General features: G+C 37.1%; 56 protein-coding genes, 2 pseudogenes and 1 riboswitch (1 of these 59 running past the window's edge). Of the genes and pseudogenes, 49 read left to right on the top strand and 9 right to left on the bottom strand.

Going from position 1 to position 57,671, the window contains the following annotated elements:
• Positions 1 to 612 precede the first annotated feature (612 nt).
• From FS608_RS25570 to FS608_RS31485, 8 genes and pseudogenes are all read left to right on the top strand, one after another.
• Positions 613 to 822 carry a tape measure protein gene (locus FS608_RS25570; RefSeq protein ID WP_144555394.1) on the top strand — a complete coding sequence of 70 codons (210 nt, stop codon included), beginning with the start codon at positions 613 to 615 and terminating at the stop codon, positions 820 to 822.
• Positions 823 to 922: 100 nt separating this feature from the next.
• Positions 923 to 1,087 (top strand): hypothetical protein, encoded by a 165-nt coding sequence (locus tag FS608_RS30935; protein WP_222127405.1) that lies wholly within the window; start codon positions 923 to 925, stop codon positions 1,085 to 1,087.
• Positions 1,087 to 1,254 carry a hypothetical protein gene (locus FS608_RS31680; protein WP_313958741.1) on the top strand — a complete coding sequence of 56 codons (168 nt, stop codon included), beginning with the start codon at positions 1,087 to 1,089 and terminating at the stop codon, positions 1,252 to 1,254. Before FS608_RS30935 ends, FS608_RS31680 begins: the two co-directional genes overlap by 1 nt.
• A gap of 524 nt (positions 1,255 to 1,778) precedes the next feature.
• Positions 1,779 to 3,026, top strand: a complete 1,248-nt coding sequence (locus FS608_RS25580) for a glycosyltransferase (RefSeq protein ID WP_144555395.1) — start codon at positions 1,779 to 1,781, stop codon at positions 3,024 to 3,026.
• 639 nt (positions 3,027 to 3,665) lie between these two features.
• On the top strand, positions 3,666 to 5,120 hold the full coding sequence (locus FS608_RS25585; protein ID WP_144555396.1) for an NADP-dependent glyceraldehyde-3-phosphate dehydrogenase: 1,455 nt from the start codon (positions 3,666 to 3,668) through the stop codon (positions 5,118 to 5,120).
• A 145-nt stretch (positions 5,121 to 5,265) separates the two neighbouring features.
• Positions 5,266 to 5,451 (top strand): hypothetical protein, encoded by a 186-nt coding sequence (locus FS608_RS25590; RefSeq protein ID WP_144555397.1) that lies wholly within the window; start codon positions 5,266 to 5,268, stop codon positions 5,449 to 5,451.
• Positions 5,452 to 5,675: 224 nt separating this feature from the next.
• Entirely contained in the window at positions 5,676 to 5,873 is a 198-nt protein-coding gene (locus tag FS608_RS30945; protein WP_144555398.1) for a hypothetical protein, read from the top strand.
• A 9-nt stretch (positions 5,874 to 5,882) separates the two neighbouring features.
• Positions 5,883 to 6,076 (top strand): annotated as a pseudogene (locus tag FS608_RS31485) (hypothetical protein); the annotation flags it as partial.
• Positions 6,077 to 6,449: 373 nt separating this feature from the next.
• Here the strand turns inward: FS608_RS31485 and FS608_RS25605 are convergent.
• Positions 6,450 to 7,109: a GntR family transcriptional regulator gene (locus FS608_RS25605; RefSeq protein WP_260871824.1), complete on the bottom strand. Its 660-nt coding sequence runs from the start codon at positions 7,107 to 7,109 to the stop codon at positions 6,450 to 6,452.
• 505 nt (positions 7,110 to 7,614) lie between these two features.
• On the opposite strand from FS608_RS25605, the gene FS608_RS25610 reads away from it, so the two are divergent.
• The 5 genes from FS608_RS25610 (at position 7,615) to mmuM (ending at position 14,256) form a co-directional block, all read left to right on the top strand.
• Positions 7,615 to 8,835 (top strand): cystathionine gamma-synthase family protein, encoded by a 1,221-nt coding sequence (locus tag FS608_RS25610; RefSeq protein ID WP_144555399.1) that lies wholly within the window; start codon positions 7,615 to 7,617, stop codon positions 8,833 to 8,835.
• Positions 8,836 to 8,863: 28 nt separating this feature from the next.
• The gene (locus tag FS608_RS25615) at positions 8,864 to 9,904 is read left to right on the top strand and encodes a homoserine dehydrogenase (protein ID WP_144555400.1); all 1,041 of its coding nucleotides are present in this window, start codon (positions 8,864 to 8,866) and stop codon (positions 9,902 to 9,904) included.
• 56 nt (positions 9,905 to 9,960) lie between these two features.
• Positions 9,961 to 11,415, top strand: coding sequence for an aldehyde dehydrogenase family protein (locus FS608_RS25620; protein WP_260871825.1), 1,455 nt, complete (start codon positions 9,961 to 9,963; stop codon positions 11,413 to 11,415).
• A gap of 88 nt (positions 11,416 to 11,503) precedes the next feature.
• Positions 11,504 to 12,940 carry an amino acid permease gene (locus FS608_RS25625; RefSeq protein ID WP_144555401.1) on the top strand — a complete coding sequence of 479 codons (1,437 nt, stop codon included), beginning with the start codon at positions 11,504 to 11,506 and terminating at the stop codon, positions 12,938 to 12,940.
• Between the two features lie 383 nt (positions 12,941 to 13,323).
• Positions 13,324 to 14,256 carry a homocysteine S-methyltransferase gene (gene mmuM / locus FS608_RS25630; protein WP_144555402.1) on the top strand — a complete coding sequence of 311 codons (933 nt, stop codon included), beginning with the start codon at positions 13,324 to 13,326 and terminating at the stop codon, positions 14,254 to 14,256.
• A 524-nt stretch (positions 14,257 to 14,780) separates the two neighbouring features.
• Here mmuM and FS608_RS25635 read toward each other — a convergent pair.
• A complete protein-coding gene (locus FS608_RS25635; RefSeq protein WP_144555403.1) occupies positions 14,781 to 15,176 on the bottom strand; it encodes a DUF3224 domain-containing protein in 396 nt (131 codons plus the stop codon).
• Positions 15,177 to 15,441: 265 nt separating this feature from the next.
• On the opposite strand from FS608_RS25635, the gene FS608_RS25640 reads away from it, so the two are divergent.
• The 4 genes from FS608_RS25640 to FS608_RS25655 all read left to right on the top strand — a co-directional run bounded on the left by FS608_RS25640 (position 15,442) and on the right by FS608_RS25655 (position 17,999).
• Positions 15,442 to 15,915, top strand: a complete 474-nt coding sequence (locus tag FS608_RS25640) for a hypothetical protein (protein ID WP_144555404.1) — start codon at positions 15,442 to 15,444, stop codon at positions 15,913 to 15,915.
• A gap of 663 nt (positions 15,916 to 16,578) precedes the next feature.
• On the top strand, positions 16,579 to 16,995 hold the full coding sequence (locus FS608_RS25645; RefSeq protein WP_144555405.1) for a VOC family protein: 417 nt from the start codon (positions 16,579 to 16,581) through the stop codon (positions 16,993 to 16,995).
• A 185-nt stretch (positions 16,996 to 17,180) separates the two neighbouring features.
• Positions 17,181 to 17,630, top strand: a complete 450-nt coding sequence (locus tag FS608_RS25650) for a DUF4362 domain-containing protein (RefSeq protein ID WP_144555406.1) — start codon at positions 17,181 to 17,183, stop codon at positions 17,628 to 17,630.
• A gap of 105 nt (positions 17,631 to 17,735) precedes the next feature.
• Positions 17,736 to 17,999, top strand: a complete 264-nt coding sequence (locus FS608_RS25655) for a hypothetical protein (protein WP_144555407.1) — start codon at positions 17,736 to 17,738, stop codon at positions 17,997 to 17,999.
• A gap of 42 nt (positions 18,000 to 18,041) precedes the next feature.
• Here FS608_RS25655 and FS608_RS25660 read toward each other — a convergent pair whose 3' ends face one another.
• Positions 18,042 to 18,518: a hypothetical protein gene (locus tag FS608_RS25660; protein WP_144555408.1), complete on the bottom strand. Its 477-nt coding sequence runs from the start codon at positions 18,516 to 18,518 to the stop codon at positions 18,042 to 18,044.
• Positions 18,519 to 18,645: 127 nt separating this feature from the next.
• Here FS608_RS25660 and FS608_RS25665 point away from each other — a divergent pair, with 127 nt between their 5' ends.
• The 30 genes and pseudogenes from FS608_RS25665 to rfbB (FS608_RS25810) all read left to right on the top strand — a co-directional run bounded on the left by FS608_RS25665 (position 18,646) and on the right by rfbB (FS608_RS25810) (position 50,963).
• Entirely contained in the window at positions 18,646 to 19,092 is a 447-nt protein-coding gene (locus FS608_RS25665) for a hypothetical protein (protein WP_144555409.1), read from the top strand.
• Positions 19,093 to 19,726: 634 nt separating this feature from the next.
• Positions 19,727 to 22,624 (top strand): Ig-like domain-containing protein, encoded by a 2,898-nt coding sequence (locus FS608_RS25670; protein ID WP_144555410.1) that lies wholly within the window; start codon positions 19,727 to 19,729, stop codon positions 22,622 to 22,624.
• Positions 22,625 to 22,803: 179 nt separating this feature from the next.
• Positions 22,804 to 23,310 (top strand): CBO0543 family protein, encoded by a 507-nt coding sequence (locus FS608_RS25675; RefSeq protein ID WP_144555411.1) that lies wholly within the window; start codon positions 22,804 to 22,806, stop codon positions 23,308 to 23,310.
• Between the two features lie 60 nt (positions 23,311 to 23,370).
• A complete protein-coding gene (locus FS608_RS25680; RefSeq protein WP_144555412.1) occupies positions 23,371 to 23,865 on the top strand; it encodes a CBO0543 family protein in 495 nt (164 codons plus the stop codon).
• Entirely contained in the window at positions 23,862 to 24,338 is a 477-nt protein-coding gene (locus FS608_RS25685) for a CBO0543 family protein (RefSeq protein WP_144555413.1), read from the top strand. The genes FS608_RS25680 and FS608_RS25685 overlap by 4 nt, the downstream gene beginning before the upstream one ends.
• 358 nt (positions 24,339 to 24,696) lie before the next feature.
• On the top strand, positions 24,697 to 25,446 hold the full coding sequence (locus tag FS608_RS25690) for a YveK family protein (RefSeq protein WP_144555414.1): 750 nt from the start codon (positions 24,697 to 24,699) through the stop codon (positions 25,444 to 25,446).
• Complete coding sequence (locus FS608_RS25695; protein ID WP_144555415.1) at positions 25,436 to 26,137, top strand: CpsD/CapB family tyrosine-protein kinase; 702 nt, start codon at positions 25,436 to 25,438, stop codon at positions 26,135 to 26,137. Before FS608_RS25690 ends, FS608_RS25695 begins: the two co-directional genes overlap by 11 nt.
• A gap of 88 nt (positions 26,138 to 26,225) precedes the next feature.
• On the top strand, positions 26,226 to 26,990 hold the full coding sequence (locus FS608_RS25700) for a tyrosine-protein phosphatase (RefSeq protein ID WP_144555416.1): 765 nt from the start codon (positions 26,226 to 26,228) through the stop codon (positions 26,988 to 26,990).
• 327 nt (positions 26,991 to 27,317) lie between these two features.
• Positions 27,318 to 28,211: a UTP--glucose-1-phosphate uridylyltransferase GalU gene (gene galU / locus FS608_RS25705; RefSeq protein ID WP_144555417.1), complete on the top strand. Its 894-nt coding sequence runs from the start codon at positions 27,318 to 27,320 to the stop codon at positions 28,209 to 28,211.
• Positions 28,212 to 28,231: 20 nt separating this feature from the next.
• Positions 28,232 to 28,903, top strand: coding sequence for a sugar transferase (locus FS608_RS25710; RefSeq protein WP_144555418.1), 672 nt, complete (start codon positions 28,232 to 28,234; stop codon positions 28,901 to 28,903).
• A 318-nt stretch (positions 28,904 to 29,221) separates the two neighbouring features.
• Entirely contained in the window at positions 29,222 to 30,394 is a 1,173-nt protein-coding gene (gene cps2T / locus FS608_RS25715; RefSeq protein WP_222127406.1) for a beta 1-4 rhamnosyltransferase Cps2T, read from the top strand.
• Positions 30,391 to 31,623 carry a glycosyltransferase gene (locus tag FS608_RS25720; RefSeq protein ID WP_144555420.1) on the top strand — a complete coding sequence of 411 codons (1,233 nt, stop codon included), beginning with the start codon at positions 30,391 to 30,393 and terminating at the stop codon, positions 31,621 to 31,623. Before cps2T ends, FS608_RS25720 begins: the two co-directional genes overlap by 4 nt.
• Positions 31,624 to 31,842: 219 nt before the next feature.
• Entirely contained in the window at positions 31,843 to 32,877 is a 1,035-nt protein-coding gene (locus FS608_RS25725) for a glycosyltransferase (protein ID WP_144555421.1), read from the top strand.
• Between the two features lie 48 nt (positions 32,878 to 32,925).
• Entirely contained in the window at positions 32,926 to 33,480 is a 555-nt protein-coding gene (locus FS608_RS25730) for a serine O-acetyltransferase (protein WP_144555422.1), read from the top strand.
• Positions 33,477 to 34,469, top strand: coding sequence for a WaaS/CpsH family glycosyltransferase (locus tag FS608_RS25735; RefSeq protein WP_144555423.1), 993 nt, complete (start codon positions 33,477 to 33,479; stop codon positions 34,467 to 34,469). Before FS608_RS25730 ends, FS608_RS25735 begins: the two co-directional genes overlap by 4 nt.
• A gap of 7 nt (positions 34,470 to 34,476) precedes the next feature.
• Complete coding sequence (locus tag FS608_RS25740) at positions 34,477 to 35,727, top strand: hypothetical protein (protein WP_144555424.1); 1,251 nt, start codon at positions 34,477 to 34,479, stop codon at positions 35,725 to 35,727.
• A gap of 233 nt (positions 35,728 to 35,960) precedes the next feature.
• Positions 35,961 to 36,740 carry a glycosyltransferase family 32 protein gene (locus FS608_RS25745; RefSeq protein WP_260871826.1) on the top strand — a complete coding sequence of 260 codons (780 nt, stop codon included), beginning with the start codon at positions 35,961 to 35,963 and terminating at the stop codon, positions 36,738 to 36,740.
• Positions 36,737 to 37,780, top strand: coding sequence for a polysaccharide pyruvyl transferase family protein (locus tag FS608_RS25750; protein ID WP_144555425.1), 1,044 nt, complete (start codon positions 36,737 to 36,739; stop codon positions 37,778 to 37,780). The genes FS608_RS25745 and FS608_RS25750 overlap by 4 nt, the downstream gene beginning before the upstream one ends.
• On the top strand, positions 37,780 to 39,297 hold the full coding sequence (locus FS608_RS25755) for a lipopolysaccharide biosynthesis protein (protein ID WP_144555426.1): 1,518 nt from the start codon (positions 37,780 to 37,782) through the stop codon (positions 39,295 to 39,297). Before FS608_RS25750 ends, FS608_RS25755 begins: the two co-directional genes overlap by 1 nt.
• Complete coding sequence (locus FS608_RS25760; protein WP_186328898.1) at positions 39,294 to 39,953, top strand: glycosyltransferase family 2 protein; 660 nt, start codon at positions 39,294 to 39,296, stop codon at positions 39,951 to 39,953. The genes FS608_RS25755 and FS608_RS25760 overlap by 4 nt, the downstream gene beginning before the upstream one ends.
• 1,039 nt (positions 39,954 to 40,992) lie before the next feature.
• Entirely contained in the window at positions 40,993 to 41,871 is an 879-nt protein-coding gene (gene rfbA / locus FS608_RS25765) for a glucose-1-phosphate thymidylyltransferase RfbA (protein ID WP_144555428.1), read from the top strand.
• A 15-nt stretch (positions 41,872 to 41,886) separates the two neighbouring features.
• Positions 41,887 to 42,450, top strand: coding sequence for a dTDP-4-dehydrorhamnose 3,5-epimerase (gene rfbC, locus FS608_RS25770; RefSeq protein WP_144555429.1), 564 nt, complete (start codon positions 41,887 to 41,889; stop codon positions 42,448 to 42,450).
• Positions 42,450 to 43,304 carry a dTDP-4-dehydrorhamnose reductase gene (gene rfbD / locus FS608_RS25775; protein WP_144555430.1) on the top strand — a complete coding sequence of 285 codons (855 nt, stop codon included), beginning with the start codon at positions 42,450 to 42,452 and terminating at the stop codon, positions 43,302 to 43,304. Before rfbC ends, rfbD begins: the two co-directional genes overlap by 1 nt.
• On the top strand, positions 43,304 to 44,338 hold the full coding sequence (rfbB, locus tag FS608_RS25780) for a dTDP-glucose 4,6-dehydratase (RefSeq protein WP_144555431.1): 1,035 nt from the start codon (positions 43,304 to 43,306) through the stop codon (positions 44,336 to 44,338). Before rfbD ends, rfbB (FS608_RS25780) begins: the two co-directional genes overlap by 1 nt.
• A 290-nt stretch (positions 44,339 to 44,628) precedes the next feature.
• A complete protein-coding gene (locus FS608_RS30950) occupies positions 44,629 to 44,889 on the top strand; it encodes a hypothetical protein (protein ID WP_144555432.1) in 261 nt (86 codons plus the stop codon).
• Positions 44,890 to 45,519: 630 nt separating this feature from the next.
• Positions 45,520 to 47,256 (top strand): phospho-sugar mutase, encoded by a 1,737-nt coding sequence (locus tag FS608_RS25795; protein WP_260871827.1) that lies wholly within the window; start codon positions 45,520 to 45,522, stop codon positions 47,254 to 47,256.
• A 72-nt stretch (positions 47,257 to 47,328) separates the two neighbouring features.
• Positions 47,329 to 47,778: a VanZ family protein gene (locus tag FS608_RS25800; RefSeq protein ID WP_144555434.1), complete on the top strand. Its 450-nt coding sequence runs from the start codon at positions 47,329 to 47,331 to the stop codon at positions 47,776 to 47,778.
• 36 nt (positions 47,779 to 47,814) lie between these two features.
• A complete protein-coding gene (gene manA / locus FS608_RS25805) occupies positions 47,815 to 48,762 on the top strand; it encodes a mannose-6-phosphate isomerase, class I (protein WP_144555466.1) in 948 nt (315 codons plus the stop codon).
• A gap of 829 nt (positions 48,763 to 49,591) precedes the next feature.
• Positions 49,592 to 49,677: riboswitch (cyclic di-GMP riboswitch) on the top strand.
• A gap of 48 nt (positions 49,678 to 49,725) precedes the next feature.
• Positions 49,726 to 49,836: a DUF3789 domain-containing protein gene (locus FS608_RS31860; RefSeq protein WP_395947830.1), complete on the top strand. Its 111-nt coding sequence runs from the start codon at positions 49,726 to 49,728 to the stop codon at positions 49,834 to 49,836.
• A gap of 105 nt (positions 49,837 to 49,941) precedes the next feature.
• Positions 49,942 to 50,963 (top strand): annotated as a pseudogene (rfbB, locus tag FS608_RS25810) (dTDP-glucose 4,6-dehydratase).
• Between the two features lie 57 nt (positions 50,964 to 51,020).
• Here the strand turns inward: rfbB (FS608_RS25810) and FS608_RS25815 are convergent.
• The 6 genes from FS608_RS25815 to FS608_RS30955 all read right to left on the bottom strand — a co-directional run bounded on the left by FS608_RS25815 (position 51,021) and on the right by FS608_RS30955 (position 55,395).
• The gene (locus tag FS608_RS25815) at positions 51,021 to 51,998 is read right to left on the bottom strand and encodes an LCP family protein (RefSeq protein WP_144555435.1); all 978 of its coding nucleotides are present in this window, start codon (positions 51,996 to 51,998) and stop codon (positions 51,021 to 51,023) included.
• Between the two features lie 179 nt (positions 51,999 to 52,177).
• Positions 52,178 to 52,495, bottom strand: a complete 318-nt coding sequence (locus FS608_RS31685) for an ATP-binding protein (RefSeq protein ID WP_395947831.1) — start codon at positions 52,493 to 52,495, stop codon at positions 52,178 to 52,180.
• A 174-nt stretch (positions 52,496 to 52,669) separates the two neighbouring features.
• The gene (locus FS608_RS25825; protein ID WP_144555436.1) at positions 52,670 to 52,918 is read right to left on the bottom strand and encodes a helix-turn-helix domain-containing protein; all 249 of its coding nucleotides are present in this window, start codon (positions 52,916 to 52,918) and stop codon (positions 52,670 to 52,672) included.
• 44 nt (positions 52,919 to 52,962) lie between these two features.
• Positions 52,963 to 53,556, bottom strand: a complete 594-nt coding sequence (locus FS608_RS25830; RefSeq protein WP_313958744.1) for a competence protein ComK — start codon at positions 53,554 to 53,556, stop codon at positions 52,963 to 52,965.
• A gap of 335 nt (positions 53,557 to 53,891) precedes the next feature.
• Positions 53,892 to 54,740, bottom strand: coding sequence for a hypothetical protein (locus FS608_RS25835; protein WP_186328900.1), 849 nt, complete (start codon positions 54,738 to 54,740; stop codon positions 53,892 to 53,894).
• A gap of 439 nt (positions 54,741 to 55,179) precedes the next feature.
• On the bottom strand, positions 55,180 to 55,395 hold the full coding sequence (locus tag FS608_RS30955) for a hypothetical protein (protein WP_144555438.1): 216 nt from the start codon (positions 55,393 to 55,395) through the stop codon (positions 55,180 to 55,182).
• 119 nt (positions 55,396 to 55,514) lie between these two features.
• Here FS608_RS30955 and FS608_RS25845 point away from each other — a divergent pair, with 119 nt between their 5' ends.
• Complete coding sequence (locus FS608_RS25845) at positions 55,515 to 57,134, top strand: hypothetical protein (protein ID WP_144555439.1); 1,620 nt, start codon at positions 55,515 to 55,517, stop codon at positions 57,132 to 57,134.
• Between the two features lie 104 nt (positions 57,135 to 57,238).
• Positions 57,239 to 57,671 carry the 5' portion of a restriction endonuclease gene (locus tag FS608_RS25850; protein WP_144555440.1) on the top strand. It continues 359 nt past the right edge of the window, so only the first 433 of its 792 coding nucleotides appear in the window; the start codon lies at positions 57,239 to 57,241; its stop codon lies off the right edge, out of view.

Below are 57,671 nucleotides of genomic sequence, written 5' to 3' on the forward strand. Positions count from 1 at the left end.
TCCTCTATTTAACTATGCCTACACGAAAGCCATAATAATCTAATCTCATTGCATTCAATTGTTATTCCTATATCAAAGGTTATGAAATCCTGCGAATAAGCGAGTATTCGGGAGAAAATCGTATTAAACTGAGGGAGTTGAAGAAGTAATTAATGATTAACGTCGCATTTGAGATATATTGCATATTTAGGGAAAACAGAACCACTCCAGTAGTTCCGTCTACTAGAGTGACTCATCTTATGAAAGGAAAAGTGTGGATAATATAACTTATGCGTTCATAGTAAAAGTGATTGGACAAGCATGGATCAATAGTAAATAAATTAAAGACCAATGACTAGAGGTAGTGAAAAATCATATCCATGATTACATGATTAAATAGAGTCTGTATTAGTTAATGAACAATACGAAGAAAAAGTGCAGCAAATGAGAAGGTGCTTCTTCAACTAACGGGTGCAATAGTTGCAAAATTGGTGGCATTTTTGTTGTTGTCTTGACGGTTAGGATATTTAAGGGAGTAAATTATTCATCGTGTAATTCTGTATTTCGAGGACAAAATATGTTAAGGGATTGTACTGGAAAAGCACTCCCATTTTTTAATAAGGAGTGAAATGAATGGCTGATAAAAACGAACGCAATCGAGTCGATAAAGATGCTGGTGAGGCTGTAGGTGCTGTTGTTGGTGCGGTCTCTGGTGCTACCGTGGGTCTTGCTTACGGTCCGATTGGTACTGTAGTAGGAGCAATTACAGGTGGAGTGATGGGTAACAATCTCGGTGAAGGAGCCGATGAAGCTAATGACGGTGATGCGAATCGAGAAGATTAGATTAATACAAAGAGGTACATGCATTAAGACTTTCAAAAAGGGAGTCCTTTTATTTTTCTATTAATTAATTCAGCTTTTTTAGGTAAATTTCCAAAAAAGATTGTGGATTGTTTCACTTAAAGTAACGGGTGCAATAGTTGAAGAATGGGGTTGCAGCGGCAGCTCCTTTTCTTGTTCCACTAAAGGAGCAGGTTACTTTAAGAAGGAATTCACGCAAGAAATGAAAAGAAGTTTTGAAAGCTTTTTTGTAAATGACAATACATAATGTCGTTTCCATTCAATTGCATTACTGAGTTCATTTTTGTTGAAACTGAAATGGCTCCATCAGATGTTATTTTAATTCCTGGTGCGAGTGAGACTCAACTAATGGAAAATGCCGTATCTTTATATCAACAGGGACTTGCACATTACATATTACCGTCATGGGGTTAACCCAAGTTTAGAATCCATAGATTGGGAATTCTTAAGAAATATTGGAATTACAGGCGAGACTCCTCAAGAATCCATTTTAAAGGAATATATGGAAATGAGTATATTTGAAAAGGCAAGTTTCTGCTTGGATGTTCTTGGAACAATGGAATACACCCGAAAAAGGTCATATTGGTATGTAAAGCATACCATTCCCGCAGAGCATTATTTTCTTATCAAACGGCGTTTACAAAAGAAACTGAATACTTTGTTTCGCCCATAATTGACAGGACTGAAATAACTAAGGAAAACTGGTTTTTATCTGAAGAAAGGATATAACGTGTAATGAAAGGGGCTGAGAAAATCGGTAAATACTTCGGTCCTCATTTTCCTAACTGGGTGAAATAAACCACGAATCTATAGATGGTGATCTAGTTTTTCTTATTGCACTGAACTTTTTTAAAAAAAGTAATACACGTCCAATCTCCTCTGTCCACTTTTACATAGATTATAAAGTGAAATTTATAAGAGGGAGGAATAGATTGGACATGATGCATTCAAAAAACGTCAATAATGATATAAACGTAAAGAAAGAAAAATTAAAAGACCTAAAAGTAAGTATTATAATGCCTTCGTACAATAAATACGATTATGTTTCCCTTTCGCTGTATTGTTTGAACAAGCAAACCTTTAGTCGTGCTGATTATGAAGTAATTTTAGTAGATGATTGCTCGACGGATAATACACACTTAATTCTAGAGGAATTCAATCCTTTATTTAATTTTAAGTATATACGCCCAAAAAAAAATATTGGAAGATCTAAAGCACGTAACCTTGGTTTAAGGTATGCAAAAGGAGATATCATCATTTTTCTGGATGCTGAAATGCTTACAGAACCCGACTTTATTGAAAATCACTTTAGGCATCATCAGAACGAGGAAAATTTAGTTGTTTGTGGAGCAATGCACTATCGGGGAATATACACGTTTCTAACATCTAAATATAATCAAAATCAATGGAGTCATATAAATTCCTTTGTAGGCAACGATTCTTTCTTTAAATTTTCGTATAAAAATTATATCCAAAATCATCCTGGCTCGGATAGCCTTTATCCACTTATTACCAATAAAAACATCGACGATTATAGCTATAAAAGACTTTCGTTTCCGAACTGGTATTTTACTAACATGCTAAACACGGGTTTACGTGATTTTGGTTCAGACCTAAGGAATTATACACTTCCCTATATTGCGTTTTTAACAGGGAATGTTTCGGTGCATCGAAAGCAATTGGAAAAAACGGGATATTTTGATGAGTCCTTCCAAGGATATGGTGCAGAGGACTGGGAGTTGGGTTACCGATTGTATAAAGAAAGTGCACGCTTTATCCTGGACCCTAAATGTTTTTCTTATCACCAGGAACATCCCGTTTCCCCAAGCAATTTCCAGGAAGCAATGGGCAACTTATACAAATTTATGAAAAAACATCCTCATTTTGATGTATTGTCTCTTGCCCTTGAACATAAGCCAGGACTTACTTTTACGCAAATCCACTATGTAGTTAGCCAATATAATGAACTTTCTAACCTTTACCCTGATGATTTAAAAGAATTCAAACAAACACTATGCGATATGTTGTTAAAACTAGTAAAAAGATTGAAGAACAACAAACCTGTAGAAAATTTGCATGATACAGATATTCATAAAGCCAAAATTCTTATACAACAACTTAAGTCCGTGAGAGATAATCAGTTGTATGCTCTTGCGGATACCTTTGAGGAATTGTTTAAACTATAGTAGGAAGATCTTAAATGTTTGAAACACCTTAAAGAAATGTCATTTAAAAAGAAAATACTGTATGTGGTAGTGCTAATTATATTCTCATGTCTTTCACCAATGTATACAGTAGGCTTTACTAAAAAAGGTTCTTTATACTTGGACACATCTTTAACGGGGTAATAAATAAAAGTTTGTGAAATGTTGTACTTAAAGTAACGGGTGCAAGAGTTGAAGAATGGGGATTGCGGCGGCGATCCTTATTTTGTTATTCAGCTAACGGGGCAGGTTAGTGCAATAAGTTTTCTTAGAATTTTTGATATATGGATAGTTAGGATTTATAATGATTGAATTTTGTCTATTTTTGTAATGTTTTGATATCTTTTGTAGAAACTATTTTTATTTTTCTTAATATAATCCATAATATTTTTGGTAGGATTCCAATCTTTTATGGAAATGGGAAAATTGAAATATTAAAAAAATATAATCTAAAGTGGTCCCAATGGAGGAATGACTGATCTTGCAAGAATAAAATAGTAACAAGAATAATTTTTTTTACACCAATCGGGACATTTTATGTCTATGTAGGACGAATAGTGTCCCAACTCATTTTGTTGCAATATATTCAAAATATATTAAAAAATTCAAGGAGGATTTATTATGCCAACAAACGTATTATCCTTAACAACTTATCCTTTTTATATAAATGGGGAATGGAGAGAAAGTAAGTCTGGTGAAACAATTAAAATCACGTCACCTTATCTTTATGAAGTGCTTGGAGAAGTACAGGCAATTACAACTGAAGAGGTAGATGAGGCAATTTATTATGCTCATACAGCCCAAAAAAATTGGGCAGATACTTCACTTCAAGAACGGGCAAAATTTTTGTATCAATGGGCAGATGAATTAGAAAACATGCAAGAGGAAATTGCTGAAATCATCATGAAAGAAGTTGGGAAAAGTTTTACTGATGCAAAGAGTGAAGTCGTACGTACTGCCGGTTTCATTCGTTACACGGTAGAAGAAGCGATGCATATGAAAGGAGAGAGTTTAAAGGGAGATAGCTTCCCAGGCGGTTCTAAGTCTAAGATTGCGATTGTTGATCGTGTTCCACTTGGAATAGTCCTAGCCATCCCTCCCTTTAACTATCCGGTCAATTTAGCTGCTGCTAAACTGGCACCTGCACTTATTTCCGGGAATGCAGTCATCTTTAAACCTGCTACACAAGGCGCGATCAGCGGGATAAAAATGATTGAGGCTCTTCACAAAGCAAACTTTCCAAAAGGTCTTGTCAATATCGTGACAGGTCGTGGTTCGGTTATTGGTGATTACTTGGTGGAGCATAAAGGAATTAATATGATTTCCTTTACAGGTGGAACAAATACCGGAACTCGCTTAGCGAAAAAAGCGGGCATGATTCCACTTGTACTTGAGCTTGGTGGGAAAGATCCTGGTATTGTGCGTGAAGATGCTGATTTAAATGAAGCGGCGAAACATATTATCAGCGGTGCATTTTCTTATTCCGGTCAGCGTTGCACAGCGATTAAACGCGTATTAGTTCATGACAGTGTTGCGGACGAGCTTGCTTCGATTTTAAAAGAAGAAATTGAAAAACTGGTGGTAGGTTCCCCGGAAGACGGCAGCACGGTTGTCCCGTTAATTGATACACAGTCTGCTGACTTTGTTCAAGGATTAATTGAGGATGCCATAGAAAAAGGCGCAACCCTTGTAACAGGAAATAAGCGTGAACACAATTTAATTTACCCTACTCTTCTTGATCATGTGACAGAAGACATGACCGTAGCTTGGGAGGAACCGTTCGGACCTGTGCTTCCAATAATCCGTGTATCCTCTGATGAAGAAGCGATCAATATTGCGAATGAATCTGAATTTGGCTTACAGGCAAGTGTCTTTACCAAAGATATTAATAAAGCATTTGCGATTGCGAATAAAATTGAAACAGGCTCAGTTCAAATAAACGGTCGTACCGAACGCGGCCCGGATCATTTCCCATTTATCGGTGTAAAAGGATCCGGAATGGGTGCGCAAGGTATCCACAAGAGCATTGAATCGATGACGCGTGAAAAAGTAACTGTATTAAATCTTACTTATTAATCTAAAATTGTAACTTTAATTCCTAATAGAGGGGCCTTGTTGGCCCTTCTTTGTTAATTTCCCTTGGAAGCTTTAAAAGCAATATACGTTGCATTGGCACCAGAAATTCCAGGGGTTCCACCAAATAAAAGGAGTTGGAAGATTTATGAAGAATACTAATAGCCTTACTATAGAGGAATTAGAAAGACGAATTGCTCATTTTGAGGATCGTCTTAAGGATTTTATTATTACCGAGGAACAAATTGAGTTGATCAAAGAAAGGTTAAGGGAACTAAAAAACGCAAAAGAGTGTTTATCATCGGAATGGGGTCGGTACCTGCCAGTCAAGTAGCGTTACAGAAAGCAGGGCTTAGTATTCAGAAAATTGATTTACCCCTTAAAGTACTTTATTCATTGATCTTAAAAGGAATAAGTCGGTAATTGATTATATAGATGAAAATGGTTAGACATCTCAATATTTTGTATAACAAATTTAATCCGCTCCTAAAAAACATTTTAAAGCGGGGACATGCATTATCAATCTTTCTGGCTCGATTTTTTGTAAATCAATAAGAGGTGAGTAGACTGAAAACAAGACAAGAGATACTTGGAGAGTTGAAAACAGAATTGCTACGGATTGGTTCAACCAACCAAAGGGATTATGATTTGTTGAAGAGGAAAGGACAAGTTTATAGTACAACCATTTGTCGCAGGTTAAAGTTAAGCTGGCCTGAAGTCGTCAATCAAACTGGATTAAAGTTTTTTTCTACATAGAAGGAGCATTGGATAAGTCCAATGTTTATTCTTCCTGAGTACCAAAGTAAAGGTATAGCGCAGAAAGCATCATTTCAGTTGAGAAAATGTTTATCAAAGCTACTAGTTGGGAATTAGCTACAATTTTAGAAGAAGAAGAATATATTAAGAGCGTGTTTGGATTAATCTTTTTTTCAAAAAAGCTCTTTCTTTTTGTTTGTTAAACAAGGTTATTAGGTTCAATTGATCAAACATTAGTAAGTTACCTAACACTTGGCTGCACCTTAATGTTTCATTGCTATTAATACCTGTACTATTTTTTCATCAGGATTTGGCAAAGAGATTTATTCAAACGTTACAGGTTAATTTAGGGAATGTAGACAGCGATGGTATATGCTATTCGCTGTTTTTTCTTGGGGGAAATTTTTTCGAAATGGAGCATAAGGCCATGAGGTAGGTGTTTCATATCGTGGAGGAAGGCTGGGGGCGCTGACAAGAGCGCCATTTCATGTCTTGCGGGGAATCGAAATGTACCTAGGAAAATCATATGACTCAAATTATTTTTCTAGTAAATCATTTTAACCGGCCCCATATATTCTATATCATATCGATATGAGTTATTTTCCAATGATCATTCTTAATCAGGTGCTCTAAGCTATCTTTGTCTTTATTCTTAAAGTAATCAATAATTTGTTTATGCTGTTCATTCATTTGTTCTAATACTGTAAAGAGTTTTTCTTCGTCTTTACTTAAATAAATCTGCCTAACAAAACTATTCTGTAAAGAATCAAGAAGATCAATTAATGTAGAGTTGTAACACTTATCAATGTATACTTTATGGAATTGGTTTTGGTATTTTTGATAATCTGTATAATTTTTCTGAGAAATGGAAAGGTCGATTTTCCTAACCAACTCTTCCATTAGTTCCATGTCATCTTCGGTCAAATTGTCCAGAGCTAAAGTGGCTGCAAAGGCATCTAGTACACCAACAACACTAAAAACATCGAGCTTTTTCTTGGTATCAATTTCTTTAACGATAAATCCTCTTCGAGGAAAGAACTCTAGTAAATTTTCAGAAGCTAGTTGGATTAAGGCTTCCCTCACAGGTGTTCTGCTTACTTCTAATTTCTCGCTTAGTGCTATTTCGTTTATCTTTTGATTGGGAAGTAATGTTCCATTCTGAATTTCTGTGGCTATATAATCGTATACATGATCTTTTAATGATCGGTACCTCTTTTTGATAGTTATTCCCCCCAAAGTTAAAAAAAGTGGAAATTCTTGCTTTTTATATTAGCATGAGCACCCAAATTCTTCAATATCTCTTCAATATCGTCCCAAAGTAACTCATTATCCTTTTTAAATCTATTGTATCCAATTCTAATATGTTATGAATCAATTTATATTAGATTCTTATTTTTGGAAAATTAAAAGAATAGGGAAGAAGCGGACGGTGTTTTTTTAGACAAGCCAATACAAATAAATCTTAATTATTAAAACTAAACAGTTAAATTTTAAAATTTAACATTGAAAATGGAAAAGGTCCATTATATAATCTTCATAGAGATATTTTTCAGATAATTCAGTGTATTATACAATATATTGTATAATTTAAAGTGTCTTAGTAAGAAGGTGTCCAAAGTACGAACCACATTAAAAATAAGATGTGTAAAAAATTTAGTGTAAAGAGGGATTTTTTTAATGAAATTTAGTGGGGATACAAAAGGACATTTTCAAAGTTATAAAAATGAGAGGTGGTAGAAACATGGGTGAAAGAAACTTTAAAGGTATAAAAGACGGTACAAAAGCTGTATGGGCAGGAGAAAAAGAATTTCTTGCTTATAATGCAACCCAAGTTCCTGTGGTGCTTAGTGTAGCCTACAATTACAATGACGTGGATGAGTGGCAAGAGGTTGCTCTCGGAAATAAACCTGGACATATTTACAATCGAATGACAAATCCAACTGTGCAAGCTTTTGAAGAAAAAGTACGAATTCTTGAGGGAGCGGAGGAAGCGATTGGTTTCTCATCAGGAATGGCCGCTATTAGCAGCACCTTATATACATTTTTAAGGCCTGGAGACCGAGTAATATCCGTAAAAGACACCTATGGGGGAACTAATAAAATCTTTACTGAATTCTTGCCGCATATCGATGTAGATGTAACGTTATGCAACACTGGAAATCATGAAGAAATTGAAGCTGAAGTGGTCAAAGGATGTAAGGTTTTATATTTGGAGTCTCCAACCAACCCTACCATGAAAATTACGGATATTAAGAGAATGGTGAGAGCCGGGAAATCGGTGGGGGCATTGGTGATAATAGACAATACTTTTGCTACTCCTATTAATCAAAATCCAATTCAATTAGGAGTTGATATCGTCATCCATAGTGCCACTAAATTTTTAAGCGGACATGCCGATGCGTTAGGGGGTGTAGTGTGCGGCTCCAAAGAACTGATGAAAAGAGTTTATCACTATCGCGAAATTAATGGAGCAACCATGGATCCGTGGTCAGCTTATCTTATTTTAAGAGGGATGAAAACGTTAAAACTTCGTGTCAGGCAGCAAGAAAAGAGTGCAATGGCGATTGCAAAGTATCTGCAAAAGCAAAAGTTTGTGGAAGCAGTTTATTACCCTGGATTAGAAACACACCCACATCACCAAATTGCAAAGAAACAGATGAAGGGTTTCGGCGGAATATTAAGTTTTGTATTGAAAGATGAAATGGAGGCAATCAAAATTTTATTGCCAAAATTACAATATGCAAACAAAGCTGGAAATCTTGGAGCTGTTGAAACGATATACGGACCAGCAAGAACGACCAGCCATGTCGAATGTACTTTTGAAGAACGGAAAGCTCTTGGTATTCCGGAAGGTTTGGTTCGTATCTCCGTAGGGATTGAAGATACAGAAGATCTTATTTCGGATTTAGAACAAGCTTTTTCCCATTTAGAATCGCAATTTCCTGTTAATAGCAGCAAGTGAAAATATAACAATGGAAGAGGTATTGAGTATGACACATAAAATTGCGTTGCTTGGTTTTGGTGTAGTTGGTCAAGGATTTGCAGAAATTTTAGAAGAAAAAGGTGAATTGTTACGCAGTGGACTTGGCTTGGATGTAAAAATTGTTGCCATTTCCGATTTTCTTAAGGGATCTCTTTATCATCCAGAAGGCTTGGATATTGCTAAAGCATTACAAGCTGTAAAGGAAACAGGGAAACTTGATTGTTACCCGGAAAGCCCTGGTTTGGTAAGAGGATGGGATAGTTTTCAGACAATCTGTGAAAGTAATGCGGACACCATTGTAGAAATTACTTTCACAGATGTAAAAACCGGCCAACCTGCCATCGATCATTGTAAAGCAGCATTTGAAAGCAGAAAGAATGTAGTAATGAGCAATAAAGGTCCAGTTTCTTTAGCTTACCAAGAGCTGGTTGAGTTAGCCAGAAAGAATCATGTTCGATGGGGCTTTGAAGGAACCGTTATGAGCGGAACACCTGCATTGAGAATGCCCCTCGTTGCATTGGCAGGAAATAATATTTCCGAAATACGTGGGATTTTAAATGGAACGACCAATTATATTTTAACTAAAATGGAAGAAGGCTTGAGTTATGAGGCAGCATTGGCTGAGGCACAAGCTCTTGGCTATGCAGAGGCAGATCCTACAAGTGATATCGAGGGGTATGATGCCCAATATAAAGCTACTATTCTTGTTAATATTGTCATGAATGTTCCGATGAAACGAGAAGAAGTAGAATGTGAAGGAATTAGTCATCTTACACAACAAGATATCCAATGGGCAAAATCTAAGGGGAAAAAATGGAAACTTATTGCTAAATGTATAAAAGATGGTGATAAAGTCATCGCGAAGGTAGGTCCCGAAGCGATACCGATTACAGATCCTTTAGCTGGAGTCTCAGGTGCACAAAATGCGATTACATATGATTGCGATTTAGCCGGTCCGATCACGCTTATTGGTGCCGGAGCTGGCCGAAAGGAAACTGGATTCTCTATTCTGATTGATTTAATTAATATAAGCCGCGGTCAATTGTAATCTTTTGCACTATTAAATTACAAAGTGAAAAATTAGTCATATGAGGTGGTTACATAATGACATTTATAGAGACACAGACAAAAGCAAATAAGATGTTTCTAGCTGGAAAGTGGGTATCCCGCTCCAATAGCATTAAAGTCTTCGACCCCCAAGATAATCGTTTAATCGCAACTGTCCCTGCCGCTAATGAGGAAGATGTACTTCAAACCATAGAGGAGGCAAAAAAGGGAGCAAAAATTGCTGCTGACATGACGACACACGAAAGAATTACGATTCTAAATCGTGCTGCTGACTGGATTTATGAGCATAAAGAAAAATTTGCAACCACGATTGCATGTGAGGGAAGTAAAACAATTAAAGAGGCAAGAAAAGAAGTATTACGCTGTATTGAGACTCTTTGTATTAGTGCTGAAGAGGCAAGGAGAATGAATGGAGAAACGATTTTATTTGACCAAATGCCGGGAAGTGAAGATCGCATGGGATATTATTATCGTTTTCCTATTGGAATCATTGTGGCGATCACGCCTTTTAACGATCCATTAAACCTAGTTGCACATAAAGTGGGGCCAGCTATTGCTGCTGGAAATGCGATCATCGTTAAACCAGCACCAGCTACACCATTAAGCGCTCTTTTATTGGCAGAAGCATTTGAAAAAGCAGGTTTGCCTCCTAAAGTTTTATCCGTCATTACCGGTTATCCAAGTGACATGGGAGAAAGCCTGATTACCCATCCAGCGATACGAATGATATCTTTTACAGGGGGACTTTCCACTGGCCAAGCGATTATGCAAAAGGCGGGCATGAAAAAGTTCAGTATGGAATTAGGATCGAACTCACCGGTTATCGTTCTAGAAGACGCTGATTTAGAAGAAGCCGTTGAATCAACTGTTTCCGGAGCCTTTTGGGCTGCTGGTCAAAATTGCCTCGGAGTGCAAAGAGTATATGTGCAAGAAGGGATTTATCAGGACTTTGTCGGAAGGTTCCTTACTCGTACTCTAAAGTATCGAGTGGGTAATAAATTTTCAGAGGAAACTGATATGGGGCCAATGATATCAGAAAAGGAAGCCAAGCGAGTGGAGAGTTGGGTTAATGAAGCCGTTGAAAGCGGTGCAAAATTGCTTTGTGGTGGCAAACGAAAGGGATCTTTTTATTACCCAACTGTTTTAGAGAATGTACCAGCTGATTGCAAGCTGGCAACGGAAGAAGTCTTTGGACCAGTTGTTACCCTTTATAGTGTTCCTGATCTTGATACGGCTATTTTTCAATCTAACAATGTGGCTTTCGGCTTACAAGCAGGTATTTTCACTCAAAATTTAAATTATGCTTTGGCGGCTGTACGTAAGCTGGATGTAGGCGGGGTTATCGTAAATGACAGCTCCGATTATCGAATAGATGCGATGCCTTTTGGGGGGGTAAAAGGTTCTGGTATAGGTCGTGAAGGCATTAAATTTTCACTTCAAGAAATGACTGAACCAAAAGTTGTTTGTTTTAAGGTTGCCGTTAAAAGATAATAAGACAATTCAGTGGTATAATGCTAGTTTAATAGGAATTGACCTAATAGGTTGGCCGATGGTTACCTATACCAAGGGAGGAAACTGGATGCTACAGGCAAATAATTCTGATCAAAATCAGTTAAAGCGTACAATGAAAAGCAGACATTTGTTCATGATTTCGCTAGGAGGGGTAATTGGAACGGGCCTTTTTCTAAGCACGGGCTATACCATTAATCAAGCTGGACCAGGAGGGACGATTCTCGCTTATTTGGTTGGGGCATTGATTATGTATCTTGTTATGCTGTGCCTTGGTGAATTAACTGTAGCCATGCCGGTAACCGGTTCATTTCAAACGTATGCTACAAAGTATGTCGGTCCTGCTACCGGATTTACCATTGGTGTAATGTACTGGCTTACCTGGGTGGTAACAGTAGGATCGGAATTTACCGCATCTGGTCTATTAATGAAGCGATGGTTCCCTGATACTTCTGTTTGGATATGGAGTGCCATCTTTGCGATTATCCTTTTTCTACTAAATGCCTTTTCAGTAAAATTTTTTGCAGAAGCAGAATTTTGGTTTGCCGGAATTAAAGTAATTACCATTATATTATTTATCATATTGGGGGGAGCCGCGATGTTTGGTTTCATACCAATGAAAGGCCATGCATCTGCCCCGATGCTCTCACATTTTACTAGTGAAGGAGGTCTTTTTCCTAATGGGCTGCTTCCAGTTTTAATGGCTATGATTTCCGTAAACTTTGCCTTTTCAGGAACAGAGCTCATTGGAATTACAGCGGGAGAGAGCGAAAATCCGGAAAAAGACATTCCCCGATCCGTTAGAAATGTAATTTGGAGAACTGTTTTCTTCTTTATCGGAGCTATATTTGTATTATCTGGATTAATCTCATGGAAAGAAGCAGGAGTCATTGAAAGTCCGTTCGTTATGGTCTTTGATAATATAGGAATTCCTTATGCAGCTGATATCATGAACTTCGTTATACTTACGGCTTTATTATCCGTAGCAAATTCCGGTCTCTATGCATCTACTCGTATGTTATGGTCTCTTTCCAACGAAAAAACAATAAGCCCCCTCTTAGGAAAGGTAACCTCAAAAGGAGTGCCGCTTAATGCGTTAATTGTAAGTATGGCAGTAGCCAGTTTGTCGTTATTCTCTAGTGTAATTGCACCAGATACGGTTTATTTAGTGCTTGTAGCTATTTCAGGATTTGCCGTGGTTATTGTGTGGATGGGAATTGTGTTATCGCAGTATATGTTTCGTAAGCATTTTATTAAAGAGGGGGGGAATATTTCACATTTGAAGTTTCGTACACCTCTTTATCCCTTTGTGCCCATCACTGCTTTTGTTCTATGTTTCGCTTCTTGTGTAGGACTTGCTTTCGATCAAAGCCAACGAATTGCTCTGTATAGCGGAGTACCCTTCATTGCTTTATGTTATTTTTACTACTATATTAAAAATCGTGGAAAGAAGAATCTATTAGATTCTCAAGATGAACTCGATCAGTATATAGAGAATATTAAGTAGAGAGGGTCTGGTGTTAGAGATCCATTAAAATGGAATATACTACTGATACTATCGGGATTGGTGTAAAAAACTGTAAATGAAATAAAAAAACGTACAAAATCTTCGGTTGTCAGACTGTTAAGCTAATAATCCAATCCATTGTTGAATGAATTTCACCTTACTTTGGACAGACTTCTCCGCAGGAGAATCTGTCCTTTTTAACCAAATTCATCGTTTCGACTCTACCTATACTCTGTTTAACTTAAGTAACGGCCTAGACATTTTTCCAACTTTGGTCTATATTGATGAACTCAATGAACACTGATGATTTAAGAAATGGAAAGTCTTGTCCTTTCATCATTTCTACGGGATCACAGAAAATTGACTGTAGCGGAGGTACTACAATGAATCCTATTGAAAACATATTACAGAAATTCCCGCTAGTTATATTAGACGGTGCTATGGCAACTGAGCTTGAGCGTCATAGCTGTGATTTGAACGACAGCCTTTGGTCGGCAACCATACTTATGGAAAATCCGGAGCTTATCAAACAGGTACATACGGATTATTTTACAGCGGGAGCTGACTGTGCTATCACCGCCAGTTACCAGGCAACTGTCGAAGGATTTGCCCGACGCGGTTTAAGCGAGGCTGAAGCACTAACTCTCATCAAGAAATCCGTCCAGATAGCCTTAAAAGCACGCGATGAATTCTGGGGAAAATTCGAGAACCGGTCAAACCGGCCGAAGCCTTTAGTAGCCGGTTCAGTAGGGCCATATGGCGCATTTCTTGCTGACGGATCTGAATATCGAGGAGATTATACGTTGACCGAAGATGAACTTATGAATTTCCATAGGCCCCGTATGAAAGCCCTGATTGATGCCGGTGCCGATATCCTAGCCTGCGAAACCATTCCATGTCTGATGGAGGCCAGAGCAATCGTCAGGTTGTTAGAAGAGTTTCCCAGAACCTATGCATGGATCAGCTTCAGTGCAAAAGACGGGCTGCATATTAGTAATGGAACCCCGATTGCTGAATGTGCTGAATGGCTGGATAAACATGATCAAGTGGCTGCCGTCGGCATAAACTGCACGCGGCCCCAGTACATTTCTTCGCTGATAAAAAAAGTGCACAGTCACACAGACAAACCCATCATCGTATATCCAAATTTAGGCGAGCGGTACGATGCAGTCACCAAAACTTGGCATGGGCCATCATCCGAAGAAACTTACGGCGACAGTACGCATCACTGGTATGAATGCGGTGCCCGATTGATTGGCGGCTGCTGCAGGACAAAACCGGAGAATATAACGACCATTGCTGGATGGGCGAGGTAAGGATAAAAAAGCAAGGATTCCGGTGTTAAAGTATTCTCTACATCCCTTACCTTTCCGCTAGTATCTGGTCATGATGCAACAAAAATGTTGGTTCTAGTCAAAAAACTTCAATATAAGTAAAAAGTCAGTGATGTAATAATAATGCACGTTGATTCAGAAGGAAACACGATTGATTGCGATGCTTCAATAATGAAGGTCGCTCTTTTTCTTCTTTTAGTAAAGGACAGGTTAATTGAAATAACAAATTAGCAATCAATCTTTTCAATAAATTATGGTAATGTTGAAATAGTGACAAGTTAAGGCGTTAAGATCTGAGCTTAAAGAAGTAAAAAAAGACCTTAAAAATAAAATGGAAGAATGAGAAATAGATTATTTTCTCCTTAAACAAATGGGGGCAAGAGTTGAACAATGAGTTGCTGCGGTAGCTTTTTACTCTAACGGATCAGGATAGTGAAAAAAGCGTTTGACGAAAAGGACATTCCTGGTTTTACAGGATGCCCTTTTTACTCGGCAGGGGTATTTTGTTAGAAATTAAAATCTAGAATCATCTTACTGGATTGACCTGTAAACTTATAATTATAGGACCCTTTCAAGCTTTCTAAGTCACCGGTAGCTTTGATGATTGTTGCAGGAGAATCTAAATTTCCTTTATCAAATATTCCTTGCTCTATAGCTGTAAATGTTCCCTTTTTTTCCTTATAAGTTCCTTCGAAATGTAGAAATCCGGAAATTTTAGAAGTAGCCAAATGACCATCATCTACACTTGACTCTAAATAATATAATAAATATTCAACAAAAGCTTTTCCTTTTAATTCGCCGTCAATATCATATTCGACGTGGGCAATATTAATAGGGAAATCTTTTCTAGTTTCATCGACTGGCTTTTCATCCCATTTACTTACTGTAAATGTTACCTCCATTTGCGTAAAACTCCTTTCATTATTTGTTAGTAATTCACCTCTAGTATACCATCCAAAAAATACCATTAATAGTGATATGGAATGTTTTTATGTGATTTTTCTTTACTAACTTTGTGAAATATTACACTTAAAGTAACGGGTGCAAGAGTTGTATATCAAGCTGTCATTTTGGCAGCTTTTCTTGTTGCACTAAAGGGGCAGAATAGCTAAATAAAGAAGGAGATATACTAAGTTAAATAATTCCTTATGGTAAGGGGGTAGTAATATGTCAATGAAAAAACAGTGGTTACTTAATATTGTAATGATATTACTCTCGTGGCTTACAATACCTTTGTTAGGATGGCGGACTATAAAGAGATTTTTACCAGCCTCAATCCTTGCTGTTCTACTATGTAGTTTGGATGCTCAAATTGGAAAAAAACGCAGATGGTGGTCTTTTTATAATAAACCACAATCCTTTATTCAAAATGAATTTCCTTTTCTCATAGGTCCAATGTTGGCGATGTCTTTATGGACATTAAAATGGGGATACGGAAATTTTAAAAAGTTTATTATGTTAAATGCTATTGGCGAAGCAATTTTTGTATCTCCAATTACAAGGTTATTCACAAAATTAAAACTCTATAAATTAGTTCAATTTAACGAATCTCAATTCTTTCTATATTTCTTTTACAAGGCTTTTTTCTTATATGGATTTCAATATCTTTTTGAAAAATACAAGAAAACTAATGACTTTTAAAGTAGCGGGTGCGACTCTTCAAGAAGAAGGTTGCCTTTTTTTATTCCACAATAAAAATTGTGAAATTTTGCACTTAAACTATCTTAATTAAAGAGGAACGCTCGTTTTAACTAACAAAAACAATTTTTATCGTAAAAAAATATAAATTTATGGGGAAATTTACTTGCGTAATAGTTTGTCCAATATTGCTATTTCAAAAGGGATGGGTATAGTAGTTTTTAAAAGGGTAAATTGTGCCACCAGAATGGCCCCCATGGTCTCCCTTAGGAGGTAAACAATATAAAAGTATCTTATATTCTTGATGTTATCATAGCGATCACAGGCCCTTTGTATGAATGGAGAAGTATTGACACAAGAAGAATTGATTCCCATATCCATCAATTGAATAAACTGCTTTGGTTTCAAGAATTGTATCAGGAAGAAAAGTATCGAAAATTGTTTGTGATGAATTATAGAACACGGCGATATTTAGATAGTCCGTTTCGGGTAAAGAGATTAATGGATAGTCCAAAAGCTCAGTTACATTTTCTCAAACTGCTTAACAAACAATTGGAGAAAAAGAAGAGAGATCATGACAAACCATTGTGGTGAGGCTATGGCTTGTTCCTTTTGGGTTTAGTAATAGAAAAATATGTTTATTCTTATATCAGGAGGTTTTTTAGTATGTCGAGAGAATTATGGTTGAACCTGCCAGTGCGAGACCCAGAACGGGCAAAGGAGTTTTATACACAACTTGGTTTTCGTTTGAATGAAAAGTATGTAAGTCAAGACGGCTCATTCAGCTTGATCGTCGGTGACAATCAGGTTGTTTTAATGCTCTTCCCGGAATCCACGTTCCGCGGGTTTACTGGTAATGCAGATGCAGATTCGTGGCAGGGCACTGAAGTGTTATTCTCACTAGGGGCAAATTCTAGGGAGGAAGTGGATGAGCTCGCCTTAAAAGCCGAACGTGCAGGCGGTACTGTATTCGGTAAGCCGGGCGAAAAAGGTGGCTGGATGTACGGCTGCGGTTTTGCTGATCCGGACGGTCATCGCTGGAACGCGTTGTACATGGATATGAGTAAAATGCCCAAAGGCTAAAAGCAAGATTCACCACTTCGTGAAGAGTGTTAGAAAGTAAAAAAAGCTACATAAATACCGGGTGAAATAGTTGAACATCAAGCTGCCATTGGTAGCTTTATTTTTTTAATGAACTAAAGTGAGCGGAATCATAAATAAATGGAACTATTAGTAAGTAATCACGTCTAATTTTATGGAGGTGCGTTATGAAAATAAAAGGTATATTTGTTTTATCTACCATTCTTTTATCGATGCTTTTAATAAGCTGCCAGCAGAGTACAACAGATAATCCAAAAAAGCCTTATCGTTCCGAAGAAGCTATAAAAAATGGCGATATCGTTAACGTACACGGAGAAATAAGCAATTTGGAGAAGTTTAATCAATTTATTGAAAATGTGAATAATGGCGTTAAGGATAAAGTTCGTATAACAAGTTATACCATAGAAGGGGACCCAATTTTCTATAACTTGGATTATAATGGTAAGGAAATAAAATACACTTACGATGCTTCACAAGATAGTTATGGAGCGACCGGAAAACAAAGTGCTACTTGTTCTGATATCGTAAGTTCAAATAATGAAAATGGAGTAGAGTACCATTTAAGTAATTGTTCCTCGGATGTCGGCAATACGTTTAATTTTCAAGTTCCTAAGTAATTGATAGAATGTTGGTGTATTCTTTTATCCTCCTGACGTATTTAAACAAACCACACACCATATTCTTAGTTAGGAAGAACAATTTTGAAGGGAGTTATCCCCCACATGAATAGGATAAAATTTATGATGAAACAATTCCTAACAGAGCCTTTGTGGTTTAAACTACTAATCTCTACCACTCTGCTTATTTCAGTGATTTTTAGTAGTTCATATTTTTCGAATCATGCCTATTTTCAAAGCGGTTCTAAATTAGCTGCGGCTATCTTTTTTATTGCTTATGGTATTAAGTTTAGGAGGAGTCGTGTAACGGCTGTCATCTTATTTACTTCCGCTGTTGTATGTATCTTTCTATCCATCCGGGCAATATAAACTTTAACCAAGGCGACGGTTCACCGTCCCCGTGGTTCACTCTCAAACATGTTTTATCGCTTTTAAATGCTGAATATGTATGCCAATATGTCCAATCCCTATTATAATAGAGGATGCGATTAGCCAAATAACTTTACCGTAAATACCTAATAGAAAAAAAGCAATGACAGGCAGACTAGCACCAGGGACGGGGATTCCATAAAAACTCCGATAAAAATTTTCCTCCGTATGCTCATGAGTAAAATATCTCATCCAACTAATCTCATAAAGAACCATCAGAAGGAATGAGGCTATTAGCCACCAACTCCATGCTGAAAATGGGGAAATGTTATAATCGCTAAAAATTAGTATGCTGCAAGTACAGCACGCTTGCCCCACACGCTCAAACAGTACTAATAGTTTGTTTTCGTTTGTAGTGTTATAGTCAATTGGCTTATTCTTACTCCAGATGGCGTTTGGAATCCATAACATCAGCAAATAGATCAGACCTACATATGAAAATCCTAAATGACCTAACATACTAACCCCCCTGATAAGATTCAATCACCTATTATTACTTACTTTACCATTTATCAGGAGGTTTAATATTACATAAAAAGGAAACTATAGTGAATTTTTCAACTTAATGAGGAAGGATGGAGTCAAATTGTCTTCAATTCTAAGTTTTCATTATGCAAGAACAGCCTTTTTCACCCTTTTCATTTGCTCACTTTTAACAGGGTGTAATAGCAAAGAAACAACACCTTTTGAACATAATTATCAGTTTCATGGTGAATCAACCCATTGGGCGGCAACTATACTATTTTCAGGAAAAGGCAAAACATCCACCCATTATGATGAAAATCAAAAAAGCTTTTTGCTAGAATATAAAGGTGATTATGAGGATATCGCCCATTCAGTTGTCAGCTATAACTATAAATCTAGCGGAGAGTCTGAAGGAGGATCAGAAAGCCCTCCAGGCACCAAATATATACGGACCAGTTCAAAGGGAACTGGCGGCGACATACAAGATAAGGATGAAATTATAAAGGTAACTGTTAAGTGGGATGGCAAAAAAGAGGTCATTCCTATGAAAATAACGAGCGGTAAATAATTGATATATCCTGCTCGTTAATGTAAAAATAACTATCAGCAAGTGGTATTGGCATGATGACACGCTCAAATTAGTTCCCCCCTCTAAGTCAGAGAGGGGATCTTTGCTGTTTCAAAGGTAAAAATAGATTCTTTCCACTGAGTTTGGTTAGGATCAATTCTTCAAAAAAGGTAACTAAAAAGGGGTTTGGCGAAATAGTAGTCAAAGTTGGCGAAATCCTGCCCCGGTTTGGCGAAATAACTCCAGAAGTCGGCGAAATAACGCCATTGTTTAGCGAAATCCCAGTCTAAATTGGCGAAATCCGCACCTCAGCGGTGTGCCGCCAGTTCCGTTCCAATGTTCTTAAAATAAGGTAACTAAAAAGGGGTTTGGCGAAATAGTAATCAAAGTTGGCGAAATCCCGCTATAGTTTAGCGAAATCCCAGTCCAAATTGGCGAAATCCACACCTCTGCGTTGTGCCACCAGATTCGTCCCCCTGGCACCCTCGAAAAACCTAGTTCCTTCTATTATATAGTTATTAAAATTGGTAACGTTTTCAATAAACAACCCAAATTCCACAAATTGTCCTATTTAACAAAATTTTAAAACAGGTTATGATATTAAATCTAAGAGACTATTAAAAGGGGAAAAGAGATGAGAAAGTTATTGCAGCGTGTGGCGCTAAGTGCGGCACTTCCTCTGCTGGTGTTGCTGGCTTGGGGTCATACGCCGGTCTATGCGGAAGGCACGGTTATTACAAATTATATTACGGAAGATACAGTGTTCAAAAAGGAGGGATCCCCGTATTATATTAATGCATGGGTGCAGATTGGCAAAAATGCGACCCTAACAATTGAGCCGGGGGTTGAGTTAATCAGTAAGCCTGGGACTGGAAATGGGTTCACGGTGTATGGGAAGTTGAAGGCTCTTGGAACAGCGGCAGAGCCGATTAAAATGCAAGGCATGTATATCAGTGCCTGGACGACTTGGACCAAAGAGGCGGCTATCCAGTTGGACCATACCGTGGTCAGCAATACCAGCATGGACATTCAAGACTTACAGGTGACAGTGACAAATAGTGAATTTTCAAAGGCAAATCTCTCACTAAGTGGCACTTTTGCAACAATTGAAAATAGCTTCTTTCACGACCAAGCGAAAATCGGTTTTACCTCTACAGGACCTAAACCAGGGAACTTGAGCGTAAAAGGAAATACGTTTATCAATGACGGCTCTGGCTATACGGATGTTAAGCTTAGCCGCAGGGATACAAGTACGGCACCAATTACGATTACCGAAAACAATTTTTTCGGTACGATTCGGCTTGCGGTAAAACTCGATGGGCCATCACCAGGATGGGCAGCAGATGGTACCAATAACTATTGGGGTACCACCGACCCTACGTTAGTGAACCGTTCCGTTTATGATGGCAGTGATTCTGGCTATGGGGATCGACTCAATTATGAGCCATACGCTTATAAGCCATTTACCAATGGCTATCCAATGGGTGCGTTATTAGCCCCACAGGTTGATCCGATTTCTGACAGCTCAGCAATGGTCAAAGGAACAACAGATGCTGAAGCAACAGTCAACGTATTGAAAAATGGTACCGTCATTGCGAGCGGGAACACCAAAGCAGACGGAACGTTCGAAATTCCAATCCCTGTCCAAACTGGGGGAACGAATCTTACAATCAGCGTAACAGACAGCTATAAGCGTACAAGTGAAACAACCATATCCGTTCTTGATGAACAGGCACCAGAAATGCCGCAAATTAATCCAGTGACAGACCAAAGCGAAGTGGTAAGCGGTACATCCGAAGCGAATGCCCTCATTACCCTAAAAATAAACGACACCACAGAAATAACAGGAACAGCTGATGGCAACGGATACTTCAGCATTCCAATTAGTAAACAAACGGTGGGAACAGTAATCGAACTTACAGCGACGGATGCAGCCAAAAATGTAAGTCAACCGGCAAAAGCAACCGTCCTAGAAGGAACGCCACCAGCTAAACCTGAAATCAATGAAGAGCTGACTGATCAAACCATAATGATTTCTGGAAAAGCTGAGCCAGGAACAACAGTGGAAATGCGAGCTGAAGGCAAGACCATCAGCACAGCGACAGCTGGCACGGATGGTTTGTTCACTCTTAATTGGTCTATCCCAATCAAAGCGGGTACACAAGTGGTTGTTACAGCAATCGATCCTGCAAACAGTCGCAGTGAAGAGTTAACACTCACAGTAAAAGATAAAACAGCACCAGTGCTTACATTAGACTTCGTTTTTCCACCAACAACGACGAACCCAACAGTAAGCGGGACGTCTGAACCTGGTGAAACAATACAGGTATTGAAAAACGGTGAAATCATCGCAAATGGTGTGGCAGCAGATAACGGAACATTCAACATCACGATTCCTGCACAAACAAAGGGCACCATCCTTGAAGTCCAAGCAATCGACACCGCAGGCAATACGAGCAGCAAAACTGTCGAAGTGTTAGAAATCGATATCAATCCGCCATCAGCACCAACAGTGGACGACATCAATATCATTTCGACCGCTGTAACAGGCATCACGGAGCCAAACGTTACCGTAAATGTAATCATATTAGATCAAACCTATACCGGAGAATCAGACGATAAAGGTCACTTTTCTATCACTATTCCCAAGCAGCCGGTAAACAATTCAGTGTTTATCCAGGCGATAGACCAAGGTGGGAACATGAGTGAAATGGTGGTTAAGGTGGTAAAATCGCCAATCGGGTGGTATGTCGATGCCAATGGCAGCAAATACTACTTTAATACAACAACAGGAACAATGACTGTAGGCTGGCTGTCACTAGGCGGTAAACGCTACTACTTTGAAACAGATGGTAAATTGAGAACAAATAGCTTCCGAACGATCAGCTCAAAGGTGTATTACTTTAATAAAAATGGCGAAATGCAAACGTACTGGTTAACGCTCAATTCGAAAAAGTACTACTTTGGATCGGATGGAGTGCGCCGTACGGGCATTGTGCAAATAGGCACGAAAAAGTATTACTTTGCTAGCGATGGCACCATGAAAACTGGCTGGATTACACTTAGCAGCAAGAAGTACTACTTTAACAGCGACGGTACCATGAAAACCGGTGGGGCTACACTTAGCGGCAAGAAATACTATTTCAACAGTGACGGCACAATGAAAACAAGCTGGTTGAAACTAGGCAGCAAGAAGTACTACTTCAACAGCGACGGCACAATGAAAACGAGCTGGCTAAAACTCGGCACCAAGAAGTACTACTTCAACAGCGATGGAACAATAAAGACGGGCTGGCTAAAACTCGGCACCAAGAAGTATTATTTCAACAGCGATGGAACAATGAAGACGGGCTGGCTAAAACTCGGCACCAAGAAGTATTATTTCAACAGCGATGGCACGATGAAAACCGGCTGGCTGAAACTCGGCACCAAAAAGTACTACTTCAACACCAGTGGAGTCATGCAAACGGGCTGGGAAACGATTAGCGGCAAAAGATATTACTTTAACTCCAGTGGCGTTAGGGTGAAATAAACAAGAGGGCTGACTCAACTAGGGGTCAGCCTTTTCGTATGCCTTCAGCCAAATTTCGGTTATTTTTCAAGCATTAGGGGAAAATACTTTCAATTAAAAATATCTTTTGTCGAGGATGGATAGAGGCGAGTGACCGGCCATTTACCTATTGGTCATCTCACCATTGTGGGGGGAGTTCTATGAATGCATTATTAACCGTAATCCTAATAGGGATGGCGTTTTGGAAGGGTGATTGGCGGCATTGGCAAAAATACATCCTCACCATGTTTTACGTAAGCACCTGTAACTTGCTTTACAATCTCCTCTGCAAAGATCATATGCTTTGGAAACATAACCCGGAAGTATTTCCAAAATCACATACGATGGTGGATGTAGTTTTTACCTTTATCAACCTCCCGGCAATCGTCTTGCTCTATCTAAGTCATTACCCCTATTCAAAAACAAAGAGTGGGCAAGCTCTCTATATTATGAAGTGGATCGTTGGTTCGCTGATTGTCGAATATCCTTTTTATAAAATGCATCTGCTGATTCTAAATAATGGCTACGCGTATTGGATGGAGCCATTCTTTTATACCTTGATGTATGTGATGATACGCCTCCATTATTCAAGGCCGTTACTTACCTACCCTATCTCAGTTGTTATTATTGTGTTTATGCTTCGCTACTTCAACGTGTCACTAAAATAGTTGAGAGGTTCTACAACCTCTACTCATAAGCAGCAGCCAGTATAAGAGAGGTTCTCATTGATGTCAGTAGATTACATATTTATTTTGGCTATGTGGGTCAGTGGTGTAATGGCCTATATGTTCTTAACGCCGAAGAATCAGTACAGAAAATTACTATTTTCTCTCCTTACTTGTCAATCGCTTTTATGGCTAAATTCACTCATCCATGTCGAATTTAACCTGCTAGCCTTTCCGGTACGTGAATTTCCAAAAGCAACAGATCTGCTGATCACGACGGAGTATTTCTTTTACCCACTCCTTTGTGGGTTTTATATCGGATATGAGCCCAAACGTTCATATAAAATTCGACTGATCTATCTGTCCGTTTGGATTTCCTTCCTGACGGTTTATGATGTCATCCTTGTGAAGTATACAAATCTGATCGAATACGTCCACTATGCCTGGTATTTTACGTGGATCGATTTATTTTGTATCTTTGCAGTCACAAACTGGATTCATCAGTGGTTTTTTAAAAACAAGGAGAATTTTCGAGTGGAACAGGAGGCAGCTGAATGAAACTGGAGTGGTGGATTTTACTTGGCGTTTGGCTACTTACCATAGGACTGCTATTTCTCATTCCGAAAAATAAAATTCGTTTAGCGGTTACAGCCTTTTTATTTGCGCAGGCGCTCACATGGATCTTAGGCCTATTAGTGGTTCAGTATGGGCTTATTTCCTATCCTGTTAGGCTCTTTGCAGACGCCAACCGTGCAAGCTTCACGTATGAATTTTTTGTATACCCAGCTGTTGCTGCCATCTTTAATGTGTTTTATCCACACTCCTACAAAAAGGTCCTAAAGTTTCTTTACTATAGTGCCTATTGCACGGCACTGACCGTACCAGAGGTAGTGATTGAAAAATATACTGATTTAGTAGAGTATCACGGCTGGACATGGTATTGGACTTGGAGTTCGCTGTTTTTAACCTTTATGATAACACGTGGGTTTTGTCTGTGGTTTTTTAGGGGGATTTTAAAGGGAATGGATTAGGTATGCCGCAATTTAGGGGAGCTTTACAAAAAATTAACATTAGCACTCAAACAGGTTCGGGAGATACAAACCAGAGGCTAACTTGAGAAATCTGAGGTTAGCCTCTATCTATAATACTAGGTATTTTTGACCATAGTTTTACCTCCATATGAAAGTTATTAGAATATTTTGTGTTGTAATTCCTACCAATTATCTATTACCTCTTCAAATTAATGTAAAAAAGGTGTTTAATAGATAAAGTAATAATTAGTTAGACAACAAAACAAAATAACTGACAAATTATGATATGATAGTCAATGTTTTGTAATAAATGTGATATAATAGAAAATGTTTTGTAACAAACTTTTAGGAGGACGAAATGGAAGAGACTATTAGTTTAAAAGAGCTGCTCGAGACATTGAAAAAACGATTAGTATTAATCGTATCGATAACTGTAATTGCTGCCATCATTAGTGGAGTGGTTAGTTATTATTTCTTAACCCCGATTTACCAGGCTTCTACACAAATTCTTGTGAACCAAAAGAAAAATGAACAATCCTTATATCAAACGAATGAAGTTCAAACCAACCTTCAATTAATTAATACCTATAACGTAATCATCACAAGCCCAGCAATCTTAGACATCGTTACAAAAGAACTGGATTTAGACATGACAGCTTCTCAATTAAAAGAGAAGATTACCGTTGGAAGCGAAAAGGATTCCCAAGTAGTAAACTTGTCTGTTCAGGATCCAGATGCGACTGTAGCTGCACAAATTGCCAATAAAACGGCAGAAGTCTTTAAAAGACAGATTAAAAGTATCATGAGTGTCGATAATGTGAGCATTCTGGCAAAAGCAGATGTTTCAGAAAATCCATCACCAATTAAACCAAGACCATTATTAAACGTGGCTATCGCACTTGTTGTTGGTTTAATGGCCGGTGTCGGACTTGCTTTCTTACTTGAGTACTTTAATAGCACAATTAAAAACGAGCAAGATATAGATAAGATTTTAGGTCTTCCAATCCTAGGTGTCATAGCAACGATTGATGATCAAAAGATGGAAGAGGCAGTCGCACGTCGTGCTGGTAGAAAATCAACAGGAAGAGGTGAGGACATTGGCGCTTAAAAAGAAGAAATTGAACAGTAAAGACGCGAGCCGTAAGCTTGTCACAGCAATCGATCCGAAGTCACCGATTTCTGAGCAATACCGGACGATTCGAACCAATATCCAATACTCTTCTGTAGATGAAGAACTGAAGGCCATCATGGTCACTTCTTCAGGTCCTTCGGAAGGGAAGTCGACGACAGCAGCGAACCTTGCTGTTACCTTTGCACAACTTGGTAAAAAGGTATTATTAGTCGACGCTGACTTACGTAAACCAACGGTTCACCATACGTTTGGGATGAATAACTTATTTGGATTTACGACGGTATTAACAAAGCAAAGAGAACTTGAAAAAACAGTTCTTGAAACACAGGAGAAGGACTTATTCATCTTAACGAGCGGCCCGATTCCACCAAATCCTGCTGAACTATTAAGCTCGAAATCAATGGAACAATTCATTGAAGATGCGAAGTCACAGTTCGAATATATTATCTTTGATACCCCGCCATTATTAGCTGTAGCTGACCCGCAAATCCTTGCGAATCAGGTCGATGGTTCAATTTTGGTTGTATTTAGCGAGAAAACAGAAATCGATCAAGCGAAAAAAGGTAAGGAATTACTGGAAAATGCCCAAAGTAAATTACTAGGTGTCGTCTTGAATCATAAAGAAGTACAAAATGGAGATTATTATTATTATTATGGATCTAGGTGACAAGTTTCGACAAATTCCATCCCTGATACGTGTTACTATGATAATTGTCGTTGAAAAATAACAGTTTATTGGAAAGTGTGTGTGACCAATGGTTGATTTGCATAGTCATATATTACCGGGCGTAGATGATGGGGCAAGAAATTTGTCGGATAGTGTTAATATGGCTAAAATGGCTGTCGAACAAGGAATTCATACGATTGTCGCCACACCGCATCATTTGAACAATCGTTACGAAAACCCCAAACAAACCATTATTGATAGAGTTAGAGAATTGAACAAGGCTTTACTAGAAGAAAAGATAGATTTAAAGGTTCTGCCAGGTCAAGAAACACGGATCTATGGTGAAATGGTTGAGGGATATGAGCTAGGTGAAATTCTACCAATCGATCATACACAATATGTATTGGTTGAATTTTCGTCTGGCCATGTTCCGAGATACACGGAGAAGTTGTTTTATGATTTGCAGACAAAAGGACTCATTCCGGTGATTGTTCATCCGGAACGTAATCAAGAAATTATAGAGCGGCCAGAAATCCTATTCCGACTTGTGGAAAAGGGAGCATTAACACAAGTTACTGCTGCTAGTATCTGCGGGGACTTTGGAAAAAAGATTAAAATTTTTTCCCTCCAATTAATCGATGCAAACCTTACTCACTTCATTGCATCGGATGCTCATAATACAAGCAATCGTAAGTTTAAAATGCGAGAAGCATTCGACATTGTTCAAGCAAAATACGGGACTGAGATGGTTTATTTATTCCAAGAGAATGCTGAACTGGTGATTGAGGGCAGTCATATCTATAAAGAAGTTCCTGAACGAATTAGAAAGAAGAAGTTCTTTAATATATTTTAACCAACTAAGCCAATGAGAGTTTGCGGATTACTAACTTACCACTTTATCAGGCTAAATCGCCTGATCGGCGACGCCTCCTGTCCGATATCGATGGGGGCACTCGATTGTGCTGTGGGTTCCTTCGAGGGACCTTAGACGCCTGTCGTCAAGAGCATGATGTGAGGCCGGGTTAGATGCCCGATTATTAATAAAACAATAAATATCTAATGAAAGAATAAGTGTGAAAGCACTTGCAATTCCATTAGATATTTATTTTTTTGCCCCTATGCTTTAGCAAAGGAAAGAGTTCATTAGATAAACAAAAGAATAATAGTGGAGGAATTAACAGTGAAAAGAGTAAGAAAAGCCATTATTCCAGCTGCAGGGCTGGGGACGAGATTTTTGCCAGCAACAAAGGCAATGCCAAAAGAAATGCTTCCAATCGTTGATAAGCCTACCATTCAGTACATAGTGGAAGAGGCTGTGGCATCTGGGATTGAAGATATTATCATTGTAACTGGTAAAGGAAAACGAGCAATCGAAGACCATTTCGACAATGCGGTGGAGTTGGAACAGAATTTAATCGAGAAAGAAAAGTATGATATCTTGGAACGAGTTCAGTATGCTACAAATCTAGCGGATATCCATTATATTCGCCAAAAGGAGCCAAAGGGTCTTGGACATGCTGTCTGGTCTGCACGAAACTTTATTGGTAATGAACCTTTCGCGGTCCTTTTAGGAGATGACATTGTTCAAAGCGAGACTCCTTGCCTAAGACAGTTAATTAATCAATACGAAGAAACGTTTTCTTCTGTAATTGGAGTGCAGCAAGTAGCTGATAATGAAACAAACCGTTATGGAATTATTGACCCGTCAAAAAAGGATGGAAGACGTTATCAAGTTAATAACTTTGTTGAAAAACCACAACTTGGTACAGCTCCATCAAATTTAGCAATCATGGGCCGCTATATCCTAACCCCAGAGATCTTCATGTTCCTTGACCGTCAGGAAAAAGGTGCAGGTGGAGAGATTCAACTAACTGATGCAATACAACGCTTAAATGAAATCCAACGAGTATTTGCTTATGACTTTGAAGGCAAACGGTATGACGTCGGTGAAAAGTTCGGTTTTGTGAAGACAACGATTGAATTTGCTTTGCAGCATGATGACCTCCATGACGATATGCTAGATTACCTAAAAAATCTAGTTTCTTCATTAGAAAAAGAAAAAGTAATGTTATAGAGAGAAGGAAGGGGTCACGGTTGTCTAATCTGGCAAATCAAGAAGTATCTTATTTAGAAAACCAGAAATTTCATGTTAATGACGGAAAAACATATTTATTAACAAAAAGATTAATAGATATTGTTGGTTCTTCATTTGGAATTATTCTTTTAGGTTTCCTTTTTATTATTATTGCTATATTAATTAAAATCGAAGATCCAAAGGGAGCAATTCTGTTTTCACAGAAAAGAGTTGGACTGAATGGAAAAGAATTTAAAATGTATAAATTCCGTTCGATGATATCCAATGCTGAGGAAAAGTTACAAGAGCTATTAAAGCATAATGAAGTATCTGGCGCCATGTTTAAAATGAAGGATGACCCGAGGATTACAAAGATTGGAAAATTTATAAGAAAAACGAGTATTGATGAATTGCCCCAACTATTTAATGTCTTAAAAGGAGATATGAGTTTGGTTGGTCCCCGTCCGCCACTTCCAAGAGAAGTAGCTGTATATTCAGAGTATGACATGCTGCGATTATTGGTCACACCAGGCTGTACTGGCCTCTGGCAAGTGAGTGGGAGAAACAGTGTGGGTTTTGAAGAAATGGTGGAATTGGATCTTCAATATATCCGAGAACGTTCCTTCCTATATGATATAAAAATCATTTTAAAGACGGTCCTAGTATTATTTGGGTCGAAAGATGCGTTTTAGAAAACAGGAACAACAATCATGATGAAATAATATCAAAAATAAATGTAGCTAGTTACCACGGTCACTTAGGTTACGTCGACTACCCGGAATTGGATAAATATAGCTACCTATTTAGGGTGCAGACAATCAAGAAGTTTGGACCTTCGAAATAAAACAGCGGTGTTAGTTTGTCCTTTTAATAGCAGACTTGGATAGGACAAACTGATTAAGGATGGTTTTGTGCCGATTTCGATTTGGTGGGATGCTTTGAGCAGATACTTGGAAAAAATTGCGTATTAATACACAGCTAATATGTGTTTAATGAGGAGAATAAAAGAGATGCAACATGTATTTATTGTTGGCTCCAAAGGAATACCGGGCGCTTATGGCGGATACGAGACCTTTGTTGATAAGCTGACAGAATATCATCAAAATAATATAAATATTAAATATCATGTCGCTTGCAAAAGCACTGAGTTTAGTGAATCTGAGTATCACAACGCCAGATGTTTCAACATTAAAGTGCCCAATATCGGGCCTGCACAGGCGATATACTACGATGTTGTGGCTTTAAAGCAGTGTTGTGATTATATTAAGAAAAATAAAATTTCTCATCCCATTGTATATGTACTTGCATGCCGTATTGGCCCATTTGCGGCCTATTTTCAGAAGGAGCTTCATAAATTAGGCGGCGTATTATATGTCAATCCAGATGGACATGAATGGAAACGTGCAAAGTGGAGCGCGCCAGTTAGGAAATATTGGAAGTTGTCCGAAAAGCTTATGGTGGAGCATGCTGACCTACTTATTTGCGATAGTAAGAACATTGAAAAGTATATCCAGGAGGATTACAAACAGTATCATCCTAAGACTACATTTATTGCCTACGGTTCTGATACTAAGCATTCTGTATTGGGGGACGACGGTCTTAAATATACTGGTTGGTTACAGGAGAAAGGTCTAACTTCGAAAGGCTTTTATTTGGTAGTTGGTCGCTTTGTGCCGGAAAATAATTTCGAGACAATGATCAGAGAATTCATGCGGTCAAAATCCAAGAAAGATTTTGCTATTATAACCACTGCTAATGATGCATTTCTTGAAGAGTTGGAGAAAAAGCTACATTTCAAAAACGATAAGCGTATTAAGTTTGTTGGCACTGTGTATGATCAGGAATTACTTAAGAAAATTCGTGAGAACGCATATGGGTATTTGCACGGCCATGAGGTCGGAGGCACAAATCCAAGTCTTTTGGAATCTCTCAGTAGCACAGATTTGAACTTGTTGCTCGATGTTGGTTTCAATAAAGAAGTCGGAGAGGGTGCAGCTCTTTACTGGAGTAAGAAGGATGGTAAGCTGGCAGAACTGATTAATATGGCTGATCAGATGAGTGAAGAAAAGATTAGAGAGTTAGGGTCTAAGGCTAAAAAAAGAATTGCAGAAGCTTATAGCTGGAGGCATATCGTGGATTTGTACGAGGAAGTATTTCTCAATCCGAATGAGGTGAAACAATGAAAATCTTAATGGTCAACAAGTTTTACTATATTAAAGGCGGAAGTGAAACGTATTATTTTGCACTGAAGCGGATGCTTGAAGAGCATGGTCATACAGTTATAGACTTCTCCATGAAGGATGAGAAGAACTTCGAATCGCCTTATAGCGAGTATTTTGTTGACCATGTGAATTATAATGCAAGTGGTGGAGCGTTTACTAAAGCCCGGGATGCGGTAAATATCATCTATTCTTTTGAGGCGAAAAGAAAGTTTGAGAAGCTAATTAAGGCAGAACGTCCAGATTTGATTCATCTTCATATATTTCAGCATCAAATATCTCCTTCAATCCTGGATGTAATTAAAAAATATCATATCCCAACTGTTTATACAGCGCACGATTTAAAAATGGTCTGTCTGAATTACAAAATGATGCACCATGGTGAAATCTGCGAAGCTTGCAAAGATGGACATTTCTATCATTGCGCTGTAAATCGTTGTGTAAAGGAATCAACGTTAAAAAGCTATATTAATGTTGCGGAAGGATATTTACACAAATGGCGTAAAAGTTATGATGCAGTTGGTGCAATTATTACTCCTAGTGCTTTCTACAAAAGAAAGTTTGAGGAATTCGGAGTATCATCGGACAGAATTATTCATATTCCAAATTTTTTGGATAGTGAAGCACCAATTGTTAATCAATCAGCAGATGCAAAGCAGTATTATTTATATTTTGGTCGTTTGTCTGAAGAAAAGGGTATCCTTACACTAATTAATGCTGTAAAAGGAATGCCTATGCAGTTGTATGTTGTTGGTACGGGGCCACTGGAAAAAAATTTGGCTATATATGTAACTCAGAACGAGCTGACAAATGTAAAGCTATTGGGCTTTAAGAACGGTCAGGAATTAACTGATATTGTGGGAAATGCCAAGGCCGTTGTCTTACCCTCTGAGTGGTATGAAAACGGTCCTTATTCTGCAATTGAAGCACTCCAGCTCGGAAGACCGATCATTGGAGCTAACATTGGTGGTATTCCGGAGTTGGTTAAGGGCAATGGGTATCTGTTTGAAAGCGGAAATGTTTTATCGTTACGTGAAGCTCTTGGAAAGATTGAGCAGCTAGATTGTCCAGCATATAAGCAGTTGGAACAAGCATCTTTGCGTTTATTCCAGCAAAGTTACACGAAGGATATTCATTATGAAATGCTTAAGAAAGTATATCAAAAAGTTGGAGTAACTTTAACAGAAGGATGATAGGGATCTAGTGTGAACAGAACAATGTTAATGTTTGTACTAAAGTTGACGAGTTTGTTTGGCATGAGCAGACAAAAGGTTGATGTTGTTAGAACAGCAGGGCTAGTTAAATAATTTGGTAGAGGGGTTATTGGCATCCGGTTCTTATCCCTTCTTTTCCTCAATTTTTACTAAGCAATAGAATAGAGAAAATATTTCTTAGTTTAGGAGGTGTTTGCAATGTCTGATGAGCTGATTACAGTAGTACTTCCAATATACAATGTTGAGAAGTATTTAGATCGATGCATCAAAAGTGTTGTTGGTCAAAGTTATAGAAATTTGGAAATTATACTAGTAGATGATGGTTCACCCGATCAGTGTCCACAGAAATGCGAAGAATGGGCAGAAAAAGATAATAGAATTAAGGTTATTCATAAGCAAAATGCTGGTCTTGGTATGGCGAGAAACACAGGCATAGAGAATGCACATGGGGAGTATATTTGCTTTTTTGATAGTGACGATTATATTGCACTAGATACAATAGAGAAGGCTTATTCTTTGGCACGCAAAGAAGAAGCTGATATGGTTTGCTTTGGATACACCAGTGTTAAAACAGATGGTTCGATTGCAAGAACATGCGTACCTAGTCTGCGAAAGTACGTGTTCAGTAATTTTGAAGTACAGAATGAATTTCTACCAGAGTTAATTTCGGAAAGCCCGGAAACCGGTGTGGCATCTAAACTGAACATGAGTGCATGGTCATGTCTGTACTCAACCAAGCTTATCAATAAACTACAATGGCGATTTGTTTCGGAACGTGAGGTCATTTCAGAAGATATATACTCCCTTCTTTTCCTGTACAAACATGTCCAAAAGGTGGCAGTTCTACCAGAGGCACTATATTATTATTGTGAAAATGGAGCTTCGTTAACACGTACTTATCGTAAGGATAGATACGCAAGAATCAGACACTTTTACCAGATGTGTCTGAAAGCGAATGATGAGTTACATTATCCAGAACGTGTGTCTAGACGGCTAGTGTATCCATATCTCGGCAATACAATCGCTGCAATGAAACAGATTTCAGTCGCTGACTGTAGTCTGCATGAAAGAATTATAAACATTAGTAGTATTGTCGATGATGAGGTGCTGCAAAACGCAATGATCCAGCTTAAAAAAAATCGTTGTAGCATGCTCAGAAAGCTACTGTTTTTTGCTATAAGAAAACAATTTCATTATATGGTTTTTCTGCTGTTGAGGATGAAAAGCCGGTGATGGGGTGGACAGAAGTCGTTTATTGTCAAAAGAAGGAGAAATAACCGTATGATTAAGACACTGAAAGACTTACACGAATATTTGCAGTATGAGAAAATGCTGTACCCAAATTCGTTTGTAGATATTCTGACGAATGATCAGAGAACATACAACTGGCGGTACATTAAGTATTTAAGAATATGTGAATATTTTTATAATAACCGCCACAGATCAATTTTTGATAAAATATTGTATTTATTGTATCGTAGGAAAAAAAATGTTCTTGGCAGCAGAATTGGTGTTGAAATCTGGGAAAATTCTTTTGCAAAGGGACTTGTGATTCACCATAATGGCAGTATTGTTGTTAACCGTGAATGTCGCATTGGTGAAAATTGTGAATTGCACGGAGACAATTGCCTTGGTAATGCAGGGGTGGGGCCGTTATGCCCTACGTTAGGAAATAACGTAAAAATCGGTGTGGGCGCAAAAATTATTGGTAAGGTTACAATTGCAAATGGTATCAAAATTGGCGCTAATGCAGTAGTAAATAAGTCTTTCCTTGAGCCGAACATTACTATTGTTGGTATCCCTGCTCGTAAGGTTGAAAAGGGGATGGAAAAATGAAATACCTGATTGTTGATGATGAGCATGCCCTGTACAGGCAGATGTTTGCTGATTTGTTTTCAGCAGCTACGCAAGGATTTGAAATTGAAGAAGTTCCAAGAATGCAGATTCCATCAGTGCTATTACCACTTTATAATATCCATTTTTGTGACCGAATTAATCGGCATTTTTTTCTACCGTTTAAGTCAATTTGGAATCCCTTTTATCGGTTACATCAATATAATTTTAGTCCTCAAGAGGAATACTGCGTAATTTTACTCAACGGCTCTCTTCGTTATCATTTTAGTAATAAATATTTGAGAGAGTTTAAGCAATGCAATCCGAATGTAAAACTTGCTATGATACTATATGATAGTTTTAGTAATCCGAGTGCACAGCGATCCATTGAAATGATACCTCTGTTTGATGTGGTTTTCTCTTTTGATGAAGATGACTGCCGCAGACACGGTTTTGAGCGAATTTATTCGACATTTTCAAAGCCTGAATCTGTTCGAAAGTGCAAAGACGATTATAGTTCTGCCTTTTTCGTTGGCTATGGACAAGGACGACTTGATATTTTGCAAAAGACCTTTTCTAAGATTTCATCGGCTATTGATGGTTGTAGATTTATGATTGCAGGAGTTAAGGAAGCAGAACAAGTTGCAATACCTGGGGTGATTTATAATACCACAATCCCTTATGAGCAGGAACTACAATTTGCATATAATACAGAATGCATTGTAGAAGTTGTGCGGGAAGGCCAGACGGGGGTTTCATTACGAACATGCGAGGCGATAGCATTTAACAAGAAGCTACTTACCAATAATAAGAAATTGCTTGATATGCCTTTTTATGATGAGAGATATATGCGCGTGTTTAGCGATCCTGAAGAAATTGACCTTTCTTTTGTGAAAGAAAAGGCACTTGTGCAGTATGAACATAGTGACTATTTTAGCCCTATTAACATAATTAGACAGATAAGCTGGATTTTCGGAGACATAGCGAGGTGAATAATGCATGGAAATACGGGTTGGTCCAGTACATTTTGTTTGGCTTATTTTAGGAATAGTATCATTTGGAGGCTTGGTAAACTCAGGACTTCATCTTTCCAATGCCTTATTTTATGTCGCAGATGCTTTGAATATTTTGTTATTCATATTTGCTATAAGAAAATTACCGATTATTAACAGAGTACAGGGCATGAAAATGTTAAAAGTGATTTTCTGGTTGTTCTTATTGGCTACTATAATAGGAATTATCGGAAATGGTGTGTCTCTCTTGTTGACTGTATGGGGCATGAGAAATATATACCGTTATATCTTGTTCTTTATTTCGTGCGTTGTTTTATTGTCATCGAAAAATATTGAAAGATTTTTTGATGTACTACCTAAAATCTTTTGGATTAATTTTATTATTACGCTTATGCAATTTACTGTATTTGGAATTAGAGGCGATAATTTAGGAGGCATTTTTGGAATTGCACAGGGGGTCAACGGTGCGACAACGATTTTTATTAACATTGTTATTGCCTATGTGGTTTCACAATATCTTAATAAAAACTGGACACTGAGGCATACCACACTGTATCTTTTTGCATATTTTGCTATTGCAGCTTTATCGGAGACAAAGGGTAATTATATATTTTTCCTGATTATTATTATGTTTGCATTAATCATTGCCAGAAAAAGTTTGAGAACATTTTCATTCGGTATTGCAGCAATAATTGCTATATTCGTTGGACTAAATATTCTAGATAGGTACTTCCCAGGTAGTGTTGATTTCTTAGTGGATTTCGACAAGGCTAATGATTATATGAATGCAGGATATCTTGGTACAGTGACATTTACGCGAAATGCTTTATTGGAAGTTGCAAATCAGTATTTCTTTAAGGACAATGCTTGGCTATATTTATTTGGCTATGGAATAGGAGCTGTTGAAACCTCGCAATTTTTCACTAGTCCCTTTTATGAATCCTTTGGTTATATGAACTATAGGCAGTATGGCGTAGCGATGGTTGTCTTGCAGAATGGCTATATTGGATTGGGTTTGTACTTTGCATTTTTTCTTACTACTTTTGTAGTGGCTATAAAGAAGAGTAGATCCGATGATAGAAAATTTAACGCGTATATGGTTATGGCAGCATGTGTTGCACTGTTTAGTATTATTGACAGTTTCTATGCTACTTTATTTGTGGATATAGCATATTGGGTATATTTTATTATGGCTATCCCTTTCATTTTTCTCAAAGAAAGGGTTCGGCGGCTTTGAAGAGAGGAAATACAGTATTTAATAGATACTAAGATGATGAATTGCATAAGTCATGGTAAGTGTAATGACTTTAGGAGGTAACGAGAGCGAAAGTTACCAGTATTTACAAAAAAACATTGTTTCATAATTTTGATGATTTCATGCAGTATATAGAGCGATGCTATTATGAGTGTTGTTTTGGTGGATATAAAAGTGGTGAAGGATAATTATGACAATTTTTATTGTCACAAAGGTTGAAAGGAAGAAAAAATTTGATACCTAAAATAATTCATTATTGTTGGTTTGGTGGAGCAGAATTACCTGAAAAAGATAAAGAGTGTATTGAAAGTTGGAAAAAGTTTTGTCCCGACTATAAAATTGTTCGCTGGGACGAAACAAATTATGATTTAACTAAAAATAAATATATGCATGAAGCGTATACAAATAAAAAATGGGGGTTTGTTCCTGATTACGCAAGATTTGACATTGTTTATACTCATGGTGGAATCTATCTTGATACTGATGTAGAAATTGTAAGAAATCTCGATTTTTTGTTAGACAATGATGGCTATTTAGGTTTTGAAGAAGGTAGTTTTGTAAATGGTGGTATCGGATTCGGTGCAGAACAGGGTAATGTAGTTATGAAAGGTTTGCGTGACATGTATGATTCGATTGAATTCTTAAAACCGAATGGAAGTATCAATGCGCTGCCTAGTCCATATTATATTACTGAGTTTCTTGAAAAAATTGGGCTTGTGAGAAATAATGAAAAACAATTGGTAAATGGTATAACAGTTTATCCTACAGACTATTTTTCACCTAAGGAATTTTCAACAGGAAAGCTAGTTATAACAGACAATACATGTACTATTCATCACTATAATGCTTCTTGGTTTAATGATAAGGAAAAACGTCAGTTAACAAGAACTAGAAAAATTAATAAAATGTTTGGCAAAAAATTAGGGGGAGTGTTTAATCTTATCCTTAATAAAGCTGGGCGTGTTTGGGAAAAAGTTTGTAGGGGGATAAAATGATTAATATGCTCGATAAAATTAGAAGTAGGTATCCAATTCAATATATTAATGTGTGGATCTATAATAAACTTACTGGAAATAAAAATCATAGTGACACTATCACGATTTATGATACTAGTATGGACAGTGATAACTTAGGTGATCAGATAATCAATTTCTATTGTAATAATATATTTGAGGACATGAGTTTGAATGTCGAGAAGCGTATTCCTACACATAGAAAACCAACCAAGCCTGAAAGAAGACTTCTTTTACCATCGTCTTTAAAGATTATTACTGGAACTAATATTCTTTCTTCTGAAATGAATTTATTAGGGCTGTGGCAACGTTCACTTAATCCATCTCATTTGGCACACCTATGTTTGATGGGAACTGGATGGAATGCATATTCTGAGAAAGAAAATAGATTTACGAAATTGTTTTATAAAACGTACTTGGACAACCAGGTTTTTCATTCGGTTAGAGATTCTTATACAGAAAATAAATTGCGTTCAATGGGAATTGAAAATGTAATTAATACCGCATGCCCAACAATGTGGCGCCTAACGGAATCTTTTTGTCAAAGTATACCAAAAACAAAAGCTGATTTTGTTGTGACTACTATTACTGATTACCATCAAAATAAAGAATTTGATTGGTACATGCTAGACACGCTCATAAAATTGTATAAAAAGGTCTATGTATGGATTCAAGGGCGAAATGATTTAGAATACTTACGCACTTATCCTCAGTTTGATAAATTAGAGTGTATCAATAACACGTTAATAAGTTACAATGAAATTTTGAAAAAGGATTCCATTGATTTTGTGGGAACAAGGTTACATGCTGGAATACATGCTCTCAATCATAGAAAACGCAGTATTATTATCTCAATAGATAATCGGGCCAAAGAGGTGGCTAAAGATACTAATTTGCCTGTTTTGGAACGAACGGAAGTAAAAGAGAAGCTAGAGTCATATATATTACAGGAATGGGAAACACAGATTAGAATACCAGAGGATAATATTAGTATATGGAAACAACAATTTGAGGGAAAATAATGAACAGCAGAACATCTAAATCGATGAGAAATATAACTTTTGGTGTGTTGAACCAGGTTATCATCATGATACTTGGTTTTGTATCTAGAGTAATATTTCTTAAATTTCTAAATGAAAACTATCTAGGTGTTAACAGTCTATTTACAGAAATTCTATCGATACTCTCATTGGCAGATTTAGGTATGAGCACCGTTATGGTATATAGCTTCTTTGAACCACTTGCTAAACATGACGAGAATAAAATAAGATCACTGTTAACATTTTATAAAAAAATCTATAATGTTATAGCTGCTGTAGTAGCGGGTATTGGTATTGCATTGTTACCCTTTTTACATTTAATTGTTAATTTAGAAAGTGATATTAAATTTTTATATGGATATTATTTATTATTCTTGTTAAAGACGGTTCTTTCTTATCTCTTTGTATATAAAGTATCAATTTTAAATGCAGACCAAAATAATTATATAGTTTCACGCATCGCAAGTAGCGTAAAAATAGGAACAACAATTGCACAAATCATAGTTTTATATATAACTAAAAGTTATTTATTGTATCTTATTCTAGATGTTGCATCTACATGGGTTAATAATGTATGGTGTGCAAAGAAGGCGGATAAACTATATCCGTTCATAAAAGTCAAGTCTGATTTATCAGAAAAGGAAAAAAAGAGTATAGTTGATAATATCAAATCCGGATTTTTATATAAATTTTCTTCGGTTTTGTTAAATAGTACGGATAATACGATTATTTCCATGTTGTTAGGAACTGTTGTAGTCGGATATTTTTCGAATTACGGACTGGTCATTAGTAGGTTGTCAGTTTTTATCAACACAATTTTTGCTTCATTAAATGGAAGTATAGGAAATCTTATAGCTACCGAGCAACAAGACAAAAGATATGAAATATTTTCTATATTACAGGTATTCAGCTTCTTTTTAAGTAGTGTTTCCGGAATTTGTGTGTACATGATGATGAATGATTTTGTATTTCTTTGGATTGGAGAAAAATATATTTTAAATAAAGATGTTTTGATTGCTTGTATGCTGAATTTTTATTTGAGTGTTGTTCTCCAGCCGTTGTGGTCTTATAGAGATGCTACCGGATTATATAGAAAAACGAAGTATGTAATGTTGTGTACAGCAATAATAAATATTGTATTATCAATTTTATTAGGAAGCTATATTGGTTTGTCTGGAGTTATATTTGCATCAGTTATTTCAAGGTTAATAACTTATTTTTGGTATGAACCAATATTATTATTTAAGAATTATTTTGGTATAAGTTCGGCTCGATACTTCTTTAAACATGCGTACAACATTATTTTGGTTATGTGCATATTATTGTTTGAGAGTCTGAATGTTGGGAAAATAGCTAGTAATAATTGGGGACAGTTCTTCCTAAAAGCTGCAGCAATACTATTTGTCACAGTAGTAATCTTTTTGTTAGCTAATTGCTGGCAAAAAGATTTTAAAAGGACTGTGAGTTTTGTGATTAAGAAAGTGAGATGTTCAAAATGAAAGTTAGTATTTTGATGTTAACGCATAATGCCCCTAGATTTGTTAAAGAAAGTATCGAAACGGTTAAAGAGAAAACAAGAGGTATAGAATATGAGTTGATCGTTGTTGATAATGCCTCTAGAATAACCACAAAGCTATTGTTACGTTATTTGAAAGCTAAGGGGTTAATTGATGTACTTTATTTAAATAAAGAAAATTCCTTATTTGCCAAGGGAAATAATATTGCAAGCTCATATTGTTCTTCAGATAGCAACTTAATCTTGTTGCTGAATAGCGATATTAGAATTAATTCAGACGATTGGTTGCAAAAGCTTGCTGAATTGCATCCTAGCAAAGGTGGAATTGCTTCTTATGGTGTTGTTGAGGATGAGCCATACCGAGCAGACGGTTATTGTATGTTGATTGATCGTGAATTGTATGATAAATATAAACTTGATGAGGAGTTTGCTTGGTTCTGGAGCGTTACGAAATTGCAGAGTCTAGTTCTTAAAGAAGGAAAATCTATTAATGCTGTTCGAAATCACGAAGAATATATCCATCATTATGGCGGAAAATCAGGAAAAGGGTTTAAAAACGCAGCAGGCATGGGAATTAATATATCTGATGTTAAGGCGTGGTTCACAAAAGGAACTATTGATATAATTGATAAGCTTTAATTAGCTTTATGTATAAGAGGTTTAGAATATATTTAGAATTTAAGTGGGCTATATTGAGAAGTTAAGATTCAAGACACATTGTGTATAATTGTTTTATTAGTCACAGGTCTTGCAATTGTCATTACGGTGTTTTGGTTTAAAGCTGGTAATTCGGGGGTTAGACACCTACTCAGGCTGAAGTTTAATGCATTTGAAAAGAAGGGTGTAACCGTCAAGTAAATTGACAGTCTTAATAAAATATCGTTTAACACTTTTCTACAAACAAAATTCAATAGTTTGGTTCGAAAAATTCTTTTCAGTAATTCATCTTGATACTGATCTGTTCACCTCTTAAATACCATAGGGGACGGTTCTAGTGGCTTTTCTAAATTATTTAAAGAGTAAAACTAATATGATATAGCCGTAAATTGAAAAGCTACGCATGCGTAGCTTTTCGTATTTATTAATTAAAATATCTAAGATTTTAAAAAGGAAGAGCGTAGCAGATGCAATACGTAGTAAGCTCTCTATCGTGTTAGGTGTAGATACCAGCTTGGTATAGACAATAAATCGATCTAGAGCATTCCTAATAATAGTTTCGTGGTTAAATAATGTACTAAGGATAGCTTTCCTTCCTATAATAGTTTGGAAAGAGATTTAAAGAAACATTTTCAATATTCAATACAATAAAAATTTGTTAAGAAGATAGTTTTTTAAACACTAAGAATCCGGTACGGAATGTATAAAGACCCCGTAACGGATATTCTATATACGGAGCTCAAGGTTTGCATGCTAAAGATTTTACAATCCAAAATAATAAGTTTTTATTTTGGGAGACCAAGTACTTGAGGTTATAAGTTTGAATCGAGCTAACCTAAGCATTCTAGTATAATCTCAAAAGGAACTTTTTGTTCCCAGTTGACTTTACTGCAATGCCAAATGATGCAGAATTAGGTGAACATGCTCTGGCGTAACAAGGGGTGGATAAACTAGTTGTTGATTACATTAGGTTCTTGTATAAATATAAGTAAATTAGATTAAATTAGGAGGAATTTTATTAATGAAAGGTATAATTTTAGCTGGTGGAAGCGGGACACGTCTCTATCCATTAACGATGGTCACAAGCAAACAACTATTACCTATTTATGATAAACCAATGATTTTTTACCCGCTATCAACTTTAATGCTAGCAGGGATTCGTGAAATATTGATTATTTCAACTCCTGAGGATACACCTCGTTTTGAGGCATTACTCGGAAATGGTTCACAATTTGGTATATCTCTTCAGTATAAAATTCAGGAGAGTCCAGATGGGCTGGCTCAGGCTTTTATTATTGGAGAAGAGTTTATTGGTAATGACTCGGTTGCTATGATTTTAGGAGATAATATCTATTATGGATCGGGTATGAGAAAAATTCTTCAAAGAGCAGCTCAAAAAGAAAGCGGGGCAACTGTTTTTGGCTACCATGTCCAAGATCCAGAGAGATTTGGCGTGGTCGAATTTGATGAGACTGGAAAGGTGCTAAGTGTAGAAGAAAAGCCCGAGTTTCCAAAGTCAAACTACGCGATTACAGGCTTGTACTTTTATGATAATCGGATAGTAGAAATTGCAAAGAATGTAAAACCTTCTGATCGTGGGGAATTAGAAATTACATCTGTTAATGAAGTATATTTGAAAATGGATGAACTTGACGTAGAACTTCTTGGACGTGGCTTTACATGGCTAGATACAGGTACCCATCAAAGTTTAGTAGAAGCAACCAATTTTGTTAAGACGATTGAAGAACATCAAGGGATTAAAATTGCTGCTCTTGAAGAAATTGCTTATATTAATGGATGGATTGGAAAAGAAACTTTACTTGATTCGGGAGAAAAGTTTTCAAAGACAGGATACGGTCAATATTTGCTAAAGGTAGCAAATGGCAGTATAAAGTATTAAAAATGGGGTGTAGTTGTGAAAATAGTTGAAAGCTCTTTACCAGGTGTGCTAATCATTGAACCAAAGGTCTTTGGTGATCACCGAGGCTGGTTTACGGAAACTTATAATGAAACGATTTTTAAAGAAGCTGGAATTCATATTAATTTTGTTCAAGATAATCAATCATTCTCTGCAGCCAAAGGGACGTTGAGAGGATTGCATTATCAGTTAAATCCTAAGGCACAGACGAAACTGGTAAGATGTACAAGAGGATCTATATTCGATGTGGCTGTTGATATTCGTAAAGGGAGCCCAACGTTTGGAAAATGGTTTGGATTGAAATTAACAGCTGAGAATAAGAAACAACTACTCATTCCAAAAGGTTTTGCCCACGGGTTTATGACCTTAACGGATGATGTGGAAGTTCAGTACAAAGTGGACGAGTTATATGCCCCTGATTGTGATCGAGGCATTATTTGGAATGATCCAGCCATTGGCATTGAATGGCCAATAGAGATATCCCCAGTTTTATCGACAAAGGATGAAAAAGCACCTCTCTTTGCGGATGCTGAAAACAACTTTAGTTACGGAGAGTTATAATGAAGATTTTAGTAACAGGATATACAGGTCAATTAGGATATGATGTGGTTAATGAAGGGTTAAATCGTGGATTAAACATGATTGGAATTGGCCAAAAGGATTTAAACATTACGGATGAATATGCCGTAAATCAATACGTGAGAGAGCTAAAACCGGATGCTATTATTCATTGTGCAGCGTATACGGCTGTGGATAAAGCGGAGGATGACCAGGAGAATTGCTGGCATGTTAATGTGAATGGGACGAGATTTCTAGCAACTGCAGCCAAAGAAGTAAACGCCAAGTTCATGTTTATCAGTACGGATTATGTATTTGATGGATTGGGAGAGGCTCATTTCGTCGAAACAGATATCCCTAACCCAGTTGGGTATTACGGAAAAACGAAATATGAAGCAGAAAAAGTAGTCCAATCACTATTATCAGACTGGTTCATAGTCCGAATCTCATGGGTTTTCGGATTGAATGGAAATAACTTCGTTAAAACGATGCTAAGGTTAGCTGAGTCTCGTAACGAGCTAAACGTAGTTGGTGACCAAGTGGGATCACCTACCAATACGTTTGATTTAGCCAAATTATTGATGGATATGATTCAAACTGATAAATTCGGGTCGTATCATGCCACAAATGAAGGCTTTTGTAGCTGGGCGGAATTTGCTAAGGAAATCTTCCACTTATCAAATAGGGTAGTAAAGGTTCATGCCATTGCAACGGAGGAATACCCAACAAGAGCCGTGAGACCGAAGAACTCAAGGATGTCAAAGCAGAAATTAGTGGACAATGGTTTTACTCCATTACCAACTTGGCAGGATTCTTTAGAACGATACTTACAAGCATTACAACATGAGGTGAAATAATGAATAGGAAAAAGATTCTAGTAACAGGCGGAGCAGGTTTCATTGGAGGGAACTTTGTTCAATATATGGTGAATAAGTATCCTAATTATGATATTTATAATTTAGATTTATTAACCTATGCCGGCGATTTAACCAAGCATCGTGAAATTGAAAACAAGTCTAATTATTATTTTGTTAAGACAGATATCGCTGACCGTGAGGCAATGTTGGCACTTTTTGAAAAAGAGAAATTTGATTATGTAGCTCATTTTGCTGCAGAAAGTCATGTCGATCGCTCAATTACGGAGCCTGGGATCTTTGTGAAAACCAATGTATTGGGAACTCAAGTTTTACTCGATGCATCAAAGCAAATTGGGGTGACTAAATTCGTTCATGTCTCAACAGATGAAGTATATGGTGAGTTAGATTTTGATCCGACAACTTTCTTTACAGAAGAAACCCCATTACAACCAAACAGTCCTTATAGTGCAAGTAAAGCATCCTCTGACTTTTTAGTTAGAGCATATCATGAAACATTTGGCTTACCTGTTAATATTACTCGCTGCTCTAATAACTATGGACCATTTCATTTTCCGGAAAAGTTAATTCCTTTAACGATTTCCCGAGTATTAAATGAGGAAAAGGTACCGGTTTACGGTGATGGAAAAAATATTCGTGATTGGCTTCATGTTCTTGATCATTGTGCAGCGATTGACCTAGTTTTGCATGAAGGTGTAAATGGTGAGGTTTATAATGTAGGCGGGCATAATGAGCGCACAAACTTAGAAGTTGTTAAAACCATTATTAGTACTTTAGGCAAGTCCGAAGACCTTATAGAATTCGTTGCAGATCGTTTAGGTCATGATAAGCGTTATGCTATCGATCCAACTAAATTGGAGAAGTTAGGTTGGAAACCAACTTATACATTTGAAACTGGTATTGCTCATACTATTAATTGGTACCTGAACAACAAATGGTGGTGGGAGCAAATCATTAGTGGGGAATATCAAAGTTACTTTAATATGCAATATGCAACTAAACTTAATTTGAAATAAAAAAATTTACAGAAATGAAATCAAAAGTATTCTATAGTTTTTAGGGAGAGGGCCAAGGTCCTTTCCCTTCTTTTTTATTGTCGATGTGAATCATATGAAGATCATTGCAAATTATATTTCTGAATATGGGTAGGGCATCCTCTAGAAGTATTGCAGTTATATGGAAAATGCTAAAGGACCCAAAAATGCACATTTTTGTCTGTTATTCGTATACTATATATTTTATTAAGGAGTCCCTTTATTCTAATCGTGTATGTTATCGAACCATAAAGACAGATGTTGGTTACTTTTTGGAAAATAATTCGGTCAATTCTGATAACTTGCGATTATTTGAGGAATATAAAAACTTCATTAATGATTGGGATTTCAAGGTTGAACAGGAGCAAGAGATTATGAAAATAAACCATATTGACTTAGTTATTTCAGATATTTCGCCACTCCCATTTGAATCAGCTCAAGAACAGGTATTCCTTCTATGGGTTTTTCTAACTTTACTTGGTATACTGCCTATCATGATTTATGTGATGACAGTGAATTTACACAATATCTAGAAGCCTATCAAAAGATGACTCATTCTATTCGTTGGCCAGGAGTAATGAAAATTTGAATGTACCTACAATTCTTTATAGATTTTTTTCTAGAGAAGTTGATTTAATAGAGATTCAAAGAATTAGGTTAGTGAACCTAAATGAAGATAAGAAGATTATCTTTTTAGGTCTAGGGATGAAAATAGACCTAGGGAATAGTAGCTTCGTATTTGGGACAGCCCAGATTGTGTATCCTCCAATTTTGAGGTAGATCCTTCAAATGTGTTCCAATACCAAGTGATATTTGGAATCTCAAAATAAATTGCTGCATCAGACCTAGTGATTTCCAAAGCATGATGGGGAATGATTGGGGAGGCAATGGATGCTAAAGTACCTCTATTAATCCTGAATCGAGCATCCATGAAAGAGGATCAAAATACGTTATCCGCTTCATTATTATTAGAAGAGCTACTATCTCTCAATTCTCTATTCACACTACCAATAATTGACTTGTCAACTTTATAGGTTTTAAAATCATCACACTCGATTTTATGACAAAGATGATGTTAATTTAGGTAATTGATCGTAGCAAATGACATCCTGAAAATATGGAAATAATCCTAGTTATACATCTTAGATAAGGGGGAAGGTACTTTGACTTGGTTAGATAATGCAGAAAAATGGATTAATTTTAATAAACTAGATCATGATTTAAAAGAAAAGTTACTAGAAATGGATATCATTAAGAAAATATTAGAGGATAGTTTTTATAAACATTTAGAATTTGGTACAGGCGGTATGCGGGGAGAGCTTGGACCTGGTATTAATCGCTTAAATACTTACACAATCCGTAGGGCGGCCGAAGGGCTTGCACAGTATATTGTGGAACAAGGGGAAGCAGTGAAACAACGTGGTGTTGTTATTGCCTATGATTCCCGCCATAAATCTCCTGAGTTTGCGTTAGAAGTAGCTAAAACCGTTGGAAAGCATGGTATCAAAGCGTATGTATTTGACGAACTTCGTCCTACACCTGTCCTTTCTTTTGCGGTTAGGTATTTGAACGCCTTTTCAGGTGTAGTAATCACAGCAAGTCATAATCCGCCAGAGTACAATGGCTTTAAAGTCTACGGCGAGGATGGCGGTCAGCTTCCACCAGAAGCAGCCGATACGATTATTCGTTATGTGAATACAGTAGAAAATGAGTTAATGGTCGAAGTGGCAGACGAGCAGGAACTTCTAACAAGCGGATTATTAACCTACATAGGTAAAGCGATAGATCATGCTTATACAGAACAATTAAAAACACTTCAATTGAACCCAGAAATGGTTGCAAGCGTGGCAAAAGACATACGAGTAGTTTATTCTCCATTACACGGTACCGGGAATAAGCCAGTTCGTGCTGGACTAAAGGCATTTGGCTTTGAGAATGTGACTGTGGTTAAGGAACAAGAGCTGCCAGATGCAAACTTCTCTACCGTTAAGTCACCAAATCCCGAGGAGCATGCGGCTTTTGAATTAGCCATTGGGTATGGAGAAAAAATCAATGCCGATATTCTCATGGCTACGGATCCAGATGCTGACCGTTTAGGTGTGGCAGTCAAAAATGGCGAAGGAGAGTACGTAGTATTGACCGGCAACCAATTGGGTGCCTTAATGCTGGAGTATTTGTTATCACAAAAGCAAGCAAAAGGAGCGCTGCCTGAAAGTGGTGTTGTCATCAAAACCATCGTTACTTCCGAAATTGGCCGAGCGATTGCTGAGCATTACGGGATTCAAGCAATGGATACCCTCACTGGATTTAAATTCATTGGTGAAAAGATTAATGAGTTTGAGCAGACAGGCGCTTCTACCTTCTTATTTGGGTATGAAGAAAGCTATGGGTATTTGATTGGCGACTTTGTCCGTGACAAGGATGCTGTCCAATCAGCTATCTTTGCGGCTGAAGTGGCTGCTTATTACAAATCCAAAGGCATGACCATGTATGAAGGGCTTCTGGCTATTTTTGAAAAGTACGGTTTCTATCAAGAATCACTACAATCGATTACCTTAAAAGGAAAAGATGGAGCAGAACAAATTGCTGGATTAATGGATACCTTTAGGAATGAGCCATTAAGTGAAGTGGCTGGAATTGAGGTTGCAGCTATTGAGGATTACTCCACTTCTGTAAGGTACGCAAATGAAACTGAAAGCAAGATTGATTTGCCACCATCCAATGTTCTTAAGTATCATTTAGCGGACGGTTCTTGGTTATGTTTACGTCCATCAGGAACAGAACCAAAGGCGAAGTTTTACTTTGGAGTAAAAGGCACTTCTATGGGAGACAGTGAGGAGAAGTTATCTGCGCTCCAAAATGCTGTCATGGATAAAGTGAATACTATTTTAGCAGAGTAAATGATAAATCCTCCTTGCTTAAAATCGTGGGCATGAGGGATTATTTGTTTTACTAAAGGGAAGGTGGAACAGATGAATAGCAGAAAAGGGTGGCTATTAGCAGTGATTCTTTGGATGGCATTAATCTTTTTCTTCACACAGCTTCCATATTTTACTGGGGAAAAAACATCCAAAGCAATTCAACATGTAGTAGTGAAGGAACATAATACTATTCACACACCAAGTGCGGACCATGAAGAGATTAATGTGTTGAACCTGGTCGTAAGGAAAGCAACACATGTTACGGTATTCGGGATACTTGCTCTATTATTGTTTAAATCTCTTGAAATCTATCGATATTCTTATATTCTTTCATGGGTGCTAACCTTTCTTTATGCGGTTACAGATGAATATCATCAATCGTTTATGTCAGGAAGAGTTTCATCTTTTAGGGATGTCTTGTTTGATTCCCTTGGGGCATTACTTGGGTTAACATTAATGTTTTTTATCAATAGAAAGAGAAAACTGATTCGTACAACTTAGATTTTCGATTTTTTACGTATACTACTGGAGGTCTTGATTTTGCAACCGTTGTTTTTAAAACCTGTTTTTAAAGAGAGAATTTGGGGAGGTACCACGCTGCAAACGGAATTTGGATATGATATTCCAACAGAGAATACAGGGGAATGTTGGTCGATCTCTGCTCATCCGAATGGTCCTTCCGTTATTGAAAATGGTCCCTATGCAGGGCTAACCTTGGACAATCTTTGGAAAGAGCAACCAGAGCTTTTCGGCCACCCGAAAGAGAAGGTTTTTCCTCTTTTAACAAAAATACTGGATGCGAACATGGATCTATCGGTTCAAGTGCATCCAGATGATTCTTATGCTATGGTACATGAAAATGGCGAACTGGGAAAAACAGAATGCTGGTATATCATTGATTGCAAAGAAGATGCGGACATGATCTTTGGCCATAATGCTGCATCAAAGGAAGAATTAATCAAGCAAATCAATGAGGGTGAATGGAACAATTTATTGCGCCGAGTGAAGATTAAGCCAGGTGACTTTTTCTATGTACCAAGTGGAACGATTCATGCATTATGTGAAGGCACCTTAGTATTGGAAACCCAGCAAAGCTCTGACACCACCTACCGTGTGTACGATTATGACCGCAGGGATGCAGACGGGAATTTGCGGGACCTTCATTTAGAAAGGGCGATCGAAGTCACCACTGTTCCGCATCATGATTTAGTAAGTGAGTCTAAAGTGGAAGAGAAGGGGAATGTAAGAATTACAACCTTTTTGGAATCGGAGTTTTTCTCCGTTAATAAGTGGGATGTTCAAGGGAAAGCTTCTTTTTCTATGAATGATCAATATTTGCTTCTTAGTGTGATTAATGGAGAAGGCGCATTAATTCATCATGAGGAGCAATATGAGTTGAAGAAGGGGACTCATCTGATTCTTCCTGTTGGTTTTGGAGAATTTGAAGTAGATGGGGAATGTGAGATCATCGTTTCTCATACCTAATATGAAACCTAAATCTTCCCGACTTATGTTAAATATTCATAGATCTATCGTAAGTCGGGATTTGAAATCTAGTGATAAAATTTATCTGGCGTAGTCTGTTGTTCTTTTTATCCTATTTATATTTACCATACTAATGAATCATTTGAATAACTAATTTAATCCAACCGAAAAACGCAAACCATAATGGAACACTTAAAGACGTCCCCCACAATAATCCTAATAAAAGATTCCCTTGCTTGTCCATGAAATCCACTCCTATTGTTAGTTGTAGATAAATCTGGTGATGCACGGTTCAATTTTTTATTATATGTAAACGCTTTCAGTTTTTCTTTTCTATATAATACCCAAATAAGGAAGGAGAATAAAGTAGAAATATGCAAATAATAGACTAAATATTTCGACAAATTCATTTGATAGACTTTCCCATAGGGAAGAAAAAATCTATTAATCAAATTAGTATATATCATAAATAAGGGACTGCTGTTCCTTTAGTGAAAAATTTTACGTAGTATAAAATAGACGATTGCCCATAAAGGGATTGATAAAAGGATCCCCCAAAGGCAGCCCTTACCAAAATTTCGCCCATCTTCTTTTTCTGCCATGTTATCACTCCAATTCGAAACTGGTTGCTTACCACTATTTAACCATGTGTGGGTGAACGGTTATATCTAAATCGTTCGATGAATAGCAACAAATTATTCTTAGTCATGTCGAACAGGATCATGAATGCGAAGGCTGGGTTTTTGCCACATTATTAACATATAAATAGGTTATTAGGGCTATTTATTACTAGTAACAATTAGTATACTATCAATATAAGCACATAGTTCGTACGAAAGGGCAAACCCATTGAAAGATGGAGGCGCAAAACTATAGGGGCTAAGGTTTTCACAACTATGCCAGCCAGCTACCGAATATGATCGCCTTACTACGGATTATGAATATACTCTGGGAGGTTATACTATGGTTATCTTTATTGCAGGCTTATTTGTTGGATCTTTCTCTATGCTTACAGTAATGAGTCTTATGGTTGCAGCTAAACGGGGAGATCAACTCCTTGAATCACAACAATAAATTGAAAGCGTTTACCGAACAACCTCGAATTTGAGGTTGTTTTTTATTTTTCAAAATTAGTTTATAAATTATATATAATAAAACAACACGAAAGGGGAGAACGGGGTGAAAAGGGAAAAAGTACTGATTACTGGTGGTGCGGGATTCATTGGTGGGAATTTCGTTCATTATATGATGAGTAAATACCCTCTATACGATATTTATAATCTTGATTTACTGACCTATGTGGGTGATTTAACTAAGCACCGTGATTTTGAAGCGAGGCCAAACTATCATTTTATTAAGGCTGATATCACGGATCGTGAGGGGATCATTTAGCTGCTTGAACAGGAGAAGTTTGATTATGTTGTTCATTTTGCAGCGGAAAGTCACGTCGATCGATCGATTACTGATCCAAGTATCTTTGTTCGAACCAATGTTTTAGGGACACAGGTATTACTAGATGCTGCTAAACAGGTGGGTGTTAAGAAATTTGTTAATGTTTCAACCGATGAAGTCTATCGTGAATTGGATTTTGACCCGACTATTTTCTTACTGAAGAATCGCCATTACAAGCAAATAGTCCCTATAGTGCAAGTAAGGCATCTTCAGACCTTCTCGTAAGGGCCTATCATGCAACATACGGACTTCCGATAAATATCACGCGATGCTCTAATAACTATGGTCCGTTTCAATTCCCTGAGAAGCTGATCCCATTGACCATTTCTCTACCTAAATGATGAAAAGGTTCCGGTATATGGTGACGGCAAGAATGTACGTGATTGGCTGCATGTCCTGGACCACTCTTCGGCTATCTTGTCATGCATAAAGGTGTTATGGGAGATGTCTATAATATTGGCGGACATAACGAGCGGAGTAATTTAGAAGTGGTAAAAACGATCATTCGTACTTTAGGTAAGTCAAATGATTTAATTGAATTTGTAACAGACCGCTTGGGCCATGATAAACGGTATGCTATCGATTCTGCGAAGATAGAGAAGTTAGGGTGGAGACCTGAATATATTTTTGAAGATGGGATTGCTCGGACTATTGAATGGTATTTAGATAACAATCGGTGGTGGGAACAGATAATGTTGCTGAATTACCGAACATTCACCCAGATAACGGAAATATCAAAAGAGAACTGAAAACAGTTCTCCTGTGATTTGAACTTTATAGCTGTGTGTAATTTCTTAAACAGTATTTTAAAAATGAGTGGATATTAAATCTTTGATTTTATCCTTATCAATTACCAGTTGATAGTTATTAGCCTTTAAAATGTCATCATACATTCTTTTTCCAACACCTGGAATCTGGTGATATTCCAATTGTGTATTCGGTTCGAAGTCTTTTGCTGCAAGTCCAAGACTTAACATATCGGAAGTTGACATATTGCTTGCTATTACAAAATCAGGAATGGATTTTACGAGTGAAGGCAGATTATTGATATTACTTGGACTAAGAGCTTTCTTAGCAATTCCTTTTAGAGCTTCTTCTTGGAGTTTTTGACGACCATACTCTCCGTTTTTTAGAGAATAGCGTTCGTGGACAACCTCTGCGACCATTTTTCCATTTAAAGCATGTGTACCAGTACTTATTACTTTATTTTTATTTTCACTATACCAAGGATGGGTTAATTTAACATCAAATGGGACATTCATATCAATACCTCCAACGGCATCAACCATCGCTTGAAAGCCGCCATAATTGGTTTCTACGTAATAATTGATAGGAACACCGGTTAATTCTCCAACTGCTTTGACAGCAGCCTCTACCCCTTTTTTGGCCCCTTTTGTTGCCTGCATAATATATTGGACACTCGTAATCTTTGTGTATCCATAGCCTTCTAAATGGACACGGGTATCACGTGGAATGCTTATTGCATCATATTCATGCTTGGTTAAATCAACATGAACAAGCATCATTGAATCAGAATGCCCTATATTTTGACCTTTTCTTTCATCGGAACCAATTAATAACAAGTTAAATACAGGTTCTTTTATATCTACACTCTTATTTACTTGCTTTTCATTATTCCCAGAACTTACAACAGGAACTGATGTAAAATGATTATCTGGCTGTAATTGATAATATTCGTATCCTAGGCCCGCAATAGCGAGTAAAATGATGCCCAAAAAGCTAGTACCTAGGATTTTCCATTTGTTTTTACCCTTTTTTTTCATATTTCCTCCGATGTTGGTAGAGTGTTCCCTCTAAATTAACTAGGTTAATAGTCATGAAAATATTTTACTGTTTTTGGATATTGGATTCAATATAAATTATTGGAAGAGACACGTTTGTATTTGTCAATATTAATTTGAGTCAGATCGATCACTTCAAAATTGAGCCACTTCATTCTGAGTTATTTCCATATTTTGCGGAGAATAGGGAGCTTAGGGTATCTTGCTCGAGGGGCAATATACCCTAAGCTCCTCGCGCACCAGTCCACTATCGCCATCGTCCCGTTGTTCCTACTTTGTCTAAATCGATATGATTCTCCGTTAAGGAGGAGGATATGAGCCCTGTTGGTTAGTCGATCTAGAAGAGATGCGATCATCTTTTCATCTCCCAATATAGAGGTCCATTCTGTAAATTCTAGATTCGTAGTTATCATGACGCTAGCACATTCGTATCGACTGGAAAGAGTTGGAATAGTATTGCAATGAATAGAACGATCGATACCATTTTTTGAGCCATCAGATCATGAAATGAGTTATTCGAGACAGGGAAAAGGCCACTACTTCTTGAAATGGTGGCCTCGGACTCCCTACTTTTATATCTCATTAAGTTCTCTACGGTTACCACACTGGCGGTTATGATGGCTGTTTTGCAAAGGAACCCCAACTCTAATTATTCATCTTTTCTTCTTAGTTTTGATTAACCAACGGTTCTCAGGATGTTGTTCAATTACCTTTAACATTTCAGAACCTGTCATATCCAATCCGAATGCAAGAGCAACAAAAGTATCTAAGCTCGGTTTTTTCTGATTTCTTTCTAGTAGACTAATATAGGACGGATGTCGATCGCAGCGGTCGGCCAACACCTCTTGAGAAAGATTCTGTGCATTTCTTAATTTCTTTAGTACAATTCCGAAGTTTTCCAAAGAGTTACTCCCTTTCTACCAATCACTTGAATAGATTGTATTTTTTATTTTTGGTTATCCTCTAAGTTACTAAAATTATATTTTCCTGTTTTCTCTTTGGTTAACTGATGCCCTTTTGGGGATTCAAGATAGAAAAGAATAGGTCCAGGCTGGTTTCCTCTTTTCATAGATAACTGCATTAATTTATTGGCTTTGTGAATTTTATTATTAAAAGAAGTTAATCTTGAATCAACGATAATGGAGTGACCGTTACTTAATTCGACCTCTGTCTGATATCTTCCCATCGCTCTTGTATTTACAATATGGTCGGGGTTGAACCAAATACAATCAGCATTATTTGGTGACTTGTTTGGAAACAGGCAAATACCTTGGTAAGGATTGACGATGATTGGACATCTCGACCGCTCACCAAGAATAAGTTTGGCACTTCCAATGGCCCCTTTTAGGTCAAACCCAATGTACGTTAAGGCGTCATCTAATAGTTGTATGGGTGAGCGACCCACCAGAAAAGACACACCTCCTGCCATAACTCGTGCACACAGCTTGCCATAACCATCATATTCTCCTGTCAGTAAGATCATTTTCTTTTCAATAAAATAGTTCTTTTGAATAAAAATAGTCTTCCTCTCCTTTAAAATCTAATGGATTTGAAAAAGGCTTACCTACTACTATAACTGTCATGTACTGCCCGTAGGAAAGGAAGACTGTGCTCTCGCCTATATGTATGGAATATCCCTTACTACCTTGGCAGCGTGTGGGTAAAATGCTCACTTAGCATGTAAGATTCTTTTCCTAATTTGCTCTATTGAGATTCATTGCTGTGGTAGAAATTATATTTGTCTCTCGTATTAATTAAATAATAATTAGGTATTTATTACTGCGTACTATAGTATGTAAATTCTACAAAATTTGACTATTTTCGTGACAATTACGTGACAGAGTGGACTATAACGATCATGGGGCTGACCTAATTTTAATAACAATAAGAATCGTCGCTGAGGCTCACTCCCAAACCTAAACTAAACTCAATTTCCGCATCACATAAATCATACTTATCCATGAGTATTTCATGAAAAAGTACGCAAAACTTATTCTCTGCGATTCCATAAAAATAGGCGAATGGATTTTTGACATTTCTTTTGAACTTTAACCTTCTTATGAGCTGCTTAAAGGATTGGATGGCAATATCTTGGATGTGATGGAAATCAAATTCCCAACTGTAGCTGGCTGCAGCTAGATTCACCGTCCTCCAATACTCTTCGATGGTCTTTGCTTCAGGAAAAAAGCATTTTACCAGCTGGACAAATGGTTGTGGAACTCGGTCGCTCACAAAAGTATGATCTAATTCGGGCGATTCTTCTTTACGTTCTTTTATCTTTTGATCTTTTTCAGTTTTTAAAAGATTATTAGTTTCTTTAGGGTAGTCCAGGATTTCCTCTTTAGGTGGTTCATTTGCAGGATAACGATTGATGATATACAAGTTACTAGATTGCGAACCGTTCTTTCTTTCTGTTTCATAAACGGTTAGAATTCCTAATTCTTTTGCTTTTAGAATCATCCGTTTAAAAGTAGAGCGCGAGATTCCATTAAGGTCGTATTCTTCGTGAATCGCTTTTAAGATGGTACCAATTTTGGCATTGCATACGCCAAGTATTTTTGCAGAAAAACGAACCAGCCGCTTAAACCCAACTAATTCTCCTTTAGAAAAATCATGCTTGTAGTCTGTTAACCACTTCTCGATATGTGTATTCAATTCCTTCAGCGAACTAAATTGTGAATACTGCTCGAATCCTTCAATATAGCCTGATTTTAAACCCGCCATTTTGTAACACCCTCTACCGCTTAGTTTGTGCTTTTCAATCGTCAAGTTAACAATTCCAGCACCTTCACGATAGCGGTTTTTACAGTACGAATCGAACGACCAAAATTCACTTTTGGAGCCGTTTTTGTAATAAAACGTGTCATTTTGGGGGTCAAAAGTGAATTTTGAGGCCGATTTTTGCCATTTTAGCTATTTTTCATATCAATTTGTAGACCGAGGGGATGGCTGGCCCGGTTCTTATGGTCCAGGGGCTAACTTGACTAAAAACAGGAGAACTGCCCCTCTGAGGAGTGATTTTTGAAGGCGTCCCTCGACAATCCTTTTGGCCATTTAGAGTGAGAAAACTATGTGTGGAGCGTGCGGGGGCATATTTTAACCAAACGTTTGTGTAGTTTCGAAAAGGCGGGGTTTTAGCAGAATAATGGAAGTTTGGAAGAAACTAATCTTTTTTTGTAGAAAAGAGGGTTATTTCCTGCGGAATTTTCGAGCGTATCTCGACAATCTTCTTGTCTCCTTTGGTGGTAATTGCTTCTGATTCAGTACTTGCATCCCATTCAACCAAGCGTTTGATTAGTATGGCATAAATAGAATTTAGTCGAATGTACCCTATTGCAGCTGTAGGAGTAGGTCGAATGTTACGAATTAGTTGTTTCATATAATATAAGATTGAATTATACTAAAAATATAATTTACATATTTTGGTCAGTGTTCCTTTACATTCTAACTACTGAATGGAAGAGATAAATCAATTTATAAGTACAAAGGGGGAGAAAAATGAATATTGCATTATTAAATGATTACAAGATAGACATTGAGAGTTTAAGTTTAGAATTAGAAGAAAAGGGCTATGAACGAAAAGAAGTGAAAGAAAAGTTAAATGAACGCTTTCGGAGGTTCTCACAAAAAGGAGATTTTCGGTGTTTTTGTTGTAATGAGCGTGTGGAGATGGTATTAACCCTTGATAAAACTTTCCATTTTAGACATTTTGACAAGAAGCAATGTTCATTTAGTGAAAACCACAAAACATACACACGGCAAAAGGAGAATTTAGAAGATGTTCCTACACATCGAGCAGGTAAAGCAATATTAAAAACTTACCTAGAAGGAGCGTGTAAAACTAATAAAATACGATTGACTGACGGATATCATTGTAAGAGTACGCTTTCTTTTGTTCCTGACTTTATTTTAGAGTTTACCAATGGCCAAAAATGGGCGATTGATTATTTAACAGGGTTAAAAAATGATATAAAATATGCAAATAGCTTAATTAAACGTAAAAATACATATATTCAGCATCATTTCACCCCAATTTTTTTAATAGACAGTTATTGGTTAGCATATGAGTCTGAAATAAATCATGTATCCTTAGTAGACGGAGAATTATTGTGTGTGGGTCAATCAAAACAAGATCATTTATGGACGAGTTTTATTAAAGGATTGGACCAAAATCTGCAAAATACTCTACTCAATAATCGTCCTTATAGTTTTCAAGTAAAAAGTATGGTTTATGTTTCCCCTCATGAACGTGAAGTAAATATCATCCGATTTTTACAAGAAACTCACAACCCCAAGAAGACAAGGACAGTATATAAGCCAATAAAAATCCCATTAGAACAAGCATTGATGATCAACCAGGAGCAATCTAATTTCACATATACAGAAAAGAATGAAAATGAGTATAAAGAAGAACTTAAAAGGCAACTTACAAGAATATATCAAGAACAAGTAGAACTAAGAAAGCAACAAGAATTGGAAAATACTAAAAAAGCAGAAGAGGAAAGTAAACTAAGAGAATTTGCCAAGGCTCGTGAAGCTCAGAAACAAAAGGAAATTCAAACAACAAGGGGATATTTTGAAACAAAGGGTGTTTCTTTTTCAGGTCGTAGTCAGCAGCAAATGGATACTGACTTAAAGAGAGATATGGATTATTTGCAAAAGAAAAATTCAGCAAGGGAACCATACTGGTTAAAACAAGTGGTAAACCATATGTCAGAATTCTATGGTGTTGAGAGTGAAGTTCAAGAACATGCACAGACAATAGTAAAAGATACAGCATCCCAAAACGTAGTCTCTAGTCCTTCTAATGGAGCCTTAAATATCCCAGAAACTGTGATTGGGGTAACTTCCAAACTTCCAGGCTGGAAGGTAGAGGAAATATTAAATCATTATGTAAATGGAGAAGCATATTTTACAGGTAACTCTAGAAAGTGGAAAGAAATTGTTTTAAATATCTATTGGGAAATTTATACAAATAAAATATCAGTACCTCAGATACTGCAAAAAATTAAAGATAATGGAATTAAATTTGACCAACCCGAAAAAATAATGGCCTTTCCATTAAATGAATATATACAGTATATAGGTAAGAAAATAAAAAAGGATGTACGCATTTAAGCAATTAATGTTTTAAAGCTATGACGGCAGTGAGTGTTAAAAACATAGGTGTTAGGTACAGAAAAGAAAGATTATAAATATAAATTGATGGTGAGGATATTTAAATGTATAAAAAGTTGGCTCGTCCCGCTAATTGGCAGGACTTCGAAAGATTAATTTGTGCACTTTACGAAAAGATTTATGGTATGGTAACTAGTAATCTATATGGACGACATGGGCAAGCCCAGGATGGGGTTGACACCTATTTTAGAGAGATACCTACCTTAGGAAAGCAGAATGTAGCCATTCAATGTAAAAGATATGAAATTGGTCAGTTAACAACCGATATTATTGATAAGGAACATGACAAGGTGAAGAACTTTCCTAATAAAGTTGACACATACATAATTATTACAACTGATAGTACGGATACAGCTTTGCAAAACTATGCCAGTACTAAGAAGGAACCAAAATGTGAATTAGTATTTTGGGAAACAATTGAAAGTAAGATTCAGATGTATGAAGATATTTTACAAGGCTATTATAAAGAGTTTGTTA

This window comes from Bacillus sp. X1(2014) (assembly GCF_007678255.1).

Coding starts and splice junctions, on each gene's coding strand:
- FS608_RS25570 (WP_144555394.1), top strand. CDS start 613: ATGGCTGATAAAAACGAACGCAATCGAGTCGATAAAGATGCTGGTGAG.
- FS608_RS31680 (WP_313958741.1), top strand. CDS start 1,087: ATGTCGTTTCCATTCAATTGCATTACTGAGTTCATTTTTGTTGAAACT.
- FS608_RS25580 (WP_144555395.1), top strand. CDS start 1,779: ATGATGCATTCAAAAAACGTCAATAATGATATAAACGTAAAGAAAGAA.
- FS608_RS25585 (WP_144555396.1), top strand. CDS start 3,666: ATGCCAACAAACGTATTATCCTTAACAACTTATCCTTTTTATATAAAT.
- FS608_RS25590 (WP_144555397.1), top strand. CDS start 5,266: ATGAAGAATACTAATAGCCTTACTATAGAGGAATTAGAAAGACGAATT.
- FS608_RS25610 (WP_144555399.1), top strand. CDS start 7,615: ATGGGTGAAAGAAACTTTAAAGGTATAAAAGACGGTACAAAAGCTGTA.
- FS608_RS25615 (WP_144555400.1), top strand. CDS start 8,864: ATGACACATAAAATTGCGTTGCTTGGTTTTGGTGTAGTTGGTCAAGGA.
- FS608_RS25620 (WP_260871825.1), top strand. CDS start 9,961: ATGACATTTATAGAGACACAGACAAAAGCAAATAAGATGTTTCTAGCT.
- FS608_RS25625 (WP_144555401.1), top strand. CDS start 11,504: ATGCTACAGGCAAATAATTCTGATCAAAATCAGTTAAAGCGTACAATG.
- mmuM (WP_144555402.1), top strand. CDS start 13,324: ATGAATCCTATTGAAAACATATTACAGAAATTCCCGCTAGTTATATTA.
- FS608_RS25635 (WP_144555403.1), bottom strand. CDS start 15,176: ATGGAGGTAACATTTACAGTAAGTAAATGGGATGAAAAGCCAGTCGAT.
- FS608_RS25640 (WP_144555404.1), top strand. CDS start 15,442: ATGTCAATGAAAAAACAGTGGTTACTTAATATTGTAATGATATTACTC.
- FS608_RS25645 (WP_144555405.1), top strand. CDS start 16,579: ATGTCGAGAGAATTATGGTTGAACCTGCCAGTGCGAGACCCAGAACGG.
- FS608_RS25650 (WP_144555406.1), top strand. CDS start 17,181: ATGAAAATAAAAGGTATATTTGTTTTATCTACCATTCTTTTATCGATG.
- FS608_RS25655 (WP_144555407.1), top strand. CDS start 17,736: ATGAATAGGATAAAATTTATGATGAAACAATTCCTAACAGAGCCTTTG.
- FS608_RS25660 (WP_144555408.1), bottom strand. CDS start 18,518: ATGTTAGGTCATTTAGGATTTTCATATGTAGGTCTGATCTATTTGCTG.
- FS608_RS25670 (WP_144555410.1), top strand. CDS start 19,727: ATGAGAAAGTTATTGCAGCGTGTGGCGCTAAGTGCGGCACTTCCTCTG.
- FS608_RS25675 (WP_144555411.1), top strand. CDS start 22,804: ATGAATGCATTATTAACCGTAATCCTAATAGGGATGGCGTTTTGGAAG.
- FS608_RS25680 (WP_144555412.1), top strand. CDS start 23,371: ATGTCAGTAGATTACATATTTATTTTGGCTATGTGGGTCAGTGGTGTA.
- FS608_RS25685 (WP_144555413.1), top strand. CDS start 23,862: ATGAAACTGGAGTGGTGGATTTTACTTGGCGTTTGGCTACTTACCATA.
- FS608_RS25690 (WP_144555414.1), top strand. CDS start 24,697: ATGGAAGAGACTATTAGTTTAAAAGAGCTGCTCGAGACATTGAAAAAA.
- FS608_RS25700 (WP_144555416.1), top strand. CDS start 26,226: ATGGTTGATTTGCATAGTCATATATTACCGGGCGTAGATGATGGGGCA.
- cps2T (WP_222127406.1), top strand. CDS start 29,222: ATGCAACATGTATTTATTGTTGGCTCCAAAGGAATACCGGGCGCTTAT.
- FS608_RS25720 (WP_144555420.1), top strand. CDS start 30,391: ATGAAAATCTTAATGGTCAACAAGTTTTACTATATTAAAGGCGGAAGT.
- FS608_RS25725 (WP_144555421.1), top strand. CDS start 31,843: ATGTCTGATGAGCTGATTACAGTAGTACTTCCAATATACAATGTTGAG.
- FS608_RS25730 (WP_144555422.1), top strand. CDS start 32,926: ATGATTAAGACACTGAAAGACTTACACGAATATTTGCAGTATGAGAAA.
- FS608_RS25735 (WP_144555423.1), top strand. CDS start 33,477: ATGAAATACCTGATTGTTGATGATGAGCATGCCCTGTACAGGCAGATG.
- FS608_RS25740 (WP_144555424.1), top strand. CDS start 34,477: ATGGAAATACGGGTTGGTCCAGTACATTTTGTTTGGCTTATTTTAGGA.
- FS608_RS25750 (WP_144555425.1), top strand. CDS start 36,737: ATGATTAATATGCTCGATAAAATTAGAAGTAGGTATCCAATTCAATAT.
- FS608_RS25755 (WP_144555426.1), top strand. CDS start 37,780: ATGAACAGCAGAACATCTAAATCGATGAGAAATATAACTTTTGGTGTG.
- FS608_RS25760 (WP_186328898.1), top strand. CDS start 39,294: ATGAAAGTTAGTATTTTGATGTTAACGCATAATGCCCCTAGATTTGTT.
- rfbA (WP_144555428.1), top strand. CDS start 40,993: ATGAAAGGTATAATTTTAGCTGGTGGAAGCGGGACACGTCTCTATCCA.
- rfbD (WP_144555430.1), top strand. CDS start 42,450: ATGAAGATTTTAGTAACAGGATATACAGGTCAATTAGGATATGATGTG.
- rfbB (WP_144555431.1), top strand. CDS start 43,304: ATGAATAGGAAAAAGATTCTAGTAACAGGCGGAGCAGGTTTCATTGGA.
- FS608_RS25800 (WP_144555434.1), top strand. CDS start 47,329: ATGAATAGCAGAAAAGGGTGGCTATTAGCAGTGATTCTTTGGATGGCA.
- FS608_RS31860 (WP_395947830.1), top strand. CDS start 49,726: ATGGTTATCTTTATTGCAGGCTTATTTGTTGGATCTTTCTCTATGCTT.
- FS608_RS25815 (WP_144555435.1), bottom strand. CDS start 51,998: ATGAAAAAAAAGGGTAAAAACAAATGGAAAATCCTAGGTACTAGCTTT.
- FS608_RS25835 (WP_186328900.1), bottom strand. CDS start 54,740: ATGGCGGGTTTAAAATCAGGCTATATTGAAGGATTCGAGCAGTATTCA.
- FS608_RS30955 (WP_144555438.1), bottom strand. CDS start 55,395: ATGAAACAACTAATTCGTAACATTCGACCTACTCCTACAGCTGCAATA.
- FS608_RS25845 (WP_144555439.1), top strand. CDS start 55,515: ATGAATATTGCATTATTAAATGATTACAAGATAGACATTGAGAGTTTA.